The following is a 56,717-nucleotide window of genomic DNA, read 5'->3' on the forward strand; positions in this document are numbered from 1 at the left end:
GCTTGATGGTCGTAGGCGGTGATGTGGTCGATGTCGCAGCCTCGTGCGGGTCGGGTGCACCACGGGAACACGCACGTCGTGTCGCGGAGGATGACGTGCTCGCGGATCCGGTCGGGGATCGCGTACCCGGGTGCGGTCAGGTGATGGGTGAGGTCGATGACGGGTTTGATCGTGATCTTGGTCCGCGAGTCGCCGCACCAGCTCTTGAGCTGGTCGAGGAGCGCGAGGCGCTGACCGTTCTCGAGGCGGCCGGTGGGCCCGAACATGGTCTGTCCGTCCGGCATGAACTCGGCGTCGAAGTGGGCGTGGAGCACGACCTCGCGCGCGACAGGAAGGCCGTCCGCTGTTGATCTGGCCGGCCCAGCGTTGCCCTGAGTGAAGAGGTCGAGGGCGGTCTGGGTGCGGGCGAGGTCGCCGAGGGCCTTGGCCCTGCGTGCGTCCAGGGACAGGTCGGAGCCGAGGGCCTTCTGGACCGCAGCGCCGTGGGTGAGGGCGCGGTCGAGGTCGAGTCCGTCGGCGAGGTCGATGTCGGCGTCGACGTGGAGGGTGCCGGCGTAGTGGACGTCGTGGGTGTCGATGGTGGCGTGGCGGGGGTCGACGTGCTGCCACCCGTCCTCAGGATCCGCGGCTGGATCGGGGGCAGCGAGGTCGAACCGCTTCAACGTTTCGGTGACCAGACGGTCGAGCTGGGCGGGGCCGATCTTGCCTGCGACGGCGGCGACCTGCGTGTCGATCCACCCCGCAGCCTCAGGGGTGAGGGCGGGAGAGCAGTGGATGGTGGTCTCAGCGACCAGGCGTGCCCGCCACGCGGGGACGGCACCGGTGTGGACCTGTGACCAGAGTCGGGGGAGGCGGTGGCGGAGCTCGAGGGCGTGGCCGATGAGCTTCTTCGCCGAGGTGGTGGTGATCCCGAGGACGGTGCCGAGCTCGGCGATGCAGAACTCCGCGACGAGGGGGCAGCCGGGGCCGGCGATGGGTTCCTGGTGCTCACGTCCCAGGCCCCCGGTGGTGGTGAACGACGCGGCACCGTGGAGGGACTCGGGTGGGTGGAGGTCGGCCCAGGCGGCGGCGAGGGTGAGCTGTCGGGCTGCTGCGGCGTCTTCGGTGGCGCGGGCAGTCCTGATCGAGGTGAGGATCCCGGACGCGTCCAGGTCCTCGACCAGCGGGCTGCTGGTCGAGGAGCGGAGGTCCGAGGTGGTGGTCATGGGTACCAGTCAAGCAGGACCCACCGACACTCGGGCCTGCTAGAAGACCGGTGTGGATAAGTATTTCCGAACAGGTGGTCCCCTGAGGCATCGCACTGGTTCCTTGGTTTCGACACGGTCGCTGCGCGACCTGCTCAACCAGCGGACGGGGCTTGCTGCGCGACCTGCTCGACCAGCGGAGGCTGGCCTGCGCGACCTGCTCAACCAGCGGCGGCATCGCTGCGCGACCTGCTCAACCAGCGGTGGCGCGCTGCGCGCCTTCCTCGACCTGCGGCGGTGGGGACCTTGGTTTCGACACGGTCGCTGCGCGACCTGCTCAACCAGCGGACGGGACTTACTGCGCGACCTGCTCAACCAGCGGACGGGGCTGGCTGCGCGACTTGCTCAACCAGCGATGGAGGGAGGCCCTACGCCCAGGCCTTGGCCAGCCGCTCCACGATCTCGGTGAGCCGGTCGGGCGAGGTGGCGATGTTGAGGCGTACCTGCCCGGTGGAGCCAGGGGCGTAGGAGTGGCCGGCGCTCAGCATCACACCGCCGCGCTCGAGGGCGACGGCAGCGGCGTCGTCGTGGCCGTGGGCGGACGCGTCGAGCCAGGCGAGGTAGGTCGCCTCGAGGGGACGCATCCGCACGTCAGGCAGGTGCGCGGCGAGCAGGTCGCCGAGGAGGGTGCGCTGCTGGTCGAGGCGCTCGACCAGCGAGGCGAGCCAGCCGTCCCCGTGGTCGTACGCCGCTCGCGCAGCGGCGACACCGAGGGGGGACCAGGAGTCGTTGCGCGACATCGGCTGGTCGGCGAGGCGGGCGCGATCGGCCGCCGAGGGCACGAGGAGCTGGGCACACTTGAGACCGGCGATGTTGAAGGCCTTCGATGCCGCCACGACGGCGACAGCGTGGTCGTGGGTGCCCTCGATCGACAGGTAGGAGACGTGCTCGGCACCGGGCAGGACCAGCGGTGCGTGGATCTCGTCGCTCACCACGCGCGCACCGTGACGGAGGACGACGTCGCGGATGCCTTCGAGCTCGGCGCGCGTGAAGACCCGACCCCACGGGTTGTGCGGCTGGGTGAGGAGCAGCGTCTGCGCGCCTGCGGCGAAGAGGGCGTCGAGCCGATCGAGGTCGATCTCCGCCCGCCCCGCGGACGCAGGCACCTCCAGCAGGCGCTCCGCGCGGCCGGTGACACCGGCCAGCCCGTGCTGGGCGTTGTAGCCGGGCGTGGGAAAGACCACCCCGCCCGGACCGCTGAAGACGTCGAGCGCCACCCGCACGCCGGCGGTCACGTCCACCACCTCGTGGACGGCCTCGGGCTGTGGCGCCCAGCCGAAGTGCCGCGACGACCAGGCGGCGTACGACTCGCCGAGCGCCGGGTCCCGCTCGAGCGGGTAGCCGGTGATGCCGTCGGCCAGCATCCGCTGCACAGCCTCCAGGACCACCGGGTCGACGGCGTAGTCCATCTCCGCGACCCACGCCGGGATCACGCCCTCGGGCACACCCCACTTCAGCGGGAGGCTGAGGCGTGCCTCGGCCTCGGTGAGGTCGACGATCGGCCTGCGGGTCTCGGTCACGGCTGCTCCTCGGTGATGTCGTCGCGGCTCCAGGCCGCTGCGAACTCGTCGGGTGTCAGCTCGGCCAGCTGGAGCTCGAGGTGTGCGCGCATGGATCCGATCTCCTCGTGGGTGATGTCCACCCGGACCAGCTCCTCGCCGTCGCCGCGTCGGGTGACGACGTAGGTGCCGCCCGCCCCGCTCGCGTCGTTGCCGGGAACGGTGTCGGCCAGGGTCACCGCCTGCCAGAGGGCGGCGGCGAGGAGCCGCAGCCCCCGTCGCTCATGCGGCTCGAAGCGCAGCTCGAGGACGTCCCCCGCCCGCTCCACCTCGCTGCTCAGACCTGCTCGCGCGACGCTACTGCTGCGGCGACACGCTCGATCGCCTCGGCAAGAGGTACGCCGTTGTCCTGGCGACCGTCGCGGTAGCGGAAGCTGACCGCACCCTTCTCGACGTCGTCGTCCCCGGCGATCAGCATGAACGGCACCTTCTGCAGCTGCGCGTTGCGGATCTTCTTCTGCATCCGGTCGTCGGACTCGTCCACCTCGACCCGCAGGCCCTGGGCCTTCATCTGCTTCGCGATGTCGAAGAGGTAGTCGTTGTGGCGCTCCGCGATCGGGATGCCCTGGACCTGGACGGGCGCGAGCCAGGGCGGGAAGGCGCCGGCGTAGTGCTCGACCAGGACGCCGATGAACCGCTCGATCGAGCCGAACTTGGCGGAGTGGATCATCACCGGCTGCTGGCGGGTGCCGTCGGCGGCGACGTACTCGAGGTTGAAGCGGTCGGTCGACGGCTGGTTGAAGTCGTACTGGATGGTCGACATCTGCCAGGTGCGGCCGATCGCGTCACGTGCCTGCACCGACACCTTGGGACCGTAGTAGGCGGCGCCGCCCGGGTCGGGCACGAGCTCGAGGCCGGACTCCTCGCACACCTTGCGCAGGACCTCGGTGGCCATCTCCCAGTCCTCGTCGGACCCGATGAACTTGTCCGGCTTGGAGTCGTCGCGGGTCGAGAGCTCGAGGTAGAAGTCGTGGAGCCCGAAGTCGCGGAAGAGCCCGAGGCAGAAGTCGAGGAGGTGCTTGATCTCGCCCGGGGCCTGCTCGGGGGTGACGTAGGAGTGCGAGTCGTCCTGGGCGAACCCACGCACGCGGGTCAGGCCGTGCACGACACCGGACTTCTCGTGGCGGTAGACCGAGCCGAACTCGAAGAGCCGCAGCGGCAGCTCGCGGTACGAGCGCTGCCGCGAGCGGTAGATCAGGTTGTGCATCGGGCAGTTCATCGCCTTGAGGCGGTAGTCCATGCCGTCCACGTCGAGCGCCGGGAACATCCCCTCGCCGTAGTAGGGCAGGTGCCCGGAGGTGTAGAAGAGCCCCTCCTTGGCGATGTGGGGGGTGCCGACGTACTCGAAGCCCTCCTCGATGTGCCGCTGGCGGACGTAGTCCTCCATCTCGCGCTTGATCACACCACCCTTGGGGTGGAACACGGGGAGGCCCGAGCCGATCTCGTCCGGGAACGAGTAGAGGTCGAGCTCGCGGCCGAGCTTGCGGTGGTCGCGGCGCTCGGCCTCCTCGATGCGGTGGAGGTGCTCCTCGAGCGCCTCCTTGGTCTCCCACGCGGTGCCGTAGATGCGCTGGAGCTGCTTGTTCTTCTCGTCGCCGCGCCAGTAGGCCGCGGCACTGCGCATCAGCTTGAAGGCGGGGATCCGCTTGGTGGTCGGCAGGTGCGGACCACGGCACAGGTCGGACCACTTGGCCTCACCGCTGCGGCCGATGTTGTCGTAGATGGTGAGCTCGCCGGCACCCACCTCGACGCTCGCGCCCTCGGTGCCCTCGGTCCCGGCGCCACCCTTGAGACCGATCAGCTCGACCTTGTAGGGCTCGTCCTTGAGCTCGTCGAGCGCGGCGGCATCGGTGGTGACCCGGCGCTCGAAGCGCTGGTTCTCCTTGATGATCTTGCGCATCGCGGACTCGATCTTGACCAGGTCCTCGGGCACGAACGGGGTCTCGACGTCGAAGTCGTAGTAGAAGCCGTTGTCGATCGGCGGGCCGATGCCGAGCCTGGCCGCCGGGAAGAGCTGCTGCACGGCCTGCGCCATGACGTGCGCGGTCGAGTGGCGCAGGATGTCGCGACCGTCGGCGCTGTCGATGAGCACGCCCTCGACCTCGTCGCCGTCGGCGAGCTCGTACGCGAGGTCCTTGAGCTGGCCCGCCACCCGGGCGGCGACCACGTCGGCGTCGTCGCGGAACAGCTCCCAGGCCTTGGTGCCCGTCGTGACCGTGGTCTCCGCACGCTGACCGGCGTGGATGCGGACGACCTGGATGTCGGACACGGGAGCTCCTTCTTGAGGGGACGTGCGAGGGGACGCGCGAGGGGGGACGGATGTCCCGACGACCCTATCCGCCGGCAGGCAGTGCTCTCACCCCGGTTTCCCATCCGCCCGGGTGAGGCCGCTGGTGGAACCCGGAGGTTCTGGGTACGAGTGGACATGAGCCTCGCGCAGTCCCGGGAACGGCAGTCCGCCACCACGCCCCTCACGGTCGCATCCGTGCCGTCGGGCCACGTGTACGTCCGCCACCTCTCGCCGCTCGGCGGCGGCGGACCGGTGCGCCTGCCCGACCCCGACCCCGCGGACCCCGCCCGGGCCGCGGGCGCGACGTGGTGGCCGCCGGTGATGCTGGACCCGGAGTGGGCCCGCCAGGCCGACCTGGACGTCTTCCACCTCCACTTCGGCTTCGACGCCTGCACCCCTGAGGGCCTGGAAAAGCTGACCCGGGTCCTGCGCGGGCGCGGCAAGCCGTTCGTCCTGACCGTGCACGACCTGCGCAACCCGCACCACGAGGACCGTCGCCTGCACGACGCGCAGCTCGACGTGCTCGTGCCTGCCGCCGACGCCCTCATCACCCTCACCCCGGGCGCAGCCCGCGAGATCGACGCCAGGTGGGGCCGGACCGCGACCGTGATCCCCCACCCCCACGTGGTGGACGTCCCCACGATGACGCGCGCGCTCAACGTGCGTCCCCTGTGGCGGGGGCGCCCGTTCCGCGTCGGCCTCCACCTCAAGAGCCTGCGCGCCAACATGGACCCGATGCGGATCCTGCCGACGCTGGTCGACACCGTGGCCGGGCTCGACGAGGCGGTGCTGCAGGTGAACTGCCACCGCGACATCCTCGACGCCGACGGTGCCCGGAGGGACCGTGAGCTGTCGGACTGGCTCCGACGTCAGGCGGCCGACGGGAGGCTCGAGCTCGAGGTCCACGACTACTTCTCCGACGACGACCTCTGGTCCTACCTCGCCTCGCTCGACCTGTCGGTCCTGCCCTACACCTTCGGCACCCACTCCGGCTGGCTCGAGGCCTGCCGCGACCTGCAGACGACGGTGCTGGCTCCCACCTGCGGCTTCTACGCCGAGCAGGGCCCGATCCTGTCGTACACCAACGACGGGGACTCGTTCGACGCCGACTCGTTGCGCGACGCGGTCGTCCGGGCCCACGCGGAGCGGCCGCGCCTGGGAGCGACGCTCGACGAGCGTCTCGCGCAGCGGCGCGAGGTCGCCCGGATGCACGACGACCTCTACCGCTCGGTCAGCCGTTGAGGAGGGCAGGAGCGAGCCAGCCGCTGCGGATCTGCCTCGTCGCCAACAGCCGCTTCCCCATCAGCGAGCCGTTCACCGGTGGGCTGGAGTCGATGACGTGGCACCTCGCCCGCGAGCTCATCAGGCGCGGGCACGACGTCGCCGTCTTCGCAGCGCCGGGGTCCGACCCGGCGCTCGGCGTGGTCGAGCTGCAGGTCGACGCCCTCCCGGAGCACGCCGGGCGGCACGACGTCGGTGCGCCGCCGTACGTCGAGGTGGCCGAGCACCACGCCTACCTCGCGCTCATGCTCGAGCTGGCGGGCCAGGCGGGGGAACGCTTCGACGTCCTCCACAACAACAGCCTCCACTACCTTCCCGTCGCGATGTCGGGCTCGGTGCCGATGCCGGTGCTGACCACCCTCCACACCCCTCCGCTGTGGTGGCTCGAGTCCGCGGTGCGCCTGGACAGGGGCGCCAGCTCGTTCGCCGCCGTCTCCCGCTTCACCGCCAACTCGTGGGCACCGATCACGGACAGCACCTGCGTGCCCAACGGCATCGACCTCGCCGGCTGGCCGGTCGGACCGGGCGGCGACTGCGCAGTGTGGTCGGGACGCCTGGTCGCGGAGAAGGCGCCGCACCACGCTGTCATGGCCGCACGCCGGGCCGGGATCCCGATCGTGCTGGCGGGCCCGATCCTCGACATGGACTACTTCCGCAGCGAGGTGGAGCCGCTGCTGGGCAGGGACGCGACGTACGCCGGGCACCTGGCCCAGGCCGAGCTCGCCCGCCTCGTCGGCGGCTCCCGCGTCGCGGTGGTCACGCCGGCGTGGGACGAGCCCTACGGCCTGGTCGCGGCCGAGGCCCTCTCCTGCGGGACGCCCGTGGCGGCCTACGCGCGCGGCGGGCTGCCGGAGGTGCTGACCCCGGACACCGGACGCCTGGCGCCCGCCGACGACGTCGAGCTGCTGGCCCGCGCCATCGCGGAGGCTGCCCTGCTGGACCGCGCCCGTTGCCGCGAGCACGCCGTCACGGACCTCTCGCTGGCGAGGATGGTGGATCGCTACGAAGACCTCTACCTCGGGCTGATGGGCCAGAGGCTCGCGGCGTGATCGGCTACTACGTCCACCACCACGGCACCGGCCACCTGCACCGCGCGATGACGATCGCGCCCGCCCTCCCGGACGAGGTCACCGGGCTCTCGTCGCTGCCACGTCCCGCCGGGTGGGTCGGCCCCTGGGTCCAGCTCCCCCGCGACGACAGCGCCGAGACCTACGACGATGCCGACGTGACCGCGGACGGCCTGCTGCACTGGGTGCCGCTCGGCGACGCCGGCCTGCGCTCGCGTACGTCGGCGATCTCGGCCTGGATCGAGCGCACCGCCCCGGCTGCCGTGGTCGTCGACCAGTCGGTCGAGGTCTGCCTGCTCGCCCGGCTCCACGGCACCCCGGTCGTCGCGCTGACCGCACCGGGACGGCGTACGGACGCTCCGCACCTGCTCGGCTTCGCGTCGGCCGTCGAGCTGGTCGGGCCGTGGCCCGCGGGCCTGACGCCACGGCTGCTGCCGGGCCTGGACCCGAGGCACGCCGATCGCTTCCACGCCGTCGGCGCGGTGTCACGGTTCCCGGTCCTGTCCGAGACCACCTACCTCCCCTCGTCCCGTCCACGCCCCCACGCGGTGCTGCTGGCCGGCACCGGCGGGGACGGCTTCACCGCCGAGGCGATCGCGCGGGCGCAGGACCAGACCCCCGACTGGGACTGGACCGTGATGAGCCGCACGCTCGGGAACTGGCACGCCGACCCCGCGGCGGTGCTGGCGGAGGCGGACGTCGTCGTGCTGCACCCCGGACAGAACGCGCTCGCCGAGGTCGCCGCGATGCGGGTGCCGGCCGTCGTCGTCCCGGCGCCGCGGCCCTTCGACGAGCAGCACGTCACCGCATCGGCGCTGGCCGACGGGTGGCCCGCAGTCGTCCTCGACGAGGTCCCCACCACGGGGTGGCGCGACGCGCTGCACCAGGCACTCCACCTCGACGCCGGTCGCTGGGCCGACTGGTGCGACGGGGACGCCCCGGGACGCGTCGCCGCTGTGGTCGCCGGGCTGGCCTCGCCGGAGGCGGCCGCATGAGCGGCACCGCCGTCGTCACGGTCGTCCACCGCCGCCACGAGCACCTCTCCCGGCAGCGCGCCACGCTCGCCGGGTCGAGTGCCGCGGTCGACCACGTGGTGGTCGCCATGGACGACCCCGAGCTCGCCGCGCAGGACTGGTGCACCGCGTCGCTCCCGCGCCACTCGCAGGGACTTCCACTGGCAGCCGCGCGCAACCGCGGCGCGGAGGTGGCGCTCGACCGTGGTTCTGACGTGCTGGTCTTCCTCGACGTCGACTGCCTGGCCGACCCGTTGCTGGTCGAGGCGTACGCCGACGTGGTGCGCGACGAGCCCGCCACGATCTGGTCGGGCCCGGTCACCTACCTCGAGCCGCCCCCGGCGGATGGCTACGACCTGTCCGCACTGGCCGGGCTGGACTCGCCCCATCCCGCACGACCCGCGCCCGCACGCGGTGAGCGCCTCGACGGCGCCGACCCCGACCTCTTCTGGTCGCTGTCCTTCGCGTGCTCGGCGGAGGCGTGGCGACGCACCGGCGGGTTCTGCGAGGACTACGTCGGCTACGGCGGCGAGGACACCGACTTCGCGCGGATCGCCGTCGCCGCCGGTCTCGACCTGGGCTGGGTGGGCGCCGCGCGCGCCTTCCACCAGTGGCACCCGGTCTCGCGCCCGCCGACCGAGCACGTCGACGACATCGTGCGCAACGCCGAGATCTTCCGGGGACGGTGGGGCGACTCCCCCATGCTCGGCTGGCTCGAGGCGTTCGAGGAGCGCGGGCTCGTGGGCCGCGACGTCGACGGACGGTGGCAGGTCGTCAGCCGCGGATGATCCGCTCCATCGCCTCGATCGACGTCGGGGTGTCGACGTGGAGCACGGCGTGCCAGCCGAAGGCGCGGGCCGCTGCCACGTTGGCCTCGACGTCGTCGAGGAAGACCACCTCGCGCGGCTCGACGCCGAGGCGTCGGGTCGTCAGCTCGTAGGCCGCCGGGTCGGGTTTGGCGAGCCCGACCTCGTGGCTGTAGACGATCTCGTCGGTGACGTCCTCGAAGCCGTGCACCCGTTCGGCCTCGCGCGCACCCGGGCCGGAGTTGGAGAGGATGCCCGTGAGCCGCTCGGGACGCTGGGCAGCGAACCAGTCCACGAGCGGCCGGTCGAGCGTGCCGACGTACCACCGCCAGAAGTCGGCCATCAGCGCGTCGGCCTGCGCGTCGTCGAGTCCCAGCGTGCGCTGCCACTCCGCACGGACCTCCTCCTCGCTGACCTCGCCCAGCACGGCGTCGCCGGGCAGGGCCGCGAGTCCGCGGGTGAGCGCGCCGTCGGCGAGGCCGAGGCGCCGCTCGGCCGGCCCGGGGAAGACGGAGTCGTCGATGACCTCGAGGACGCCCCCGATGTCGAGCACCACTGCCTTGATCATGGCCCCACCCTGCCTGACCAGCGGGTCAGCGGGCTGCCTCCGGCAGGTCCTCCCAGGGAGCCGCGGGCGCGCGCCACACGTCCTCGGGCAGCTCGAGCACCTGCTCGCGGCACCACGTCGACACCTCGCGGCTCCCGTCGAGGACGGCGGCGCGGAAGGGCTGCCAGGGCTCCCAGCGGGCCTCCTCGACCTCGTCCGGATCAGGGGTGAGCGCCGTCAGAGCGGTGCCCACGAAGACGGGGCACATCTCGTTCTCGACGACGCCGTCCTGCTCGGCGCGGTAGCGGAAGCGCGGCAGCAGCAGCCTCAGGTCGGCGATCGGCGTGCCGAGCTCCTGCCGGACCCGACGGCGTACGGCGTCGTCCAGCGCCTCGCCCGGGGCGGGGTGGCCGCAGCAGCTGTTGGTCCACACGCCCGGGAACGTGCGCTTGTGCAGCGCGCGTCGGGTCACCAGCACCGAGCCTGCGGCGTCGAAGAGGTAGCAGGAGAAGGCCAGGTGCAGCGGTGTGTGCGCGCCGTGGACCTGCGCCTTGTCGGCCGTCCCCGCGGCGCGACCGTCCTCGTCGAGCAGGACCACGGACTCGCGCGTCGTGCTCATGACGTCACCGCGATCGGTCGGGCGAGCTGGTTGACCGCGGTCGAGAACACCCACGGCAGGCGCTCGGCGGCCGGCACCAGCCGTCGGCGTACGACCTGGCTGCCGGTCGCGAGCAGCAGCGCGTGGGTGAGCAGCTCCTGGCGCAGCCCGATGCGTCGGGCCTGGCGCTCGTAGCGGTCGGGACGGTCCTGCGCGAGGCAGGCGACGGCAGCCCGCGCCTGGGCGAGCCCGAGGGCGATGCCCTCCCCCGTCAGTGCGTCGACGTAGCCGGCGGCGTCACCCACGAGGAGCACCCGGCCCGCGGCCCGGGCCCGCACCTTCTGGTGCAGGGGGCCGGCGCCCCGCACCCGCGTCCGCTCGCCGACGAGGCGTTCGCGGAGGACGGGGAAGTCGGCCAGCGCCTCGTCGAAACCCTCACCGCTGTCGGTGAGGATCGCGACGCCGACGAGGTCGTCGTCGACCGGGGTCACGTAGGCCTCCGCGCGGGTCGACCAGTGCACCTCGACGAAGTCCGACCAGGGCGCCTGCTGGACGTGGCAGCGCAGGCCGAACCGACGTCGGCCACTGGGCCTGCCCGACTCGAGCCCGACCAGCCGCCGGGTCGGCGAGTGCAGGCCGTCGGCAGCGACGAGGTAGCGCGCCCGCTCGCCGTCCACCTCCACGTGGTCACCCGCGTCGCGGACGCTGCGGACCGGCTGCGGCTCGATGGGGATCCCGGCCTCGGCCAGCCTCTCGGCGAGAGCCGCGTGCAGCACGGTGCGTCGTACGCCCCGGCCGGGCCCGGCAGCGAAGCGGGCGGACACGCCGCTCCCACCCCCGAGGCCGTCGAGGTAGTGGATGCCCGCGACGTCGTGCCCGCGCGGGTCGACCCCGAGCGCCGCGAGCTCGGCAACGGCCCCGGGCATCAGGCCCTCGCCGCACGCCTTGTCGATGGGTCCGCTGCGGGGTTCGCGCACGACGACGTCGAGCCCGGCGCGGTGGGCGTGCAGGGCCACGGCCATGCCGACGGGACCGGCGCCGGCCACCACCAGGTCACGCACCGGCGGGCTCCGCGCTCGTCGGCGTCGCGCGCGGCAGCGTGGCCAGGGCGGCGTCCTCCGCGCGGATGCGGACGGTCAGGAGGCCGGCGTTGAGGACGGTGAAGACGAGCGCCGTGATCCAGCCCGCGTGCACCAGCGGCAGCGCGAACCCCTCCACCACCACGGCGACGTAGTTGGGGTGCTTGAACACCGCGTAGGGACCGCCGTTCACCGGTGCCAGGCCGGGTACGACGATGACGCGGGTGTTCCAGCGGCGCCCGAGCGTGCTGATGCACCACCAGCGCAGTGCCTGCGAGGCCACGACGAGGGCGAGCATCGACCAGGCGAGCAGGGACGGGACATCAGGACGGCGCACCCACGCCTCCACCAGCGCACCGACGAGCAGTCCGGTGTGCAGCACCACCATGAACGGGTAGTGCCCCTGACCGGACTCCACACCTCCGCGCTCCATGCTCCAGGCGGCGTTGCGCTTCGAGACGACCAGCTCGGCCAGCCGCTCGAGGCCGACCAGCGCCACCAGCACCGTGAACGCAACGAGGGTGGTCACGAGCCGGCCTCCAGCAGCACGAGCTCGGAGCAGAAGCCGGGGCCCATGGCGAGCAGCATGCCGCGGCTGCCGGGCGCCGGGGGGCGCTCGGCCAGGGTCTTCTCGAGCACGTGCAGCACCGAGACCGACGAGAGGTTGCCGACGTCGGCCAGCGACTCCCACGTCAGGCGTACGGCGTCGCGCGGCACCTCCAGCGCGGCCTGCAGGGCCTCGATCACCTTGGGGCCGCCGGGATGGCACACCCACCACCCGATGTCGGCGCGGGTGAGGTCGTGGTCGGCGAGGAACGCGTCGACGTCGGCGCGGAGGTAGCGCTCGACCAGGTCGGGCACGGCGGCGTCGAGCACGATCCGCAGGCCGGTGGCGGCGACGTCGAAGCCCATCGTGCGCTCGCTGTCGGGGTAGAGCCGGCTGCGCGAGGCCAGGACCCGGACCGGGCCGTCGGCCCCGGCATCACCGGTGGCCACGACGGCTGCGGCGCCGTCACCGAAGAGCCCGCTGGCCACGAGGTTGGGCACGGTCACGTCGTCACGCTGCAGCGTCAGGGAGCACAGCTCCGCCGCCACCAGCACCGCGGTGTGGCCGGGGTGACCGACCAGGTAGTCGTGGAGGCGCGCGAGGCCGGCCGCCCCTGCGACGCAGCCGAGCCCCACGAGCGGGACCCGTCGGACGTCCTCGCGCAGCCCCACGACGCCGGCGATCCGGGCGTCCAGCGACGGCACGGCCAGGCCGGTGACGGTCGCGGTGACGATGAGGTCGACGTCCGAGGGCGTCAGGTCAGCCGCCTTGAGTGCGTCGACCAGGGCGCGCGAGCCGAGCTCGACGGCGTGCTCGATGAAGAGGTCGTTGGTCCGGCCGAAGTCGCCCATCGTGGCGTAGTCCTCGAGCGGCATCACGGTGTGGCGCCGCTTGACGCCGGCGTTGGCATGGAAGCGGCGCAGCAGCGCGCGGTCGTGGCTGCGCTGCGAGACGACCTCGGCGAAGGCGTCGGTGATCTCGCCCTGCGGGTAGGAGTGGGCCGGCAGCGCGCTGCGGACGGTGAGGATCTTCATGGTGTCTCCATCATGGGTGGCCGGTGCACATCGGAGCGGCTGACGAGGCCGCGGAGCAGCCCGGTCGCGAGCCGGGCGTCGATCCGGCCGTCGCCGAGGCCGAGGTCGACGAGGGTGTCGAAGACGCGCCGGTCGCGCGACGCCGCCCGGATGCCGGCGTCGACGACGACGGGTGAGCGGGACAACCGCGAGGCGGTCCAGGTGTGCTTGAGGTGCGTGCCGAGCAGACGACGTACGTCGTGGCGGTGCCGGGCGCCGGCGGCCTCGGGCTGCCCCGCCGCCAGGCCGGACGCAGCGGTGCGACCCGCGGCGATGCCGGTGGCGACGGCGTAGTAGATGCCCTCCCCCGTCATCGGGTTGACCAGCCCGGCCGCGTCCCCGACGAGCAGGACCGCACCGTCGGGCTGGTCCCACCGCCAGCCGCTGAGCGGGAGGTGGTGCCCCAGCCAGCCGCTGCCCGTGGTCGCGGTCCCGGGGATGAGGGCCTCGAGCTGCTCGAGCAGGAGTCGCCGGCTCGGCGCCTTGCGCCGGTCGCCCTCGCCCGGCAGGAGCTCGCCGTAGCCGACGTTGGCGAGTCCGTCACCGCGGTCGAACGCCCAGGCGTACGACGGCTGGCGACGGTCGCCGTAGCGGATGACCTGGCGCCCCGCGAGCTCCGGCGTGGTCGGCGCGTAGCCGCGGATCGCCAGCGCACGAGGCTCCCGCCGACGTCCCAGCAGGCCGGCCCGCACGAGCGAGTGCGCTCCGTCGGCGGCGACGACCACCCGGGCGGTGATGGAGTCGGAGACCGTGACGTGGCCGTCGCCGCTGGTGACCGACGTGACCCGGTGGCGGCGCAGCACGGCACCGGCCGCCACGGCCCGCTCGACCAGTCGCGCGTCGAAGACCTGGCGCGGGACGACGTGGACCTCGCGCCGCATCGTGCCCTCGACCCGGGCCGCACCGTGGGACAGCTCGAGCTGCCGGATCGGGGTCCAGTCGTCGACCACGTCGCCGGCGCCCACCTCGGCCAGGGCGTCCAGCACGTGCGGCGCGATCCCGTCACCGCACGACTTGTCGCGGGGGAAGTCGCTGCGGTCGAGCAGCAGCACCCGCAGGGTCGGGTCCTGGGTCAGGGCTCCGAGCGCCGCGCAGGAGCCCGCCGGTCCGGCGCCCACCACGACGATGTCCCACTCGTCGTCGACCGTCACCGGACCACCACCAGCAGGACGGTGTCGACGAGCGCGATCGCGATCGCGGCCACGAACGGCACGCGGCCGCGGCCCACGACGACCAGAGCGACCAGGGCGATGACGACCAGGCCCACCGCGCTCGCCGCGGCGGGCGGCGGGGACGCGCCCACCAGCACGACCACGGAGGCGAGTGCGAGGACCGCCGCCGCGACCGGGGCGATCCTGCGCGGACCGAGGCGGTGCGGGAGGCCGCGTACGCCGGTCGCCAGGTCGTCCTCGACGTCCGGCAGGACGTTGACGAGGTGGGCGCCGACGCCGAGAAGACCGGCGCCGACCGGCCACCACCACGGGGGCATCGAGCCGTCGGCCAGGGACACGAACACGGTGAGCCCGCCGAACGCGAGGGCGTACGGCAGCCACGACCACGCGGTGGACTTCAGGCCCAGGTTGTAGGCCCAGCCGCACGCCACGCAGCCGAGGTGGACCAGACCGGCGACGACGCCGACGGCGAGCGACAGCACGACGGTCGAGGCGAGGGCGACCGCGCACGCGACGCGGACGGCACGGACGGACCCGTCGCCTGTGGCGAGCGGCTTGTCGTCCCGTCCGGTGGAGCGGTCGCGGGCCACGTCGACGAGGTCGTTGCTCCAGCCGATGGAGAGCTGACCCGCCAGCACGGCCGCCACGACCAGCGCGGCCTGGGCCGCGTAGAGGCCCTGTGCACCGCTGAGCAGTGCGACCAGGACCGTCACCGCGAGGGTGGGACCGAGGTGCGCCGAGCCGAGCAGCCCTCTCAGCGCGGACGGTCCCGCACCACCCGTCGCGAGACCTGCGGTCATGGGGATCCCTTCGTCTCGTGGGCCCGTCGAGGACGCGGGCGACCCCGTGTGCACGCTTGGTCCGACGTTACCCCCGACCTGGTTTTCCATACGTTCCTCGGTGCTTGTGACAATCCACCGCGGCACGTGCACCCGTGTGCCACCCTGACCGCGGCGCCTCGAGACCGGTGGGTGGCCCGCTCGAGCGTGGAGGAAATACGGGTGTCCGAGGACGACGTCAGGGTGAGCATCCCCGTGCCTCGGCACGACGCTGCCCCCGCGCCCGCCGACGTGCGCCTCGACTCCCTCGACGCCGTCGCCGACCGGCTGGCGTGGCAGCTCGCCGTCGACGCGGCCGGCGTCGGGGTCTTCGTCTGGGACCTGCCCTCCGACCACCTGCGGTGGGACGAGCGACTGCTCGAGCTCTTCGGTCTCGACGAGGAGAGCTTCGGCGGCACCATCGGGTCGTTCCACCAGCGCGTCCACCCCGACGACCGCTCCCGCGTCCAGCACGCCCTCGAGCGCGCGGTCGAGGCATGTGGTGAGTACGGCGCCGAGTACCGGGTGGTGCTGCCCGACGGATCGGTCCGCTGGATCGAGGCGCGCGGCCGTGCCCTCGCCGACCGCCCCGGTGGCCCTGCCGTGCGCCTGGTGGGTGCGGCGTACGACACGACCGTGGTCCACGACGGCGAGGCGCGGATCGGACGCGTGCTGGAGTCGATGTCGTCCGCGTTCTTCCAGCTCGACCAGGACTGGCGGTTCACCTACGTCAACTCAGAGGCCGAGCGCCTGCTGGGAGCCGGCCGCACGCAGCTCCTCGGCGTGAGCATCTGGGACGCGTTCCCCGCCTCGCTCGGCAGTGCGTTCGAGGACCACTACCGCGAGGCCGTCTCCGAGGGACGGCCGGTGTCGTTCGAGGCCTTCTACCCGCCGCCGCTCGACGCGTGGTTCGAGGTGCGGGCGTGGCCCTCACCCGAGGGGCTCGCGGTCTACTTCGTGGACATCACCTCCCGGCGGGAGGCGCAGGACGCGCTCGACCGGTCCGCCCACCGCCTCGCGCTGCTGGCGTCAGTGTCCGAGGCCATGATCAGCACCCTCGATCCCGCCGAGAGCGTCAGCCTCCTCGCGACCCTGGTGGTGCCCGAGCTGGCCGACTGGTGCCTCGTGACACTCGTCGAGGACCCGCACGCGTCCACCTGGCCGCGCGGGCTGCGCGACGTGGCGTGGTCGCACGCCGATCCGGCGATGGCGCCCGTCCTGGCCGACTACGCCGCGCTGCGCCTCGGCGCGCTGACGGACTCCTCCTACCTGTCGCTGGCCATCCGCGACACCCGTACGGTCCTGCTGCCCGTCGACGCCACCGACCGGGTCAGCGCCGTGCTGGTGCCCGGCCCGGCGCGCGAGCGCCTGCGGGAGCTCGGCCCGACGTCGGCGGTCTTCGTGCCGCTGCGGGCCCGCGGACGCACGGTGGGCGTCGTGAGCGTGTTCCGCGGGGCCGGGTCGGAGGCGTTCACCACCGAGGACCAGGCCCTCCTGGAGGACATCGGTTCGCGCGCGGCGCTGGCGCTGGACAACGCCCGCCTCTACGCCTCCCAGCGCGACGTCGCGGAGGCCCTGCAGCGGAGCATGCTCACCGAGCCGCCGCAGCCCGACCACCTGCAGATCGCCACGCGCTACGCACCCGCACGCGACGCCGCCCGCATCGGAGGCGACTGGTACGACGCGTTCCTGCAGCAGAGCCGCGGGCCCGCCGGGCACGACGTGGTGGTCGTCGTCGGCGACGTGGTGGGCCACGACGTCGAGGCCGCGGCCGCGATGGGCCAGGTGCGGGGCCTGCTGCGCGGGATCGCCGTCCACAGCGGCTATGCGCCCGCAGCCATCCTGTCCGGGGTGGACGAGGTGATGGAGTCGCTGCGCCTCGAGACCACGGCCACGGCCGTCGTGGCGAGGATCGAGCGCCACCCCCGTCCAGGCGCGCACTCCGGCGAGGAGGTCGTGCTCCGCTGGGCGCACGCGGGCCATCCGACCGCGCTGATGCTGAGCCCCGCCGGCGAGGTCATCCGGCTGGGCGACATGGCGGGCAACGACCTGCTGCTCGGGCTCGACCCCTGGACGCGCCGCACCGAGCACGTGGCGTTCCTCGAGCCGGGCTCGACCCTGGTCCTCTACACCGACGGGCTGGTCGAACGGCGCGACCGCGACGTCGAGGAGGGCATCGACGCGCTCGCCGAGCTCCTGCACGACGTCGCGCCGGCGGCCCGGGACCTCGAGGAGCTGTGCGACCGGCTGCTGGCCGGCATGACCGACGACAAGCCCGAGGACGACGTGGCGCTCCTCGTCGTCCGGCTCGCGCCCGCCTGACGCCCGCCTGACGCCCGCCTGGTCCGTCCGATCGACGGTCGTGGCCGCTCAGCCGACGGGTCCGGGGGCCACGTCCGCCGCAGCTGCGACGGGCGCGTCGGCGGTGGCTCCGGTCTGCACCCGCCACAGGGCGGCGTACGACCCGTCGTGCGCGAGGAGCTCGTCGTGCGTGCCAGCCTCGACCACGCGACCGGCGTCGAGCACCCAGATCCGGTGGGCGTGACGGACGGTCGAGAGCCGGTGGGCGACCACGATCGCCGTCCGTTGCGCCGTCGCCCGGCGCAGCGAGCGCTGGATGGCGGCCTCGGTCTCGTTGTCGACCGCGCTCGTCGCCTCGTCCAGGACGAGAACGGCGGGGTCGCGCAGCAGCGCCCGCGCGAGGGCCAGGCGCTGCCGCTGACCGCCGGACAGGGTGACGCCGCGCTCCCCCACCCACGTGTCGAGCCCGGCGGGCATGGCGTCGATGAAGTCGAGCGCGGCGGCCCCCTCCGCGGCGGCCCGGACCTCGTCGAGGGTGGCGCCGGGACGGCCGTAGGCGATGTTGTCGGCGATGGAGCCGGCGAACATGAAGACGTCCTGCGCGACGTAGCCCAGCGAGCCTCGCAGCGAGTCCCAGTCCAGGTCGCGGACGTCCTGCCCGTCGAAGAGGACATGCCCCTCACGGGGGTCGTCGAAGCGCAGCACGAGGCGCAGCAGTGACGACTTGCCCGAGCCGGTCGACCCCACGATCGCGTGCGTCTCACCGGCCGGGACGACGAGGTCGATGCCGTGCAGGACGTCCGGCCCGTCGGCGTACCCGGCCCGTACGCCGCGCAGCTCGACCCGCCCGGCCACCGGACGCTCGAGCGCCGTCGACCCGGCCGGCACGGTCACGGGCACCGCGAGCAGGCCGAGGATGCGGGCGGCCGAGGCGCGGCCGCGCTGGTAGAGGTCGAGCACCTCGGCGACCTCGGTGAGCGGCCACAGCAGGCGCTGGGTCATGAAGACCAGCACGGAGTAGAGGCCGACCTGGAGGTCGCCGCGCAGCGTCGCCCAGCCACCGAGCAGCAAGGTGCAGGTGAAGCCCGCAAGGATCGCCATCCGGACCAGCGGGACGAACGCGGCCGAGGAGCGGATCGCGTCGGTGTTGGCCTCGCGGTAGGCCTGCGAGACCGCGGACACCCGCTCGCGCTCCCGGTCCTCGGCGGTGAAGGCCTTGATGGTGGCGATGCCGGAGATGTTGGCCGACAGCGTGCTGGACAGGTCGGACACGGCGACGCGGACCCGGTCGTAGAGCGGCTCGAGGCGACGCTGGAAGACCAGCGACCCGATGACGATCAGCGGGATCGGCAGGAACGCCAGCACCAGGAGCTGGGTCGAGGCGACCGCGAAGACCGCACCCACCAGCAGCACGTTGAGCACGGTCTGCAGGATCGCGGGCGCGCCGACGTCGAGGAAGCGCTCGAGCTGGTTGACGTCGTCGTTGAGCGTGGCGATCGTCGAGCCCGAGGGCCGGCTCTCGTGCCAGCCGAGGTCGAGGTGCTGGACGTGGTCGTACGCCTCCACGCGGAGGTCGTGCTCGACCCCCTGCGCCAGGCCCCGCCACAGCACTGCGGCGAGGTACTCGCTGAGCGACTCGACGATCCACACGAACGCGTTGATCACCGCGAGCCAGCCGAGCTGCGCGTAGCGCGACTCCACACCGAGCACCTCGCCGACGAAGGACGCGTCGCCGCGGACCACGACGTCGACGGCAGCACCGATCAGCAGCTCGGGGACGACGTCGGCGACCTTGTTGACCGTCGACGCCACGACGGCCCCGACGAACCGCGCCCGGTAGGCGTCGTAGCGGCGCCAGAGCGCGCGCAGGGGCTGGACGGCGTCAGGGGTCGCGGAGGGTCGCACCCGAGAAGGTTAGGTGAGCCTTACTTCAAGACTGGCATCGAGGGCGCCTGCCCCCGACCTCACCCGTCCAGGTGCTCGTTGCGCAGCAGCGTCATCCGGTCGAGCAACGCCTCGAGGCTCTCCTCGAACTCCGCCGCGGCGCGGTCCTCGGACAGCGCGCTCCGCAGCCGACGCACCTGGGGGTAGTCGCGCAGTGCGGCGTCGTCGCCCGACATGTCGTCCAGCACGTCGAGCGGTCCCACGTCGGCGCCGTGGTTGGACACCTCGAGCAGCAGGTTGCCGAGCAGCACGCTGGTGTAGGCCCGGTAGGACGCCACGGCGGCCTCCTCGGTGAAGCCCTCGGCGAGCAGCCCCGAGAGGAACACCTCGACCCAGGCGAGGCTGCGCAGCGGCGGGCGGAGCCACGGGGCCTCGGTCGGCCGGGACGCCACGAGGGGGAAGGCCTTCGGGTGCTCGAGCGCCACCCGTCGAACGCCGTGGGCCAGGCGGATGAGGAAGTCCTGCCAGCCGTCCCGGGGAGCGTCGAGGACGTCGACGTCGCGGCGCATGCCCTCGATCAGCTCCTCGACGACCGCGTCGAGCAGGTCCTCCTTGCCGGGCACGTAGCGGTAGAGCGCCATCGCCTCGACCCCGAGCTCGTTGCCCAGCCGACGCATGGTCAGGCCGGGAAGTCCGTGCTCGTCGATGAACGCGATGGCCGCCTCGACGATGCGCTCGCGGGAGAGCGGCTCGCGGGCCGACGGGGGCGGCAGTCCCTCGACGGCGTTCGCGTCCGCGTCGGGCACCGCCTGGACGCCGGCGTCGGGGTGGGTCTCGGACGTGGGCACGGAGCTCCTCTCGCGACTGCTGTGTCCGCGACCCTAGCCGCGCGGGCCGACCAGCCCACCCCTTGGGGCGACAGATGTTGCCGTCGGCTCCCTCGCGTGGTTGGTTTACCACGTAAACGGACAACGTAAACGCACCATCGTGATCGATCCACCGGAGGTTTGTACGACATGGAAGACACCCTGCGAGACGGCGTACGCGACGGCGTTGGCCTCATCTCCGAGTTCCTGCCCAAGCTGTTGCTGTTCCTGCTCATCCTCGTGGTCGGCCTCCTCATCGCGAAGGGGATCTCCAAGGCCCTCAACGCGGTGCTGGAGCGCGCCGGCTTCGACCGCGCCGTCGAGCGCGGTGGCGTCAAGAAGGCCATGGCCAACTCGAAGATGGACGCCAGCGACGTCGTCGCCAAGCTCATCTACTACACGCTCATGCTCTTCGTGCTGCAGCTCGCCTTCGGCGTCTTCGGCCCCAACGCGATCAGTGACCTGATCGAGCGCGTGATCACCTTCATCCCCAGCCTGATCGTGGCGATCATCATCATCGTCGTCGCCTCGGCGATCGCGGCGGCGGTCAAGGGCCTCATCGAGAACACCCTCGGCGGGCTGTCCTACGGCCGCACCATCGCCAACGCCGCGTCGATCTTCATCCTGTTCCTCGGGATCGTGGCTGCCCTCAACCAGGTCGGCGTCGCCACCACCGTGACCACGCCCGTCCTGGTCGCCATCCTCGCGACCGTCGCCGGCGTCATCATCGTGGGTGTCGGTGGCGGCCTCATCCGCCCGATGCAGCAGCGCTGGGAGGGCTACCTCACCAAGGCCGAGGAGGAGGCTCCCCGGATCAAGGCGCACGCCGCTGGTGCCCCCAGCGTCTCGGAGCAGGCCCGCCAGGCGGCGGACCGCGTCCAGGACACCGGTACGCACCGCATCTGACCCGTGCTCCCCTCGAGGGAGGGCGACACAGCCCCTTGGCCTGCGACCGCAGGACAGGGGGCTCTGTCGTGCTCAGCCGGTCGTGGCTGCTTCGCCGGGACCGGCCAGCTCGCCGAGCAGCTGGTCGCACAGCGCGACGAGCTCCGACACGGCACCCAGGAAGCGGGCGGTGCTGTCGCCGACGTGGAGGTCGTCGAAGTAGTGGTGGCGCATGGCCATGCGGGACAGCTGGTGCTCGTCGCGATCGAGCCGCTCACCCAGGAGCGCCGTCAGCCCGTCGAGACCGGCGGCCTCGACCACGTCCGCGCAGCGGCTGATCGGGATCTGCTGCCGGAGCTGCTCGACGTCGCCGTGGCGGTCGGTGAGGAAGATCGGCCTGTCGGTGTGGAGGTAGAGCCAGTCGAGCCCGACGGAGGAGACGTCGGTGACGATGGCGTCGCACCCGAGCATGACGGCGAGGATGTCGCCGGCGACGACCGGCGTGTGGCCGGCACCGGGGTCCCGCAGTGCCGCCTCGGCCAGGAGCTCGAGGATGGCGAGGTGCGCCTGCGCCACCGAGGGCGTACGGCTCGTGGTGACCTTCGGGTGTGGCTTGTAGACCAACTGCACGTCGGGCACGGCGAGGATCGCGCGCACGATGGACTCCCCCATCGTGTCGACCGACGTGTAGTCGTTGTAGTCCGCGTCGCCCTCCCACGTGGGGGCGTAGAGGACCGTACGCCGCTCGCTGGGCGCGACCAGCGGGGTCCGGCGCAGGTCGAGCTGCGGTCGACCGACGCGGACCAGTTTGCTGGCGTCGAACTCCAGCAGGCCCGTCACGTAGCGCTGCACGGCGGCCTCGCCTGCGACGAACACCCGGTCGTAGGCCTTGGCGTTGTTGCTCGCCATGGACTGCTTGTCGCTCTCACCGTGGTTGACGTGGACGTGCAGCCGGCGGCCGTCGAGGAGCGAGTCGAAGTTCTGGGGCGAGTTGTTGCAGTAGAGGACGACCTTCGGGTCCAGCGCGGCATAGAGGTCAGCCAGGTCGGCCAGGGTCTCGGCGGTGAACACGGGCAGCTGGGTCCGCGACCGGACGACCGACGCGGAGGCCGGGTCGCGCAGGACCAGGCCCACCTGGTGGACGTGGTCCAGCGACTCGAGGACCTCCAGCCACTGGACGAGCTGGTAGGTCCTGCTGGGATCGCCTGCGAAGTAGGCGATGACGGGGACCGGGTTCACACACAGAGTCTAGTGGGCAGGTCGTCAGAGGTTGGCGGGGTAGCCGGGACCCATCGGGATGCCGAGGAGGAACCAGACGACGAAGAACGCCAGCCACGTCACCAGGACGATGAAGGAGTAGGGGATCATGAGCGCGATGACCGTGCCGAGGCCGGCGCTCCTCTGGTAGCGCTGCGCGACCAGCACGATGAACGGCAGGTAGACCATCAGGGGCGTGATGACGTTCATCGGTGAGTCGCCCAGTCGATAGGCGGCGAGCAGGGTCTGCGGTGCCACGTCCAGCCGGATGAAGAGCGGGATGAAGATCGGGGCGAAGATCGCCCACTTCGGCAACAGGCCCGGGATGATGATGTCCAGCAGGGCGATCACCAGGATGAAGCCGATGAGGAGCCACACCGCTCCGATGTCTGCGCTCTCCAGCAGGTCGGCCGTCGCCACCGAGATGACCGTCGGCATGTTGGAGTAGTTGAAGTAGGCGATGAACTGGGCGATCAGGAACAACATGAACAGCAGCCCGGCCAGCGACGCCCACGTCTTGGTGATCGCGTTGATGACGTCGGTGCTGCTGGCGATGGTCTTGGCGGCCCTGCCGTAGCCGATCCCCGCTGCCAGGAAGATCAGCGTGATGATGACGATCAGGCTCTCCATGAGGGGGGCGTCCTCGATCAGGGAGCCGGTCTCGGCGTTGCGCAGCGGGGCACCCGTGGGCAACGACAGCAGCAGCACGACGACCAGCGACGCCAGCACCGCCAGGCCGGCGCCGCGCAGCCCGCGCGACTCGGCCTTCTGGTCGACCGCGGTCTCGGTGGCAGTCCCCGCACCTCCCGGATCAGCGAAGCCCTCGGTGGGCAGCTGCGCACCCGAGGGGTCGTAGGCGCCCAGGCGCTTCTCGATCAGCCGCGACGAGACGAACACGATGACGACGGTGACGAAGAGCGTCGAGACGATGTTGAACCACAGGTTGGCTGTGATGCCGATCTGCAGGGCCGGGTCGGCGAGAGCGATCGCCTCGTTCGTGACCTCGGTCAGGATGCCGTCGCTCGGGGTGATGAGGATGTTGACCGCGAACCCGGCGCTCACCCCTGCATAGGCGGCCGCGAGTCCGGCGAGCGGATGCTTCCCCACGCTGTGGAAGGCGGCCGCCGCCAGGGGGATCAGGATCAGGTACCCGGCGTCGGAGGCGATGCTGGAGATCATCCCGACGAACACGATGATCGCCGTGATCGCCCACGGCGGTGCGATCGCGACCAGCTTGCGGATGAGCGCACCCATCAGTCCTGACTCCTCGGCCACGCCCACGCCGAGCATCGCCACGAGGATCACGGCGACGACGCTGAAGGTCGAGAAGTTGCTCACCAGGGACGTGAACAGGAACCGGATGCCCTCGACGGACAGCAGGCTCTCGATCGCCGTCGTCTCCTGCGTGATCACCACGTCGTCCGGGTCGGGGTAGTCGATGCCGATCCCCTGGCTGCCTCCCTCGATCGCGTCCGGTCCCCCACCGGGCGCCTCGGCGACGTCGTACGTCACGGCCACGTCGAAGAAGGCGAGCACCCATGACAGAACGATCACCAGGATGCAGAGCCCCAGGAAGATCATCGCGGGGTGCGGCACCTTGTTGCCGAGGCTCTCGATCCGGTCGAGCCAGGTGCGCTTCTGCCTGTCGCCCGGTGCCACGTCCGTGTTCGCCATCGGTTACCTCCAGGACAAGGAGCCGGCGCCGGAGCGACCGACCACGACAATGAAGCGAGACCTACCAACGCCGGACACGTTGCCGCTCGGGCCCAGCCCTGGACCCCCCTGAATAGGGTGAGGCGCGCCGGACGCGCGGGGTCCCTCAGGACCGGGCCTGGTGGTCGGGCAGTACGCAACAGCCCCCGATCTGCATCTCTGCAGGTCAGGGGCTGGGCTGTCTCGGGTGGGCGATACTGGGTTCGAACCAGAAATCTAGACCCTTTGCACTACCCATCGCTATCAGCACTTTAGCCTCCTGACCTGCGATTTTGCGCTCTAGCCATCAGATCACTGGCGGACCCCTATGGACACGAATACCCTTCTGGTGGACACGTAGTGGACACGCGAAGGGATACTGGGAAATGGCCAGAGCACCCGAGCGCCGGCAGTTCGGGCAGATCACCCGACTGCCCAGCGGGCGCTATCGGGCTCGCTACGCAGACCCCGACGGCCGCGAGACACCCAGCGGCGAACCGCTCCGCCACAACGCGCCTCACACCTTCGAGTCCAAGGACGACGCCGAGGCGTGGCTCGTCGATGAGCGACGCATGATCACGGCAGGATCCTGGGCTCCCCCATCGTCGCGCCGGGCAAGCACCCTGACCGCGCTGGTGACGGTCGGCGACTACGCACCTCGCTGGCTTGCCAACAGGAAGGTGAAGGGACGCCCGCTCGCTGAGCGCACGCGAGACCACTACCAGGACCTGCTTGATCGGTTCATCCTGCCGACCTTCGACGACGTCGGGCTCAAGGACGTCACTCCGGAGGCAGTGGCCGAGTGGTACGACACCGTCGCCGACACCCCCACCTATCAGGCTCACGCCTACTCGCTCTTGCGGGCGATCATGCGCAGCGCAGCCGACCCGACCAAGAACAGCGGCGTCGCCCTCATCCCTTTCAACCCTTGCGGCATTTCGGGCGGTGGTTCGTCTGGCACCAAGCGACGGATCCGCCCGGCGACTGCCGACGAGGTAGCGACGATCGTGGCGGCCATGCCAGAGCGGCACAGATTGATGGTCCTGCTCGCCGACGGCTGCGCGCTTCGCTTCGGTGAACTCGCTGAGCTTCGGCGCTCGGACATCGAACTCGCCCAAGGGGTCATCCGCGTACGACGAGGCGTGGTCCGCTCGCGTTCCGCTGGGGTCATCGCCAAAGCTCCCAAGAGCGAAGCTGGCATTCGCGACGTCCCAATCCCGCCAGACATCATCGAGGCCGTGCGGGAACACGAGAGGCTTCACGCTGCGCCTGGCCCGCAGGGGTTGATCTTTCCCGGCCGCAACGCTGAACACCTCTCCCCCAGCGCCTTCTACGGCAAGGTCTCCAAGAAGCGCCGTGGCAAACCGGCGACAATGGGGTGGGGATGGTACGAAGCTCGTCGCGTCGCTGGCCGCGAGGACCTTCGCTTCCATGACCTCAGGCACGGAGCCCTGACCGAAGCCGCCCGACACGGCGCCACACTGGCCGAACTCATGGCACTCGGGGGACACTCCACCAACCAGGCGGCCATGCGCTATCAGCAGGCCGCGTCCGGTCGGCTTGCCGAGTTGGCGCGCCGACGTGCAGAGGCGCGCGGCTGGACGCCAGGCGTAGACACCGTTGAAGAGATCTGAACGCGATTCCTTAGGAAGAAATCGAGCGCTACGGAGTGACATGACACGGGGTGATCGCGGATTCTCGGATCTGCGCGGAGTGACCTCCACGTTCACTTCGGAGTGTTGTGCCCCAGATTGGGCATGACCGGGCCGTAGGTAGCTCGTTTGTTGGCGCATTGGAATCTTGGGTCTCGTACGCGTCCCACATAGCCCGCGTGTTGCCCAGGTGGAAGCCGCGCCGGCTTCGACGGCGCTAGAGGCGTCGAGCCTTCGAGCCCGGCGACCTCGCGGAGAGCCGCCTCCTAGATGGGTTCGAACGGCGAGACGTCCGGAACTCTGACCCGGCGCGGACGCGAAACGGGTGCAACGCCCCTCCCGGCAGTCCGGCCTCAGGCCTCGCACCTCGCCAGCCAACGCGACCCGGGGGATCACTAGTCCCGATCGGGGGACCTTCTGCCCTACTGATGACCTGCATACCGTCCGATGATGTGAGTAGGCGGGATGCTCTCGCCGATTGCTGTTGGGAGAGATCATGAACAAGGACCACTACCCGTTCTACGGGGTTGCGCTTGTCGCTGGTGCCGCGTTGGCGGTGTGGGCAGGGATGCCTGGCGCGTTCCTGTTGTTCCTGGTCTGCCCGCTCATGATGTTCTTCATGATGAAGGGCATGGGTGGCATGCACGGCAACGCCCCCGCTGCGCCGACGACGACACAGACGACGGTTTCAGCCGACGAGCCCAAGCGCCTCTGACCGCCCTGCTTCTCCATCTCGGGCTCAGGTCTTTCGGCCCTTGACCATATACCCCTAGGGGGTATTCTCGAATCATGGACAGCCACCCGATCCAACACGACGCACGTCCCGCCACCCTGACGGTCAAGGACCCGGTGTGCGGGATGGACGTGAACCGCGCAACGAGCACGCTGACGGCGGCGCACGATGGGGAGACGTTCCACTTCTGCTCCGCAGGCTGCCAGGCGAAGTTCGAGGCCAACCCCGACCAGTACGCGGGGCATGCAGGGCACGACCACGCGGCGGTCGGTGCGACTGAGGTTCCGGCAGGGGCTGAGGTGGCGGAGTACACGTGCCCGATGCACCCCGAGATCCGGCAGCCCGGACCCGGGTCATGCCCCATCTGCGGGATGGCACTGGAACCGGTCCTGGTCACAGCGGACACCGGCCCCAATGCGGAACTCGCCGGCATGACCCGCCGGTTCTGGGTCGGTGTCGTGCTGTCCATCCCGGTCCTCATCCTCGGGATGGGCGGGGACCTGTTCCCCGCACTGCACGACCTCATCTCCCCGCGAACCTCTGCGTGGGTCCAGCTCGTGTTGGCGACGCCGGTAGTTCTGTGGGCTGGCTGGCCCTTCTTCCAGCGGGGCTGGACGTCGGTCCGGACCATGCAGCTGAACATGTTCACGTTGATCGCGATGGGCACCGGTGTCGCTTGGCTGTTCAGCGTGGTCGCCACAGTCGCACCGGGCATCTTCCCCGAAGCGTTCCGGATGGACGGCACCGTTGATGTCTACTTCGAAGCCGCCGCCGTCATCACCACCCTGGTTCTGCTAGGGCAGGTGTTGGAACTACGCGCCCGTGAACAGACGTCCGGTGCCATCAAGGCGCTGCTCGACCTGAGCCCCAAGACGGCCCGGCGGGTCCGTGCCGACGGCACCGACGAAGAAGTGGCTTTGGATGAGGTCCAGCTCGGTGACCGGTTGCGGGTCCGTCCGGGCGAGAAGGTGCCGGTCGACGGTGCGGTCGAAGAGGGACGGTCCTCTGTTGATGAGTCCTTGGTGACCGGTGAGTCGATGCCGACCACCAAAACCGTCGGCGACGTGGTCATCGGCGGCACGATCAACCAGACCGGCGCGCTGGTCATGGTCGCCGAAAAGGTCGGACGCGACACAATGCTCGCCCGCATCGTGCAGATGGTCGCCGACGCTCAACGTTCCCGTGCACCCATCCAGCGGATGGCGGACCGGGTCGCGGGCGTCTTCGTTCCCATCGTCATCGTCATCGCTGTGGTCGCGTTCGCCGTGTGGGCGCTTGTTGGCCCTGACCCTCGGCTGGCGCACGCCCTCGTCGTGGCGGTCGCGGTCCTCATCATCGCCTGCCCATGTGCGCTCGGGCTCGCCACACCGGTCTCCATCATGGTCGGCGTCGGACGGGGAGCGCAGATGGGTGTCCTCATCAAGAACGCTGAAGCGCTCGAGCGGATGGAGAAGGTCAACACCCTCGTGGTCGACAAGACCGGCACCCTCACCGAAGGGCGCCCCTCCGTCACCCACATCGGTCCCGTCGACGCCTTCGAGGCCGACGAGCTGCTCCGGCTCGCTGCCGGAGTCGAGAGGGCTTCCGAGCACCCGCTCGCTCAAGCCATCGTCAACGCCGCCAACGACAAGCACCTGACCATCCCGACGGTGACCGACTTCGACTCACCCGTCGGACGCGGCGTCGTGGGTGTCGTCGACGGTCGCACCGTCACGCTGGGTAGCGCCGACTTCATGACCGGCCAGCACATGGACCCCGCTGCTCTCCTCGCCGAAGCGGACCGGTTGCGGGGCGACGGTGCCACTGTCATCTTCATCGGCATCGACACGGCAGTCGCGGGCATCTTCGCGATCGCCGACCCCGTCAAGGAGACCACCCCCGAAGCAGTCGAAGCTCTGCACGCCGCAGGCATCGAGGTCGTCATGCTCACCGGCGACAACCGCGTCACGGCAGAGGCCGTTGCCCGCAAACTGGGCATCGACCGGGTCGAAGCGGAAGTCCTGCCCGACCACAAGGCCGACGTCGTACAACGCCTCCGCGCCGAAGGCCGGGTGGTCGCCATGGCCGGTGACGGCGTCAACGACGCCCCTGCCCTGGCGGCAGCCGATGTGGGTCTCGCCATGGGCACCGGCACCGACGTAGCCATTGAGTCAGCCGGGGTCACGCTCCTCAATGGCGACCTCACCGGCATCGTCCGTGCCAGGCAGCTGTCCGGCGCCACGATGTCGAACATCCGCCAGAACCTCGTCTTTGCGTTCATTTACAACGTCGCCGGCATCCCGATTGCCGCCGGAGTCCTCTACCCGGTCACCGGGCTTCTGCTCTCACCGATGATTGCCGCCGCCGCCATGGCCCTGTCGTCGGTCAGCGTCATCACCAACGCCTTGAGGCTCCGCAACCAACACCTGTGACGCGAGAGAGCGTTGCGCATCAGGCGATGTGGAACCACTCCTTACGACCGTGGCCGAACCATGAGGGTCCGGATCGTAGTCACGCGAGTTTGCGTTGTTGCGGAGGCCAAGGAGGCTCGCGGAGTCAACATCAGAGGTGTGGTGAAACTCGTCAGACGTCATTCTCGAACGCCGCGCGCATTCGGAGGTCGTCAGCAGCATCGGCCGGCGCGCAGCATGAGTGAACTACGCGGCGCCCACGAAGGGATGCAATCGTCAAGGCTGAAACCGCAACCAGGAACAGCGCCAGGATCACGTACGCCATGTGCTGCCCTCCGGCCCACGAGGAGATTCTAGCGTCCGCTTAATCCGACGACGCGCGAGAGTCACCGGTGGCCCCGACCTGTCACGGCGACGATGGCCAGCGCGACACCAAGCCCGGCGAGGAGGGGGCCGAAGGTCGCCCAAGACCTGGACGTGTTGCCACCGCCCGCACCGAGCCCGTGGTAGGTGAGCCATGCGCCGATGCCCACGAGGAGGGCCGCCAACACGCCTTTCGCCACGAACGCTGGTACGCCATTCATCTGCACCTCTTCTGTGCTCTGCACGGACAGTGCTGCGGCTTCCAAGACATCATGAGACCTCGAGGAGGATCTGCTGGTCGGGACGCAACCGCAGTCCGGCGGGGTCACCCATTACCTGCTGGCCGTTGACGGTGACGATGATCGGGTTGTCAGACTTGACGCCGCCGATCTGATCCTCGCCGAGGACGACGTTCCACTGGGTGAAGAGCTGACCGAGGGTGAACACCTCGCCGACCGTGTCGGCTTCGATGTGGATGGTGCCGTCGCCCTCATGCGTATGCACGGCCGACATGGCTCCAGTGCTCGGGTCGACGCCGATGTTGGGCGGGATGGCGACTCGCTCGTCGTCGATGACGATACGCAGTGTCGGGTGGTAGTGCTCGGCCGTGCCCATCGGCCCCAGGTCGAGTCCTGCACCCTCCACCAGCGCCGGGATGCCTGACACCGGCGCGGGCCAAGGTGGCATGACACTCGGCGAACTGCCTGTCTGAGAGTTCGTTGCGCTGTCGATACCGTTGCTCGATCCGGATCCGCAGGCGACCAGGGCCAAAGTTAACGCGCTGGCACCGACGATGGATGCCGTGCGCCGTCCCCGCCTAGTGAACATGTCTTGATGCTAGGGGGCGCGCCCCAAGACCACCGACACTCGGTACTGATGCGACTCCTTCCGTCACCGAGACGACCCGGCGACTCCCTCACTTGATCCGGGGGTGAAGATGTCGACACCGCAATGCCCGTACCCCCTGCGGGTATCGACTGGTGGCGGCTGCTGGCGCCACCGGACGGGGCGGATCCAATGAGCCAAGCGTGGACCCAGTGTCTATGGTGAATGTTGATGGCTGCAGGAACGTCGCGACCCAAGAGCCTTGAGCGCACGCGTTCGATCAGAACCGCTCATGGGTCGCGGCGCGCTCGAACGCCGTTTCGCGACCACACGGTGATGGCTGGACGTCGTCGATGGTTGGCGACCGCGGTCATAGCGGGGCTTCTTGCGATGCATGGACTCGGGATGCACGGCGCGCACGCCAGCGAGGCGCCCTCAGCCATGAACTCGGCGTCGAGCTCGTCCGCCCCCGCCATGCCCGCGTCGGGGATGTCGACGACCAGGCACGACGCGGACGGCGCTGCCCCGGCCGGACCCGTGTCTGCCGATGCGGATGCCACACATCTCGTCTCCGCCAACGACGCGGCATCCGACCCGACCGGCGGTGCTGGCCTTCTCATGCTGTGCCTGGCGCTCCTGGCCTTCGGCATGCTGTGGCTTCGCCGCCGGCCCAGCAGCCGGCCGATGTGGACCGTCCCCCGGCAGACACTCGAAGCATGCGTAGCGCGACTGTTGGTGACCGCGCGCGACCTGAGTCCTCCACTGAGGGCGGAACTCTCCATCTGGCGGTGCTGAGGAGCACGCCGTCCGGACGCCAGCCCGGCGTCCGGACGCTCGTGCCTGCCCGAAACACAGACCTGAAGGAGAAGAGCATGAACAGGACCAAGATCGTGAAGCTCGTAGCGCCATTGTTGGCGTTGGGGATGGCCTTGACCGCCTGCGGGGGCGGCGACAGCACCAGTGCTGCCTCCGGGGACCACAACGATCAGGACGTGACGTTCGCGACCGAGATGATCCCCCACCACGCACAGGCCGTACAGATGGCCGAAATGGCCCTCGCGAACGCCGAGAGTCAGGACGTGAAGGATCTCGCTGAGGACATCAGTGCTGCCCAGGGACCGGAGATCGAGCAAATGAGCTCGTGGCTCGAAACGTGGGGTGAGGACGTCCCAGACACCGACGGCGGTGGCATGGGCGGTATGGACCACGGCGGCACGGACGGCATGCCGGGCATGATGTCGTCCGGCCAGATGGACGAGTTGGACTCAGCCTCCGGATCAGCGTTCGACGAGATGTTCTTGTCGATGATGATCGAGCATCACGAGGGCGCGATCGAGATGGCGCAGACCGAGCAGGCCGACGGTGAGAGCCCGGACGCGATCGACCTGGCCGAGACCATCGAGGAGACGCAAGCCGCTGAGATCGAGACGATGAAGGCAATCCTCGAGTCGCAGTAGTCGTCTAGCACATTCCCGCCGGTTGGTGCCCCGGGTCCTGGTGATTTGCCGGGACCCGGGCACTGCCGTCGTCGGCGGAGAGGCTGCAACTTCCGCTTCGCTGAAGTCCGGCGATGTGCTCGCCGAGACCTAGGATCCGAACAGCAGGTACAGGCCCGTGAAGGTGTACAGCACCATCGCGAACAGCAAAGGAAGTTGGCCGGTGACCTGATGCCGCTTGGGCAAGATCTCCAACGCCCGGTCGTGAGCCGCAACCACACCGAGCACGTGCCCGGTGACGATGGCCAGCACCTTCGTCGTAGCCAGGAAGGTCGGATGCTGCGCAAGCCAGTAGTTCACCTGCCAGTCCGCCGTGCCGAACAGGTTCGACCCGTCACCCAGGGGATCGCTGATCTGGATGAGGGTCAGCTGCCCGGTCTGGACGAAAAAGCTGAGGTAGTGGGCGACCATGTAGCCGACGATGATCGGCACGACGGAGTGGGCCAGACGCCGCGGAACCTGCCAACGATCAACACGGCCCACTCCGGTAGCCATCGACGCGGCAGCGAACGTCACGCCGACGATGACGATGGCGACCAGGAGACCGACGGTGCCCCACGTGGTCGGGCTCACGTTGCTGCCCTGAAGGAAGCGGATCCAGGTCGCGCTGTCGCGCCAGCTGTCGTAGGCCGTGCTTCCGAGCAGCACGGCGACGACGGCGACCAGACCACCCTCGGCAGGGATGCGCGACAGATGTCTCAGTGGACTGACCCACACCAGACGGCCGGCGTCGTCGCGCCCCCAGGGTGACAGGTGTGCCAGAAGCGTGGAGTAGACCTCGAACGGGTCGGCACGCTCCAGCCAACGATCTCCGAAGACAGCGCTTCCAACGACCATCGCAGCGAGATAGAGGGCCATCCACAGTCGCAGCGGACCGAGGTAGGTCGAGTCCGGAGACACCAGCTCAAGCCACACGAAGGCGAACAGTCCGATCGCAGCGGGCCAGTAGCCGAGCCACGCTGGGTACTCCCGAAGTCCTTGCGAGGGCGGCTGACCCGTGGCCCGCGCCAGCAGCAGGTAGAGCGTCCGGACGGGACTGATCGCTCGGTAGAACCGGCCGAACAGCAGCGACGCCGGGACGAGTCCGACCCAGAGCCACACGTAGATCACCCCGAACATCGGGTTGATCAGGCTGTCCGGCCCGAAGAGCGCCGGCCAGAGCATGAAGCAGAAGAACGCGAGCCCCATTGCACGGAGCAGCATCGACCAACCGATGCTGTCGAAGATGCGGGCAAGTGGAACGGGCACCATGCGATCGATGCGTCCGTCGCCGAAGCGGGGGCTCCGCCAGGCGAGGAGCAGCACGACGAAGGACACCGTCAGGGCCGCAGTGCCGGCTGCGATCGCCAGCGATGCCGGGATGGGCAGGTCGGACCCGCCGCCCAGGCCGTGCATCGGGAGGATCAGGGACCTCATTCAGCGGACCTCGATGAGGGCGACCACGGCGCTCGTGTCGTGCTCCTCGACCTCCACGGTGCCCGGAGTCTTAATCACCAGCTGTGCGCTGGTGGCCCCGGCACCGAACTTCACGAACTGCTCGGGGGTCGAGTGGACGTGGAGCTCACCGGCACGGTTGGACTGGAACTCGATCGTCAACTTCTCCCCCACTGCCAGGTCGATCTCCTGGGCGTTCGGCTGGACGTCTTCACCGTCGATCGTGACGCTCAGCGAGGGCCCGGCCGGAGTGGGCTCCTCTTCAGTCGTCGCCGGTGCGCTCTCGGTGGGGGTCGGTGTGGTCGAGGTCGACGGCGTCGCTGACGATGTCTCCGAGGTCGGTTCGGAGGTCGTGTCGGGGCTGGAGCACGCGGCCAGCACGGTCACCGCTACGAGTGCGGCGACAACGGTCTTGGTCGTACGGATGAAGGCGGGCATGGCGGATCTCCTGGGGTCGTGATCTAGGCAGCGGCCACCACACTCAAGGGCGTATGACGTTCGACGTGCGCGCAACGCCGCTACCGCCCATTGCTACTATGAACAATAGTAGATGCGACGGAAGGCAGCAGACGTGCGGAACCAGACCAAGGCGGCCCTCGCCGTAGCAGTGATCATCGTCCTCGCGATCGGTGGGGTGTTCGCTCTGAACCAGGTGCAAGGCGGCGACAAGCCCGCGGCCGCCGATGTCTCGTCAGCCATCGCCGACGGTGCCATCGTCCGTGAGGACAGCAGGATCCTCGGCGAGGAGGGGGCCAGCGGAGTCACCTTCGTGGAGTTCCTCGACTTCGAGTGCGAGGCCTGCGGTGCCGCCTATCCCATCGTGGAGGACCTCCGGGAGAAGTACGCCGGCGAGGTGACCTTCGTCATTCGCTACTTCCCGCTCCCCGGACACTCCAACTCGGGGAATGCCGCTCGCGCCGTGGAGGCGGCCGCGCGGCAGGGCGAGCTGGAGGCGATGTACAGCCTCATGTACGAGACGCAGAAGGAGTGGGGCGAGTCGCAGGAGTCGAAGGAAGACCTCTTCCGCACCTACGCCGAGGACCTCGGTCTGGACATGGACCAGTACGACGCCGACGTCACTTCGGAGGAGGTCGGGGCGCGAGTCGACAGCGACGTGGCTGACGGCGAGTCGTTGGGAGTGGCGGGCACCCCGACGTTCTACGTCGACGGCGAGCTCTTCGAGCCGCAGGCCGTTGAGGACTTCTCTGCAGTCCTGGATGAAGCCCTCGCAGAATGAGCGCTGATCGTCGACTCGCCTGGGGCCTGAGCACGGGGGGACTCATCGGCTTCGTCGCTTCGGCGGTGCTGCTCATCGAGCGTTTCAAGCTTGCCCAGGACAGCGAGTACGTCCCTACCTGCAGCATCAACCCGATCCTCAGCTGCGGTTCGGTCATGGAGACAGCCCAGGCATCGCTGCTGGGGTTTCCCAACCCGATCATCGGGGTTGCTGCCTTTCCGGTGCTGGTGACCACGGGCATGGTCGTTCTGGCCGGCGGGCGGCTCGCGCGCTGGTACTGGACCGGCCTCCAGATCGGTGTCACGACGGCCCTGGCACTTGTGTCGTGGCTAGCGTTCCAGAGCATCTACCGCATCGGCGCACTGTGCCCCTACTGCATGGTCGTATGGGCCACGGTGATTCCGTTGTTCTGGTACGTCACCCTGCGCAACCTCGCCGAGGGCGTTCTCGGAGCGGGCGCGAGGAACAACCGGGCACTTGAGTTCGTACGCGAATGGCACGCGCCCCTGTTGCTGGTGCCGTTCGTCGTGCTGCTGGTGTCGATCACCGAGCGCTTCTGGTCCTACTGGTCGACCCTGCTGTGAGGATCAGGTCGTGATCGGCGGCGCCCAGGAGGCCATTCTCGACGGGGCGATGTTGGTCGCCCTGCCCATTGCCATGCTGGCAGGCCTGCTGTCCTTCTTCACGCCGTGCTCGCTGCCGCTGGTCCCCGGCTACCTGTCGTACGTCGCCGGGATGGCAGGCACGGAGTCAGAGGTCGCGCGAGAGCTCGGCGGAGGCGCACCCGCGCGGCGCTCCAGGACGATGCTGGGTGCGTTCTTGTTCGTGCTCGGCTTCGCGCTCGTGTTCACCAGCTACGGACTGCTCTTCGGGTCGCTCGGCGCGCAGCTCCTGGTCCGCCAGGACACCATCGTGCGAGTCGCGGGCGTGCTGACCATCGGCCTCGGCATCCTGTTCACCGGCGTCGCCGGCAGACTTCCCGTCCTGGGGAGCACCCTGCGGTTGCGGATCACTCCCCGCGTGGGCCTGGCCGGCGCACCCCTCCTGGGGGCGGTCTTCGCCATCGGGTGGACGCCGTGCATGGGCCCTGCCCTGGCCGCGGTGCTGACGCTGGCCACCACGACCGCCACGGCCGGGCGGGGTGCGCTCCTGTCGCTCGGCTACGCCATCGGCCTCGGCATCCCGTTCCTGCTGGCGGCCATGTCGCTGACCCGCTCGATGCGCGTCTTCGCCTGGGTTCGCGAGCGCTCAGTGTTGATCACCCGAGGGGGCGGACTACTGCTGATCGTCGTCGGGCTGCTGCAGGTGTCAGGGCTCTGGTCGCAAGGTGTCGCATCGCTGCAAACCCTCATCACCGGATGGCAGGCCCCCCTATGAGCATCCAAGCGCGACGAAGTGCCATCTTCATCTCGATCGTCCTTGTCACCGCCGTCATCTGCTGGGTCGTGTTCACTCAGGCGCGGGTGGAGCAGCCGTCGTCCAGCAGCGGGTCCGCGGTGACGGGCGACCTCGTGCAGCAGTTCGAGCCCGGCGAACGTCCGACCGTCGCCGCCTTCGAAGCGACGCTTCTGGACGGCGGCACCCTGAACAGCAAGAGCCTGCGCGGCACGGTGACGGTCATGAACGTCTGGGGGTCGTGGTGCGGACCGTGCCGCGCGGAAGCCCCAGATCTGGTCGACGCCGCCCAGAGGCTCGGCGATCGCGCGCAGTTCTACGGGATCAACGTCCGAGACAGTCCCGACGCCGCCCGCGCCTTCGAGCGCGCCTTCGACATCCCCTATCCCAGCATCAATCCCGATGACAGCGCCAGAACGATCCTGGCGTTCGGCGGCGTGCTGACCGCCGCTGCGGTGCCCAGCACCGTGGTGATCGACGCTGACGGCGCCGTAGCGGCGCGGGTCGTGGGCCAGGTGGACGCGTCCACACTCATCGGGCTCGTCAAGGACGCCTCGACAGACCCATCGCGCGCCGGTAGCCCTGCGCGATAGCGCCTCAGTTGTGAGCAGCCAGGTCGTCGACCGTGCAGCAGTCCCTCGTTGCGGCCTCCACAGCGGGAGCCAACGCCAGACCCAGGGGCAGCGCGAGGACCATCGCCACGGCAGTGCCCGCGAGGTAGCTCAGTCCCCAGAGGGGAGATCGCGGTGTCGAGGTGAGCCGTCGTACGCGCAGCAGCGCTCCAGTGTCGCTGGCGGCCAGAGCTGCTTCAGGCCGCACACCGGTCCCGAGAGCCACGATCGCGGCAGCCAACGACCGACGGTCCGCCGGACCGACGGCCGCATCGTCTGCCGCCATCTCGAGCAGGACCGCGATCTGGGCGTGCGCCACGGCGAAAAGCGGTACCCATGGGAAGGTTCGTGCGAGCGCGCCCGAGTAGGCCAGAGCGAGGTCGTGTCGTGCGCGGAGGTGGTTGCGTTCATGCCCCAGCACCAGCTCCCGTTCGCGGTCATCGAGCAGTTCCAGCGCCGCGGATGACAACACCACCGTGCCTTCCCCGCTGTCGGGGAGGCAGTAGGCAACCGGGACCTCGTGCTCGATCACGATGAATCCACCTGGGTGGCGACGTCCGATCAGTTCCAACGAGTGGAGCTGTGATCGGCGCACTCGGCGGGTTCGCGCGAAGCTGCGCACCGTGCTGGTCATGAGCATGGTGGTGAGGCCAGCAACCAGCGTCAGACCGATGACGCCCGGCCAGCTCCCGAGCGGGGTCTCGTAGTGCTCCACGATCGTGAGGGTGTGAGCGCCCAGCAGGTAGGCCAAAGAGAACCTCAGCGGCAGGAACGGCAGTGCGAGGGCGATTGCGGCTAGGAGGATGGACGCCACGATCGACGTCGACAGGGCCTGCCAGCCGATCACCGCGACGCGCGGTGATCGCAACGCCCAGGACCGGCACAAGATCCGTCGTCCCAGCCACGACACGGTGCCGGCGAACACGAGGAGGAGCAGTGCCGCCGTCACGGTGACTCGTCCACTCGCTCCGACAGCGCTGACAACAACTCGGCGGCTTCGCCGGGGTCCATCTTTCCCACGAGGTGCATGAGGGCGGCAGTGCGGTCCTGGCTGTCCGCCAGCACCTCCTGCAAGACCTCCGCGGTGTGCTCATCACGCGAGGAGACAGGCGTGTAGAGATAGGCCTTCCCCTGCTTGTGCCTGCTGACCAGACCCTTGGAGTGCAGGTTGTCCATCACTGTCATCACCGTGGTGTAGGCGAGCGGCCGCTGTTCTGTGAGCAACTCGTGCATCTCGCGCACGGAGAGTGGCCCCCGCACGCTCCACAGGTGCTGCATCACTGCGGCTTCGAGCTGACCCAGCTGTCTCACCGGTGCTGCTCCTTCTCCCGACTCGTGCTACGAGGCTCCATCGTAGGAGGCGCCGGTCTGTGTGTCAGTTCGGCGTCGCGCAGCTGGCTCAGGTAGGCGTTGTAGGCAGTCAACTCCCTGTCCCCGTCGCGGTCCTCGCGACGATCGTACCGGCGGCGCTCGCGACCATCGGCCCGCACCCAACCGACGATAAGCGCGACGGCCATGATGAGGATCGGGTACTCGCCCATGACCCATCCGATCGAGGCGCCGAGGTACTGGTCGGCCAGCAGTGACCGACCCCAGGGCCTGTCGAGCGCCGCAAACCAGTCGGCCGCCAGCACCGTGGAGCTCGCCATCATGCTGACGGCGAACAGGGCGTGGAAGCCGAACGTGCCGATGATGAGGAGCACGCGCATGGGGTAGGGGGGACGGTGGAGAGCAGGGTCCGAACCGACGACGCTCTCGGCGAAGAGGTAGCCGGTGAGGAGGAAGTGCAGGGTCATGACGACGTGCGCTGTGTGTGACTCGAGGGAGATCGCGAAGGCGGAGGTGTAGTAGAAGGCCACCATGCTGACCACGAACATGCCTGCGGCCACGAGCGGGTGTCCTATCACGTGCAGCAGCAGTGAGCGGCTCATGCTCACGAGCCACTCGCGCGGTCCTCTCGAGCCGTCGTCGCGCCGCCGCAAGGCCCGCAGTGCAAGGGTGATGGGCGTACCTAGGACCAGGAAGACCGGAACCGCGGTGGCGATGGTCATGTGCTGGACCATGTGCATGCTGAACAGCACGCGGCCGTAGACGCCCGGAGCTCCGTTCGTGGCCCACACGAAGAGCAGCCAGCCCATGAGCCACGACACTGTGCGCAGCAACGGCCAGGTGTCCCCGCGCCGACGTAGGCGCCCGACGGCCCACAGGTAGCCGAGGATGCCTGCGACTCCCAGGGGCAGGAAGAGGGTGTCGACGTTCCACGCGGTGAGCCACCGCGACGCGTCGAGGGGGGCCGGGAGGGGGCTCCCCAGCAGTGCTTCTGCTGCGGTGAGGGGCTGCGGTGCCTGCTGCGGCGCAGGTGGGGCGGTGCGGCTGAGCGCCACTCCGAGGCCAGCAGCGCCCAGCAGGACTACCAGTTCGGCAGCGACGAGGCGCCGGAAGGCGTGCCCCGAGCCGGGCTCCATCGCGGCGATGGTGCGGTTTCGGTGCCACCAGCCGGCCGCCGCCAGCATCGCCACGGCGACAAGCTTCAGCGCCAGGATGACACCGTAGGGCGACAGCGCCGCGGACGCCGAGGGGAGCCGGAGCCATGCTCCCACGACTCCCGACACCGTCACCATGACCAGGCAGCCGCCGGCCAGCGTGGAGTAGCGGCGCACCGTCGCCGCGAGTGATTCTCCCAGGAGACGACCCACCAGCACGAGCGCGATGAGTCCTCCGAGCCAGACGCTGATGCCGATGAGGTGGAAGAGCTGCAGGTTGACGGCTTCGTCGTGGTTGAGGCTGCCGGCCGCGTGTCCGGTCAGCGCCATCGGCCAGAGCGCGGCGATGGCCAAGAGCGCGATGAAGCCCACCCCCCCGACGCGGGTGGCGAGCACGCACCCTGTGGCGACCGCTGCGGCGAGGGCCGCACCCCAGAGTCCGTACCTGCCGAGCTCGAACTCAAACGCGAAGAAGACCGCTTGGCTGACGAAGCCGGGGCCGCCGACGGCGCTTCCGGATGCGTCGGAGTAGACCAGCGCGATGAGGGTGAGGCCACCGACTGCCCACACGGTCGCTGTGAGCTGCGCGCACATCACCAGCCGTCTGCGAGCCGGCCCAAGGGCGTGCTCCTTGGTCCCGACGGCCGGCGGAACGCAGGTGGCGGCGAGCACCAGGGCTCCCACTGTCGTCATGGCGGCCAGGTCGCGCACCACCAGCACGATCGGCAGACCCACTCGCGTGAGGCTCCCCGGTTCGGGCAGGCCCTCGATGCCAAGCGGCGAAAGGCCCCCGGTCAGACCTGTGGCCACCAGAGCCACAAGAGCCATGAGGACAGGCGCGACCAGCAGCGCGGGCGCACCCGCGCGTTGCATCAGTGCACTCATGTGTGGGTGTCCCGACGCACCAGCCGCATCACCGTGCCTGCTGCGAGGACGAGGAGCAGCAGCGCTCCGACCGCTACCGCCACGAGCGGCCAGGTCTCGCGCCCCGCAGGCGTACGTTGGTCGGTCGGGTCCTCCGTCGCGATCTCACCTGCCGAGGAGCTCTCGTCGGGGACGGGCAAGGCACGGTTCCGTACGACGAACCGCACGGTCCCTGCCACCGGGTGGCCGTCGCGGGAGACGACACGGAAGGCGACCTCCCACGAGGTCGTCGTCCCCTCTCCGGGGTCCGGCGAGGTCGGCATCGCTGCCAGCAGGACGTTGCGGCTCTGACCGCTCTGGAGCTCGAGTGGCGTGCTGTCACCGCCTTCGACCTGCAGCGTGACCGTGCTCAGTCCCGGATCCATCTCGTCCGAGAACTCCAGCCGCAGTTCGCGCGGGACTTCGTCGAGGCGGGCGCCGTCACGCGGATCAGACCCGATGAAGTCGGTGTGGGCCTGTGCGGGCGAGATGACGAGATTCGCGCCGACGAAAGCGAGGGCCGCGACCACGAGGGCGAGGGGTGTGCGGATCGAGCTCACCACTTGGCCTTGGACACCACGTAGAGCACGACGCCGGTACCGATGGCCGCGATCAGTCCGAGGATGATGGTCGAGAGACCGGTGCCGTCCATGTCGTCACACTCCTGCGTACGAATGAAGGCCGGGGATCCACAAGTTGACCCCGAAGAAGTTGAAGACGAAGGCCAAGAAACCGGCCAGCGCGAGCCACCCAGCACGCCGCCGCCATCCGACGGTCGAGAGTGCGTGCAGGTGCGCGGCGTAGAAGACCCAGGTGATGAACGCCCATGTCTCCTTGGGATCCCATCCCCAGTAGCGCCCCCAGGCGTTCTCGGCCCACACCGCGCCGGCGATGACGGCGAAGGTCCAGACGGGGAAGGCCACCAGGTGCACCGTGTGAGCGAGGTCGGAGAAGTGATCGTCCTCGTCGCCGCCTCCGCGCTGGCGCACCAGGTGTGCGATGGTCGCCAGCGCTCCGACGGTGAACAGGGCCCCGGCGGTGATCGCCGCTGCCACGTGGACGACGAGCCAGCGCGAGTTCAGGACGGGCACCAAGTCGTCCACGGGGGTGTACAGCGACGTCACGGACACGCCCAGCAGCACCAGGACGAGGGTGACCGTCCAGGGCGCAAGAACTCCTGTGGGCCGTCCACGGCCGTAGGCCAGGAAGGCCACCGCAACAGCGGCCGATCCGGTCAGCCCGAACTCGTACATGTTTCCCCACGGCGCCCGCCCCGCCGCGACTCCTCGCGCGACGACGGCCAGGCACAGCAGGATCGTGCCGAGCACCAACACGGCAGCTCCCGCGCGGCCCACCTGCTCCAGGCCCCGGTGGGGCGCGGGACGCAGCCCCGCGTCGCCGCCGGGCGAGGAAAGCACGACAGCGGCCCCGGACACCGCCGCAACCGGGACGGGCCTGCTGCGCGACAGGGCTGCAGCCAGCGCGAAGACGACGAGGGCGAGCGAGAAGACACCCAGGGCAGATGTCACGAGAGCATCCGACAAGCGCGCGGCGTCGAACGACGTCATTCTTCCTCCTTGTTCTGACCGGCACCTGCCGGGGGCAGACCGATGGTTGTCGCGAGATCGTGCAGCTCGCCGGGCGGCACAGGGCGGCGGGACAGGGACCGTCCGGCGAGCTCGACGGTGCCGTCGTCGTTGCGGCGTACCCAGATCCGCCGACGAGGGATGGCGAGCGATGCCGTGAGTCCCAGCATCAGGAGGATCGCGGCGGCCAGCGAGACCTCCTTGCCCGGGTCTCGGGCGATCTGGAAGTTCGCGAAGCGTGACACTCCGTCGAAGGTCACCGACCCGAGTCCGTCCGGCAGTCGTACGGTCTGACCGGGGGCGAGCGAGACACGCCACGGCTTGCCGTCTGCGTCGAGCACTTGATCAAGGTCGGTGAAGTCGAGCTCGAAGACCGACTGGGCGGTGCCGTCGTCGAGACCAAGGTCGCCGGTGTAGGCCATGAACTGCACGATCGGGTTGACCTGGTCCGGATAGGCGGAGACACCCATGCCATCGGGACCGTCGACCGCCGTGGGGAGGAACAACCCGCGCAGCGCCAGGGAGGTCGGGCGTGCGTCCGGCGCCTTCACCACGCCGTCGGAGGTGAATGCTGGGTCGACGGGCAGGAAGATGATCGGTCCTGAGACCGCGACGTCGCCGTTGCCGTCCCGCACCGTCAGTTCCGGCGCGTAGCCATGCCCTGTCAGGAAGAACTTGGTGCCGTTGATATCGAGGGGTCGGTTGGGGCGGATCGTGAACGAGCCGTCGCCCTCCTCGGCGCTGTCGTAGGAGACCGCCGCTTCGAACTTGCGGGGCTCCCCGAAACGGGCCCCCTCGGTCTCGAACTCCGCCGCGAAGTCGTTGAGTGTCAGTTCCAGGGGTTCCAACCCGGCAAGATCGGCCCACGGTGCTGGTGTCAGGGCGTCATAGGAAGAAGAGACGTTGGCGAACGTGGTTCCCTCGACCAGGGCAACGCGCCCCTCGTAACCGAACAGCTTGCCGCCGGCGATGCCGAAGAGGAGGACCAACAGCGAGAGGTGGAACGCAAGGTTGCCGAGCTCCCGCAGGCGGCCCTTCTCGGCGCGCACCTCGTTGCTGGTGCGGGTCACAAGGAACCGCCGGTCACGAAGGTGGGCGGCGGCGACCGCGAGGGGATCGTGCGGCCGCGCGACGAGACCACGGTGATGCCCGGTCTCGCGTGACAGGTGGCGCGGACTCGGCGGCGGCGCGGCCCTGTACTCCCGCCACAGCTGGGCCGACCGGGGCACCACACAGCCGGTCATGGACACGAGGAGGAGCACGTACACAGCCGCAAACCACGGTGCGCTGTAGACGTTGAACAGGGACATGCGGTCCAGCCACGGGGCCAGATCGGGATTGGCGCGATAGAAGTTCGCCACCGCAGCCGGGTCACTGGCGACCCCCCGCTGGGGCAACAGGGAACCAGGGACGGCAGTGAGGGCGAGGAGTACGAGCAGCACGATGGCGGTGCGCATCGAGGTGAGGCGGCGCCACGCCCAGCGTCCCCAGGCCGTCACCTCCGAGGGTCGCGGCCGGCCTCGCTCGTGGGGGTCGCTCGGGAGGGACCGGAGGGCCTCTTCCGATCCGAGCTCGTGCTCCTCCTGCGCGACATCCATCACGGACATACTATCTTGCTTAGTAGATCTAACTCATGCACGGGTCATCACGCTCGTACGTCACCAGCACCGTGCCGACCGCGAGCGACCGAGGAGCAGTTTTGCGTTTCCGGGACACACCTTCCGACGCCGGCGGCGACCAACCGCTCTACTTCGAGCGGCTGCGCGTGCCCGTCCGGTGGTGGGTGCAGTGGTCCGTCATGGTCGGCAGCTTCTGGTTGGCCATGATCGTCGCCGTTCCCGAGAGGCTCGCATGGATCGTGACGGCGATGCTCGCGCTTATCATGGTCGTTGTTCTCCGCTCCTACGGGTCACCCAAGATCATCGTCACCGCGCAGTGGATCCATGCTGGTCGGGCACGGATCGAACGACGGCACCTGGGTCCTGTCGCGGCATTGAATGCGAGCGAGATGCGATCACAGGCGGGACCGAAGGCAAGTGCACGCGCACATCTGCTCCTACGTCCCTACATCGCGACCGGCGTGCGGATCGCCATAGACGATCCGGACGATCCCACGCCGTACTGGCTCCTGAGCTCTCGCCGGGCGTCGGATCTCGCAGCAGCACTCGCGAGCGAAGTGCCTCGAGTCCAGCAGGCTTCCTGAGCCTTGGAACGTCAACAAGGTCATCATTCGCCCCGATAGTCTGACGCTGGCGCGTGCGGCACCCCCACCGGGTGAAGGCCGCCTGGCCCACGTGACCGGGCGACCCGACCGAGGAGTGAAGTGAGCGCCAACAAGCAGCGGAAGGCACGTCAGAAGCTCGAGCGCGAGCAGTGGGAGCGCGAGCAGGAGCGATTGGCGGAGAGCCGCCGGCATCGCAACCTGCGCCTCACCGTCCTGTTCGCAGTTGTCGCGATGTTTGCCGTCGTGGGCCTTGTCTTCGCCCTCACGGCGCGCGACGAACCGGATCCCAGCGTCGAGCAGTCCCGGGACGAGCCCGTCGAGCTCATACCTGAGGAGGCCGCCCGCGAGGCGCAGGCCACCGCGGCCAACGCGGCGAGGGACGCCGGCGAGGCGATCGCCGAGGACTACACGGTCGCGCCCGGTACCCCGGTGGACAGCGGCCTCAAGCCGGCAGCCGATGACCGGCCGGTGGCTTGCGGCGCGAAGGCACCCGCCAACGTCCGCGCCACGCGCGCCCGTTACCCCGGCGGCCCCGCACAAGTCCTCCGGGACGGCGTGGACTACGTCGCGAAGATCAAGACCTCGTGCGGCCCCATCACCATCGACCTGTTGGAGCAGGACGCGCCGGTGGCGGTGAACTCGTTCGTCTTCCTCGCGCAGGAGGGCTTCTACGACGGGCTCGAGTTCTTCCGCGACTTCGGTGGCATCACCGCCATCCAGGGCGGCAGCGGCGACAACACCGTGGGGTGGGACATCGGCTACCGGCTTCCCGACGAACTGGACCTCGCCGAGCGCGAGGGCTATCCCATCGGAACCGTGACGACTGCCGGCGAAGGCCCCTACACCGCAGGAAGTGACTTCTACATCGCGTACGGCAAGAGCTTCGACTCCGGCTTCGAGGCCAACCGGATCCAGACCACCTTCGGCCGCGTGCTGAGCGGGATGGACGTCATCGCCGAGGTGACTGCTCTGGACCGCGTTGGAATGGGCGGCGAAGGGTACGCCGAGCGGCTGTTCATGGAGTCGGTGACCATCGAAGAGCGCTGACCCCTCATCCGCGACCGCCCGTCAGTAGGTCGTCACGTGTACGTGATCGAAGTGGTTGGCCGTCACCGAGCCTCGGTCCGCCATCGATCGCCAGCCCTCGCCCGAACGCTGCACGGACCAGATGTTCCGGGCGTGGATCAGGTAGCTCACCCCGAGCGCCGAGCTGTACTGACGGATGAACTCCGCGACCTCCCAGCCCCTCTCCCCCGCCACCATGATGTCCATGGCGATCCCTTGGGCGTGTTCGCCGTCGCTGCGCACGGTCCCGTAGGTGGCAATCTCGGGGAAGTTCGAGCACACGGCCGCGTGGATCGCTCGGATGTTGGGGCTCACCCCAGCCGGGACGGAGGTGCCGTTCGCGCACTCCCCTCCCAGACCGGGCTCGGGCGACGGCTTCTCGGCACTGAGGTAGCCGGCAGTCACCCATCGGGCACCTCCTTCGATCACGATCTCCTGGCGACCGCGAAATTCACGCCCGGTGACGCGTACCTTGACGGCCGTCTCCAGCACGCCGAGCCGCTGGGCCTGCTCGTCGGGGCGGGTCCAGATGTTCAGCTCTGTGGTGGTCCACCGGGTGTCGGTCGCGGCATTGACTGCCCGCGCGACCGATTGACGTCGCATGATCTTGTCTACCGGAGTCGGCCTAGATGACCCGGTGGCCCGCCGCGATGGGACATCGGCGGAGAGCGCCGCCCTCCGCCCGTTGCGGGACACCAAGGGTTCGCGAGTCACGACGCCGGTCGCGCTGGACACGTTGTTCGCAGAGGTCGCGGGCGGGGCGACCTCGGCGCCCTGCACGCCGATCGCGACGGCAGTTCCCGTCGCCAGCAACGCCAGAGGCGCAGCGATGAAGCCCGCACGAGGCACGCGACGGCCTCGCGGTCGGATGTGCTTGTGCCTCGGCTTCTTGCGCGCCACACCGTTCCCCTTTCTCCTGCGCGTCGCAGGCGACATGGGCTGCGAGCGATCCGCCGCAGACCCTATCTACTAAGCGGCATAGTATGAAACCACGGAGACGATCACAGGATCGCCGACTTGATAGTTGCGTATCTGCGTGAACATGCAGATATAGTCGGGGCATGGCCCCCCAGGAGCAGCAGATGGAGATGCCCACCGACGACCAAGTCGATCTCGCGGTCGAGGCGTTCCGGATGCTGGCAGATCGCAAGCGGATCAAGATCCTTTGGGCGCTGCTGCACGGTGAATCCTCGGTCAACAACCTGGCAGAGCAGGTCGGTGCCAGTTCGTCAGCGGTGAGCCAACACTTGGCCAAGCTGCGATTGGCGGGCCTGGTGCACGTGCGCAGGGAGGGGACCTTCGCCTACTACACGGCCGCGGACGAGCACGTACACCGACTTCTGGACGAGGCGCTGTTCCACGCCGAGCATGCGAATCAACCGGATCAGGTAGCAGTGGTGCACCAGCTCCACAGCGACGAGCGCCAAGGAAGGGATCACTGATGGGCACTGGACACGGACATGGCACCAGCCACGCAGGGTCGACCCACCGGTGGCGGCTGGTCGCCGCCTTCGTCATGGTCGCGGCATTCTTCGGAGTCGAGCTGATAGTCGGCATCCTCTCCGGGTCGCTGGCCCTCATCTCGGACGCCGGTCACATGGCGGCCGACGTCGTCGCCCTCGGCGCAGCGCTCGTCGCGACCAAGATCGCCAGCCGCCCTGACTCCACGGGGCGACGCACGTACGGCTCCTACCGAGCCGAGATCTTCGCCTCTGGCTTCACCGTGCTCATCATGCTCGGGGTCTCTGCGTACGTCATCGTCGAGGCCATCGCCCGACGCGGTGGCGAGGGAGACGTGGCAGCCGGCCCGATGTTGATCGTCGGAGGGATCGGCCTGCTCATCAACGTCGTCTCCATCTTCCTGCTGCGCGGCGGCGCGGAGGACTCGCTCAACGTCAAGGGCGCCTACTACGAGGTCGTGGCCGATGCCGCCGGCAGCGTCGGCGTCATCGCCGCGGGAGTTCTCGTCGTACTCACCGGCGACTCCTGGTGGGACACCGTTGTCGCCCTTGCCATTGGGATCTTTGTCGCGGTGCGAGCGGTCATGCTGGGACGGCAAGTCCTGGCCGTGCTCGGGCAGCACGTCCCGGAAGGGATGGTGGTCGATCAGGTGGTCGCCGATCTCACTGCGATCGACGGTGTCGCAGATGTCCACGACCTCCACGCCTGGACCCTGACCTCTGGGATGAACGTCGCCACAGCACACCTGGTGCTGACCGCTGCGGCCGATCCCCAAGCAGTCCTGGCGTCGGCTCAAAAGGTCCTGCGCGAGGAGCACCGCGTGGAGCACGCCACGCTCCAAGTGGAGTCGTCGCCGACGAAGGAGTGCCTCGAGCGGGCCTGGTAGACCTCAGCCGCCGCCGCGGAGGCGCGAAAGCGTGGCAAGGGCCTGATCACGCTGCCACGGCGACATGCCGGGGTCAGTAGCGAGGCCTCGTTGCAGGTGGGTACGCGCGGCGTCAGTCATCCCGAGAGCGGCCTCGATGGTGCCGCGGTGGATCCAGAACCTGGCTTCGGGCGTACCCAGGCGCGTCGCGGCGCGCGCGATCTCGAGCGCCTTCGCGTCACGGCCGACGCGGTGCAACGCCCAGGCGTACGCGTCAGCGACGTGGACGCTCGTGCGTCGCGACCACTCCACCTGGGCCTGTTCGAGTGCTTGTCGGGTTGATCCGTGATCGGCCTCGAAGATGGCGGTCTCCAGATCACTCTTGACGCCGTTGGCGTCGAGCAGCTCGATCGTTGTCCGGACGACGTCGTACTGCGCCTCCGCCTCCGCGGTCCGCCCCAGGTGATCCAAGAGCTCACCGAGCTCGGTGAGGTACTCAGGCAGCGGCTGCCGGGCGGTGACGTCTTGCCAGGTCTTGACCGCACCCTCGAGGTCTCCGCGCGCCGTTTGAAGGCGCGCGGTGGAGACAAGTGCCAGCAGGCGGTCCGGCGCCGCCTGCTGCGCGATCTCCAGGTCACGCCCGGCAGCCTTGAGGCGGCCCTGCTTGCGAAGGACGTCGGCGCGCAGGGTCAGCAGGTAGGCACGCTCCGCCCCGCCACCGTTGGCCGCTGCATCGCGCAGGACGTCCCCTGCGCGGTCGAGGTCTCCACGAAGCTCGTAGGCGTAGGCGAAGCGCGCCGCGATCGCGGTGCTCGGTTGGCGTCGGTCGGCGGTCCGCAGCGCCTGCAGCTGGTCGTCGTACCTGCCGAGCTCGGTGAGCGTGTCAACGCGGATGGCGAGGCTGCCCACGTCGAACGCGTTGATGGCCAGCGCCTCCTCGGCGCTCGCGAGAGCCTCAACGAAGTTGTGTCTAGCCGACTCGATGGCCGCGCGCGCAGCCAGCGCAATGAAGTTCTCGTCGGGCTCGATGGTGAAGGACCGCGAGGCGGCCTCGTCGGCCTTGTCGTAGTACGACGCCAATCCGGTCACCCGAGCCTGCTCGACATAGGCCACCGCGAGGTTTGCCCAGGACACGTGATCCTTCGGCACCCGCCGCAGCGTGTCCTGGAGCGAGATGATGGTGGCCCCGAGGCCCTGTCCGGAGTCCGGCACAACGCGAGCGACGGCTGGACCCGGCCGTTCTGTCGGTTCGCCGGACGTAGTGGCGATACCAATCCCGCCCGAGACGGCGAGGACGAGTCCGACGCCGATCGCGATCGCGGTCCTGCGCATGAGTGAAGCCCTTCAGTGAACGTCCCAGGTCATGGAGTGTTCGGTGTCAGGTTGAGCCTGGATTGGTGCTCGTCACCGACATCGACTACCTCAGGGTAGGTCGCATCACCGAGGGTGGCCGCCGTGCGTTCGAGTTCTCCGAGTTGTCTCTGCCACCCCGATCAGCGCCTGGTGGAGACCTCGAAGGTCGCCATCATGCCGTGGTCCTCGTGGTCGAGCATGTGGCAGTGCACCATGAACGGGCCGGTGTAGTCCTCGAACCGAGCGGCCACGACGACGTCTTCTCCGGGGTCTAGTTTCCAGACATCCTCGAGGCCGCGCTCCCACGGCAGCGGCCGGCCTCCGTTGCGGCTGACGGTGCGCCACTGCTCGGCGTGGATGTGGACGTAGTGGGTGAGGTCGCTGTCGTTGCGCAGGCGCCAGGCTTCGGTGTCGCCCAGCTGAACTTCGTGGTCGACCCGAGCGGGATCGAACGTCTGGTCGTTGATCCCCCAGAACGTTCCCTCCTCGACCGAGCCGCCGAGGTCGAAGCGCCACGTCTTCGAGACGACCTTCGGGGCCTTCACCCGCTTGGGGGACGGCAGGACCTGGGGTAGTCGGGATGAGTCCTTGGCCTTCTCGCCGACCCGGAACTGCATGATCGACGCGACCCGGGTTCCCGTGCCCTCGTCAGGCGCCACGTCCGTGCGGGGCACCGACTTCAGGATGACGTCCTGGCCAGTGAGGCCGTGGAAGTCGACGATGACGTCCGCTCGCTGCGAAGGGCCGAGCAGGATGTCCTGCCGGACGACCGGCTGCCGGAGCAGACCGTTTCCTGTGCCGATCTGCACGAACGGGCGCCCGTTGGACAGCGCGAAGTTGTACGACGTGAAGTTCGAACCGTTGAGCAAACGGATGCGGTACCGGACGGCTTTGACGTTCAGGTACGGGGCATACCTTCCGTTGGCGAGCACATGGGTGCCCACGGTCGCATCGTTCGGCGGGGCATTCGGTCCGGTGAAGGCCATCTGCTCGTGGCCGGTCCCGTGGCTTTGCACGCGTGTGGGCTCCTGAGGTTCCACCAGCGAATTGTCGTAGCGGAAGCTGCGGTCGGCGATAAGCAACGGCACATCCCGTCTGCCCGTGGGAAGCCGCAGGTCGCCCTCAGACGGATCGTCGACGATGAACATGCCCTGGAGGCCGCGCCAGTTGTTGAGTGACGTCCGGTCCATCCGATGGTCGTGGTAGAAGAAGAACGAGCTCGGCTCCGGCTTGGAGTCGTACCTCAGCGGGAAGTCGTAGGTCCGCGCCTGACCCGGGCGCACGGGGAACTTCGTGGGCTGTCCGTCGTCCTTGGACGCGTGGTGGTCACCGTGCAGGTGGACGGACGTAGGCCCCGCCCTCCTGGGCAATCTGTTGACGATTGTGACGCGGGTGCGCTCACCCGTGGGCCGGCGGATCGTAGGCCCTGGCCACGAGCCGCCGTACGTCCACATGGGGGTCTGCCGGCCGGTGGGGAGGACCCGGACGGCTCGCTTCTGAGCGATCACCCTCGGATTCGCCGCTGTGATGACCTTGGGTATGACGAGCGGCTGGTCGAAGCTGGGCGCAGCAGGCTCCTCCCCGGGCTCGGCCCCCGTGACCGTCAGCGTCCCGCGCATGTTGGGGTGGAACCGGCAGAAGAACGGGTACTGGCCCGCCGCCAAGCCTGCAGCGATCTTGACGGTGACGGTCGCCCCAGTGCGCACCAACACATCGAACAGCGGCCTTCCGGCGGCGTCGACTGCGACTGATGTGACGGTGTGGTTGAAGTCATCGAGGTTCACGATGGTCAGCCAGCCGTCCTGGCTCATCGTGCTTGCTGCAGGGCTGAAGCCCTGCCGCGTTCCGCCCTTGTTGATCACGATGGTGGTCGACGTCGCGGCAGCGCTACTTGCCGCCGTCTGTTCTGGAATGCTCGCCAAGGCGGTGGACATGAGCACCGCCGCGGCAAGCAGGACCCATCCCGCATATCTCCGCCTGGCCCTCGACACCCATCCATGGTGCCCCAACGCGTGCGCACGGAGTGTCCGTTTTTCACCCACAACTGGCGAAGATGCCGGGTAGGGCCTCTCTGCGACCCGCGCAACCGCACGGTCTGCCGCTCGATGGCCCCCCTTACGGTGGGACTGTGAGTTGGAGACACGGTGTGGCGTTGCTGGTGTGCGTCGCACCGGCGACGCTCGCTGGTCCCATGCCCTCCAGCGCGGTCCCCGCAGCGACCGTGATCTCAGTGCCGACACGGGCGTCCCATGACACCGACCTCCCCCCGCGGATCGCTGATCACCAGCAACACGGTGAGGACGGTCCCATCACGACCGGCAAGGACGAGGGTCCAAAGTCTCGCCCCGCGGTCGCCGCAGCGCCCGTGTTGTCGGGCGCCTACCGCTTCGTCTCGGCGCCGGACTTCCTCAACCAGGACGTCGCCGACCTGACCGCCGGCGGTCGGGAGCAGCACACCGATCCCGACACGGGCACGGTGGCGAACTCGACCAATCCCGCCTATGAACGGGCCCTAGACCAGGTTCTCTCGGAGGTCGGGTCGCACGGAGCCACCGACCTGCTTGTCGCGGGTGATCTGATGGAGGGCCGCTGGGGCCGGGACGACTCGGGAGCCGGAGTCTTTGGACCGGTCCGCACCGACTCGCAGCGGATGGCCGCTGCTCAGGAGGCTGCCGCCGTCTATTACCCGGCATGGTCCCGGCGGCTGACCGAGCAGGGGCTGACGCCGTACCCGGCCTTGGGCGACCACGAGATCGGCGACAACCCGTGGACCAAGCGAGGTGATGCCTGGATCCGGTTCAAGCGGAAGCATGTGCCTGCGTTCAAGCAGCTGTTCGCGAGCGAGCTGCTCAGGAAGCCTGACGGCGAGCGGCGCTTCGTGGACCGTCCGAGTAGCGGCCAGGCCAGGGACACGGCGTACGCCGTGCGGCTGGACGCGAATGTCCTCCTCGTGACCATCGACCCCTTCACGCGGCGTCACGGAGAGGTCCGGGCGCGTGTCGACCGGGCCCAGCTGAAGTGGCTGCAGGAGGTGTTGCGCAGGGCGCGCAGGGAAGCTGTGCCGTGGGTCATGGTCCAGGGACACACCCCGATCGCCGGGCCAGTGCGATACCGCAACTCCAGCCAGCTGACGTATCAGGGCGGCACGGACTCGGCCCTGTGGAGGACCATGGTGAAGGGCGGAGTCGACGTCTATCTCTGCGGCGAGGTCCACGACCAGACGGTCAACCTCCGCGACGGCATCCTCCAGGTCGCTCACGGGTCATTGTTCTACCGAGGCGAAGCGTCGTACCTCCTCGGTCAAGCCACTGCCAAGCGACTGGTCTTCGAGAACCACCAGTTCCGCGGCCGCGTGGACTTCACGGATCGTCTCTGGACGACGTCGCGACTCGGTGCGCCTGGTTCGGTCGTCTACCCCGACGCGTCGCTGGTCACAGGCACCTTGGAGGCGCGCCGGACTGCATCCGGCGGGGTCGACATCGAGTCGTCAGAGGGCATCTTGCGCCCCGTACGTGGAAGGTTGACCTCGAGCCGCCATCGGTAGGACGTATGCCGGTCTCTTTTCGCCTGCCAATTGGACACTTCCAGCCATGAGGGTGCGGGAGTCAAACGACCCCGAAAGGACCATTCGTGCCCCGCAACAAGCGCGTCGTCACCACGGTGGCGGCCCTCGCTGGCCTGATCACCGTCGGCTCCATCGCTGCCACGGCAGCCATCCCCGCTCCTACTCCCAACGGGTTCACCCAGGACCGTTCCGCTGAGCTGGCCAAGCAGATCAACCCGGCCAAGCCGCGCAATGTCATCCTGATCATCGGTGACGGCATGGATGACTCCATGATCACCGCCGCCCGCAACTACGAATACGGCGCCGGTGGCCGATTCCCCGCGCTGGACGCGTTGCCCTTCACCGGTGCCATGACCACCTACGGCCTCAAGGTGGGCTCGGGTCCGGACTACCCGATCGCCTACGTCTCGGACTCCGCGCCGACCGCGAGCGGCTGGTCCACCGGCAAGAAGACGGTCGACGGTCGTCTCTCACAGGGGCCCAGCACCGCCAGCAACGTGCCCGGCGAGGACTACGAGACGGTTCTGGAGAAGTACAAGAAGCAGGGCAAGCTCGTTGGCAACATCACGACGTCCGAGATCACGGACGCAACGCCCGCGGCCGCTGCCTCACACATCAACGCCCGCGCCTGCCAGGGCCCGACCGACATGACCAACTGCGCCGAGGCCCGTAAGGTCAACGGGGGCAAGGGCTCTGTCGCCGAGCAGCTGGTCGACAACAAGGTTGACGTGCTGATGGGCGGCGGAGCGTCGCGCTACGCCCAGGCAACCGACGCCGGCTCCTCGGTGCTGGCCTACGCGCAGACGACCCACAAGTACCGGCTGGTGAGCGACGCGCCCGGCCTCACCTCGGTGACCTCACTGGCCGATGGGCCCGTCCTGGGCCTGTTCGCCAACGGCAACCTGACGCCTATGTACCAGCCGCTGGTCGCGACCGCCGTCGGCGCTGGTGGCCCCAGCACGAAGTGCACGCCAGCAGATCGCGGCAATCAGCCAGACCTGTCGGCCATGATGACGAAGTCGATCGAGCTCCTCGACAACCCCAACGGGTTCTTCCTGCAGGCCGAGAGCGCGATGATCGACAAGCAGGAGCACGCCTCGGACATCTGCGGCGCCATTGGTGACCTCAAGGAGCTCGACGAGACCGTCGCGGTCGCCTTGGCCTATCAGGAGAAGCATCCTGACACCCTTGTGGTCGTCACCGGCGACCACGCGCACTCCACCCAGATCGTGGGTGGGAGCGCCGACGACGGCAAGCAGCTCGCCACGGTGCAGACTGCAGACGGCGACCCGATGACGGTCGCGTACTCCACCAACGCGGTGGGATCCGACCACACCGGTGCCCAGATCCGGGTGGCGGCCTCCGGCCCGCAGGCGGCGAACGTGACCGGCGTCATCGACCAGACCGACCTGTTCGCCACCCTGCTCGGCCGCACACCCAGCACCATGCCCGGGACGCCCGTCACTCCCGGCACGCCCGGTACGCCCGGTACGCCGACCCCCACGCCCACCCCGGCCAAGCCGGCAGTGTCGACGGTCTCCGCAGCAAGCATCGCCAAGGAGGTGCTGGCCCGCCGTGGCCTCCGGGTCGCCGTCGCTGCCACCGGTGGCCAGAAGGTCACCATCAGGCTCGTAAAGGACGGCAGGACATTGGTCAGCAAGACGCTCGGCTCGACCGGAGGTCGGGTCGCGCTCAGGACGACCAAGGCCAAGATCGGCAAGGTGAAGGTCGTGGCCACGGTGACCGGCGCCGGCGGCTCCGTGACCGACAGTCAGCGGGTCCGGGTCACCCGCTGATGAACCGTCCGCGGTCGACCTGCTGAGACAGCCCCACTTCCGGGCGTGGACCGAACGGTTCGCGCCCGGAAGCGTTCGGTGGCGATCCTCTTGGAAGGCTTGCAAGCTGTACCGGGGTACAGGCTTACGGTGGTGCCATGGAGACGAAGTCAACGATGGGATTGGGCGAGCTGAGCTGGGCCGACTCGGCCGCCTGCACGCTGCCCACCTCAGAACGGCCGTTGCGGCTTGCCGAGTTCGACGACCTCTTCGCCACCGCTCTGCGGTCCGTCGTGCGGACCAGCAATACCTCTGTGCGAATGGAACTGTCGGGAGATGCCGAGCTCGCCGAGCAGACCAGACAGCTCGCGGAGCGCGAGTCGGCTTGTTGCTCGTTCTTCACCTTCGATGTTGCCCCGCTGGACGCAGGGCGGGTGGCCTTCGACGTACAGGTGCCGGCGTCGTACGTCGACGTGCTGAACGGCCTGGTGACTCGTGCGGACGGAATCCTGGGCAGGGTGTCATGACCACGCGCGTGGAGGCGGCCGCTGGGCTGCGTCGAGGTCAGGTCGCCGCGGCGGCAGGCGTCAACATCGAGACCCTCCGCTACTACGAGCGCCGCGGCCTGCTTCCCGAGCCTGAACGCAGCCCCGGAGGCCACCGGCTGTACGCGCCCGAGGCTGTCACGGTGCTGCGCATCATCAAGGCTGCACAGCGTCTCGGGTTCACCCTCGACGAGGTCGCCGACTTGCTCGAGCTCGGCAGGCACCGGCACGGGAATCGCGTCGACGCGGGACTGCAGGCGCACGCGAAGGCGAAGCTCGCTGAGATCGAGGAACGCATCGCGGACCTGGAGACCATCCGAGAGAACCTCCGGACGGCCCTGGACGCCGGTTGCGACGACCTCACCGTCTGCGCAAACAGTGATTGTTGCCCGTTGCCGTTCGTGCAGATCACCACCCGCACCAATCCGGACAGGAGCCTCTGATGACCCTGCGTGACCGCCATCTCGTCGGCGCCGGAGCAGCGGCATGCGCCGTCTGCTGCGCCGCACCGGTGCTGGGCCTGTTCGGACTCGCGACGGTCGGAACCGCTGCGACCATGGCGACCCTCCTCTTCGCGGGGACGGTGTTCGCCCTGGTCGTCGGTGTCGCCATGCTCGCCGGCGTCCTGCTTCGCCGCCGCGCGCAGCGGGCCGCCGTGGTGTCGGGTGCGACCTGCGCGGTCCCGTCGGCGGGCCCGGTGCATGTCGACCTCACGGCGAGCCCGGACTCGCGTTAACAAGGCACACTGACCACGTGTTGATCACCAAGTCCCTGCTTCTGTTCGTGCTGGCCGCTGTCGCCGAGATCGGTGGTGCCTGGCTGGTCTGGCAGGGGGTACGCGAGAACAGGGGGTGGGCGTGGATAGGGGCAGGTGTCATCGCCTTGGGTCTGTACGGCTTCGTTGCGACCTTGCAGCCCGACGCGAACTTCGGCCGCATCCTGGCCGCTTACGGCGGGGTGTTTGTAGCGGGCTCGCTTGCGTGGGGCATGGTTGCCGACGGATTCCGGCCCGACCGTTACGACGTCACGGGCGCCCTCATCTGTCTGGTCGGGGTCGCCGTCATCATGTACGCACCCCGTTCAGCGTGAGTCGTGCGATCCCGGGACGCTCAGGGTTTCGGAAGCGCCGCCTTAACCTTCTCCTCGTCGGTGAGTCGACTCGTGTGCTCCCACGGGAAGACCCATCGAAACAGATTGAGGCCAGGTCGCTTGCACCAACACTCGTTGGCGCAACCGCACCTGATGGCCCCAGCCGCTTCGGCAGCCTTGTTGCCGAGCGCCAACAGGATGTACCCGCCCAACACGATTGCGACCGCCCTCTTCACGACAGCACCTCTACAAGCTGCTCCATGGTGGGCGAACCACTCAGGCCATCCGGCGTCGCGTAGATCCGGCACGCCAACCCGACCTGCTCGCTGCCCGTGCTGAACGGGTCCTGCTCGTCTATCCGAATCGTCGGCGACCCCGTGAAGCCAAGCCGCTCCGCCTCTTCGGCGGTCGCAACGTTCCGATGCTGGACCGTGGCGTCGTTGTGCCCGGTGGCAACCAGTGCCTGCGTCAACCGTTCGTCCGCGACGGTCCAGTTCGGGCATCCGTCGAAGTAGAGCAGCTCGACCTTCATGCGTGGACTCCTGTCTGGCGGGTGGCGACCTGTTGCTGCAGATCCTCGTCGTCGCTTGGCAGCCACGATCGAACGTCCTTCCAGCGTCTGCGGTCAGGCTGCCACCCGACCCCGTGCTCCGGCACTCTTGCCAATCCCAGGCAGGAACCGACCCGTCGACGCCTCATAATGGGCGTACTCGGGACCGTGAAGAGCCCGCAAGTAGGGTTCCTCGACGACGCGGACCTGTAGCTGCAACGCGGCGACCAGGCATGCGAGTCCGGCGACCGCTACTGCGTTCGGCACCATGAGGGTCAGGCCAAGGGCAGTCAGGCTCATGGCGGTGAATATCGGGTTCCTGACGAAGCGGAACAGGCCGTCCGTGACAAGGCTCGTCTGCTCCGTCACGTCTACGCCGATGCGCCACTCACTACCCATACGCAGCTGTGCGGCCAGGGTCAGGGCGATGCCTCCTGCGGCGATGAGAAGGCCAACGACGTTCAAGCCCAGATGGTCGAACCGCGCAATCGGGGGCAGCCCGAAGAGCCCGGCGACAGGTGCTGCGAAGCCGACCACCAGCGCGACAGCGAACAAGATCCCGGCCGACCACTCGACCGAGCCGACCCGTCCCCCAAGCCCGCGAAATCCTGAGTCGCCGGTTCGCCGGACTTGAATGACGGTCCGTGCGACAAACGCGACGAGGAGGTAGACGGCGTAGGCGCCGATGGCGGCCCAGGTCATTGCTCGATTCCTTCGCGGCGACCGATGGTCACGTTGTGCGGCACCACATCGGTCGGCGGGCAGCACCCGTCTGTGCACCCGCCAGCGTCATCGTTGCACCCGCAGGCACTGTCCGATTGCGAGGCACCGGTCGCCGTGGTCGCGTCAGGGAGGCAGGCCACCGGGCCGCAGGCGCAGCCCTCACCCCGCCAGGCCTCGACGCCCTCCCGCACAGCGACGACGGCAATGACCAGTCCGGCGACGGGGTCGGCCCAGGACCAGCCCAGGGTGGCGTTCAGGACGAGCCCGACCAGCAGCACTGCGGACAGGTAGGTGCAGAGCAGGGTCTGGGTCGAGTCGGCCACCACCGCGTTCGAGCCGAGTGACTTGCCTGTACGGCGCTGGGCCCAGGAGAGGAACGGCATGATGATCAAGGATGCGACGGCGAGCGCGATGC

At 69.3% G+C, this 56,717-nt stretch carries 56 protein-coding genes (1 of these 56 cut by a window edge); 24 read left to right on the forward strand and 32 right to left on the reverse strand.

From position 1 onward, the window contains the following. From BM127_RS16650 to thrS, 4 genes are all read right to left on the reverse strand, one after another. Positions 1-1,205: DUF222 domain-containing protein (locus tag BM127_RS16650; RefSeq protein ID WP_217642330.1), on the reverse strand; the 1,205-nt coding region annotated here is incomplete at its 3' end. 407 nt (positions 1,206-1,612) lie between these two features. Then, the gene (locus BM127_RS16655) at positions 1,613-2,764 is read right to left on the reverse strand and encodes a MalY/PatB family protein (protein WP_091200319.1); all 1,152 of its coding nucleotides are present in this window, start codon (positions 2,762-2,764) and stop codon (positions 1,613-1,615) included. Then, entirely contained in the window at positions 2,761-3,072 is a 312-nt protein-coding gene (locus tag BM127_RS16660) for a hypothetical protein (protein WP_091200321.1), read from the reverse strand. The genes BM127_RS16655 and BM127_RS16660 overlap by 4 nt, the downstream gene beginning before the upstream one ends. 8 nt (positions 3,073-3,080) lie before the next feature. Beyond that, on the reverse strand, positions 3,081-5,072 hold the full coding sequence (thrS, locus tag BM127_RS16665; protein ID WP_091200323.1) for a threonine--tRNA ligase: 1,992 nt from the start codon (positions 5,070-5,072) through the stop codon (positions 3,081-3,083). Positions 5,073-5,228: 156 nt separating this feature from the next. Here thrS and BM127_RS16670 point away from each other — a divergent pair, with 156 nt between their 5' ends. The 4 genes from BM127_RS16670 to BM127_RS16685 are packed head-to-tail and all read left to right on the forward strand — an operon-like array spanning position 5,229 to position 9,242. Next, positions 5,229-6,335 carry a glycosyltransferase family protein gene (locus BM127_RS16670; protein WP_091200325.1) on the forward strand — a complete coding sequence of 369 codons (1,107 nt, stop codon included), beginning with the start codon at positions 5,229-5,231 and terminating at the stop codon, positions 6,333-6,335. Further along, entirely contained in the window at positions 6,332-7,423 is a 1,092-nt protein-coding gene (locus BM127_RS16675; RefSeq protein WP_231263372.1) for a glycosyltransferase family 4 protein, read from the forward strand. Before BM127_RS16670 ends, BM127_RS16675 begins: the two co-directional genes overlap by 4 nt. Continuing rightward, the gene (locus BM127_RS16680; RefSeq protein WP_091200327.1) at positions 7,420-8,436 is read left to right on the forward strand and encodes a glycosyltransferase; all 1,017 of its coding nucleotides are present in this window, start codon (positions 7,420-7,422) and stop codon (positions 8,434-8,436) included. Before BM127_RS16675 ends, BM127_RS16680 begins: the two co-directional genes overlap by 4 nt. Then, positions 8,433-9,242, forward strand: a complete 810-nt coding sequence (locus tag BM127_RS16685) for a glycosyltransferase family 2 protein (RefSeq protein WP_091200329.1) — start codon at positions 8,433-8,435, stop codon at positions 9,240-9,242. Before BM127_RS16680 ends, BM127_RS16685 begins: the two co-directional genes overlap by 4 nt. On the opposite strand, the gene BM127_RS16690 is transcribed toward BM127_RS16685, so the two are convergent. Genes BM127_RS16690 through BM127_RS16720 form a run of 7 tightly spaced genes read right to left on the reverse strand, consistent with a single transcriptional unit; the run spans position 9,229 to position 15,076 of the window. Then, positions 9,229-9,828, reverse strand: a complete 600-nt coding sequence (locus BM127_RS16690) for an HAD-IA family hydrolase (protein ID WP_091200331.1) — start codon at positions 9,826-9,828, stop codon at positions 9,229-9,231. The genes BM127_RS16685 and BM127_RS16690 overlap by 14 nt on opposite strands. Before the next feature lie 25 nt (positions 9,829-9,853). After that, positions 9,854-10,426: an isopentenyl-diphosphate Delta-isomerase gene (gene idi / locus BM127_RS16695; protein ID WP_091200333.1), complete on the reverse strand. Its 573-nt coding sequence runs from the start codon at positions 10,424-10,426 to the stop codon at positions 9,854-9,856. Then, positions 10,423-11,466 (reverse strand): NAD(P)/FAD-dependent oxidoreductase, encoded by a 1,044-nt coding sequence (locus BM127_RS16700; protein WP_091200335.1) that lies wholly within the window; start codon positions 11,464-11,466, stop codon positions 10,423-10,425. The genes idi and BM127_RS16700 overlap by 4 nt, the downstream gene beginning before the upstream one ends. Continuing rightward, entirely contained in the window at positions 11,459-12,013 is a 555-nt protein-coding gene (locus BM127_RS16705) for an isoprenylcysteine carboxyl methyltransferase family protein (RefSeq protein ID WP_091200337.1), read from the reverse strand. Before BM127_RS16705 ends, BM127_RS16700 begins: the two co-directional genes overlap by 8 nt. After that, positions 12,010-13,065: a type III polyketide synthase gene (locus BM127_RS16710; protein ID WP_091200339.1), complete on the reverse strand. Its 1,056-nt coding sequence runs from the start codon at positions 13,063-13,065 to the stop codon at positions 12,010-12,012. The genes BM127_RS16705 and BM127_RS16710 overlap by 4 nt, the downstream gene beginning before the upstream one ends. Next, positions 13,062-14,255 (reverse strand): geranylgeranyl reductase family protein, encoded by a 1,194-nt coding sequence (locus BM127_RS16715; RefSeq protein WP_198554305.1) that lies wholly within the window; start codon positions 14,253-14,255, stop codon positions 13,062-13,064. Before BM127_RS16715 ends, BM127_RS16710 begins: the two co-directional genes overlap by 4 nt. Further along, positions 14,252-15,076 carry a UbiA family prenyltransferase gene (locus BM127_RS16720; RefSeq protein ID WP_091200341.1) on the reverse strand — a complete coding sequence of 275 codons (825 nt, stop codon included), beginning with the start codon at positions 15,074-15,076 and terminating at the stop codon, positions 14,252-14,254. The genes BM127_RS16715 and BM127_RS16720 overlap by 4 nt, the downstream gene beginning before the upstream one ends. A 201-nt stretch (positions 15,077-15,277) precedes the next feature. Here BM127_RS16720 and BM127_RS16725 point away from each other — a divergent pair, with 201 nt between their 5' ends. Further along, on the forward strand, positions 15,278-17,416 hold the full coding sequence (locus BM127_RS16725) for a SpoIIE family protein phosphatase (RefSeq protein WP_198554304.1): 2,139 nt from the start codon (positions 15,278-15,280) through the stop codon (positions 17,414-17,416). A 48-nt stretch (positions 17,417-17,464) separates the two neighbouring features. Here BM127_RS16725 and BM127_RS16730 read toward each other — a convergent pair whose 3' ends face one another. Both BM127_RS16730 and BM127_RS16735 read right to left on the reverse strand, forming a co-directional pair. Beyond that, complete coding sequence (locus tag BM127_RS16730) at positions 17,465-19,300, reverse strand: ABC transporter ATP-binding protein (protein WP_091200343.1); 1,836 nt, start codon at positions 19,298-19,300, stop codon at positions 17,465-17,467. A gap of 59 nt (positions 19,301-19,359) precedes the next feature. Beyond that, entirely contained in the window at positions 19,360-20,127 is a 768-nt protein-coding gene (locus tag BM127_RS16735) for a TetR/AcrR family transcriptional regulator (RefSeq protein WP_091200345.1), read from the reverse strand. Between the two features lie 168 nt (positions 20,128-20,295). Here BM127_RS16735 and BM127_RS16740 point away from each other — a divergent pair, with 168 nt between their 5' ends. After that, positions 20,296-21,051 (forward strand): mechanosensitive ion channel family protein, encoded by a 756-nt coding sequence (locus BM127_RS16740; RefSeq protein ID WP_091200347.1) that lies wholly within the window; start codon positions 20,296-20,298, stop codon positions 21,049-21,051. 72 nt (positions 21,052-21,123) lie between these two features. Here BM127_RS16740 and BM127_RS16745 read toward each other — a convergent pair whose 3' ends face one another. Together BM127_RS16745 and BM127_RS16750 are read right to left on the reverse strand one after the other, a co-directional pair. Beyond that, positions 21,124-22,269 carry a CDP-glycerol glycerophosphotransferase family protein gene (locus tag BM127_RS16745; RefSeq protein ID WP_091200349.1) on the reverse strand — a complete coding sequence of 382 codons (1,146 nt, stop codon included), beginning with the start codon at positions 22,267-22,269 and terminating at the stop codon, positions 21,124-21,126. A gap of 24 nt (positions 22,270-22,293) precedes the next feature. Beyond that, the gene (locus tag BM127_RS16750) at positions 22,294-23,961 is read right to left on the reverse strand and encodes an AbgT family transporter (RefSeq protein ID WP_091200351.1); all 1,668 of its coding nucleotides are present in this window, start codon (positions 23,959-23,961) and stop codon (positions 22,294-22,296) included. Between the two features lie 404 nt (positions 23,962-24,365). On the opposite strand from BM127_RS16750, the gene BM127_RS16755 reads away from it, so the two are divergent. The 3 genes from BM127_RS16755 (at position 24,366) to BM127_RS16765 (ending at position 28,775) form a co-directional block, all read left to right on the forward strand. Next, a complete protein-coding gene (locus tag BM127_RS16755; protein ID WP_091200353.1) occupies positions 24,366-25,613 on the forward strand; it encodes a tyrosine-type recombinase/integrase in 1,248 nt (415 codons plus the stop codon). Between the two features lie 514 nt (positions 25,614-26,127). Then, entirely contained in the window at positions 26,128-26,346 is a 219-nt protein-coding gene (locus BM127_RS16760; RefSeq protein WP_091200498.1) for a DUF2933 domain-containing protein, read from the forward strand. 74 nt (positions 26,347-26,420) lie between these two features. Continuing rightward, on the forward strand, positions 26,421-28,775 hold the full coding sequence (locus BM127_RS16765) for a heavy metal translocating P-type ATPase (RefSeq protein WP_091200355.1): 2,355 nt from the start codon (positions 26,421-26,423) through the stop codon (positions 28,773-28,775). Between the two features lie 365 nt (positions 28,776-29,140). Here BM127_RS16765 and BM127_RS16770 read toward each other — a convergent pair whose 3' ends face one another. Beyond that, positions 29,141-29,383, reverse strand: a complete 243-nt coding sequence (locus BM127_RS16770; RefSeq protein WP_139227764.1) for a hypothetical protein — start codon at positions 29,381-29,383, stop codon at positions 29,141-29,143. A gap of 4 nt (positions 29,384-29,387) precedes the next feature. After that, positions 29,388-29,945 carry a hypothetical protein gene (locus BM127_RS16775; RefSeq protein ID WP_175507432.1) on the reverse strand — a complete coding sequence of 186 codons (558 nt, stop codon included), beginning with the start codon at positions 29,943-29,945 and terminating at the stop codon, positions 29,388-29,390. Between the two features lie 869 nt (positions 29,946-30,814). On the opposite strand from BM127_RS16775, the gene BM127_RS16785 reads away from it, so the two are divergent. Then, positions 30,815-31,399: a DUF305 domain-containing protein gene (locus BM127_RS16785; RefSeq protein WP_091200360.1), complete on the forward strand. Its 585-nt coding sequence runs from the start codon at positions 30,815-30,817 to the stop codon at positions 31,397-31,399. Positions 31,400-31,528: 129 nt separating this feature from the next. Here the strand turns inward: BM127_RS16785 and BM127_RS16790 are convergent, their stop codons facing one another. Further along, positions 31,529-32,833 carry a hypothetical protein gene (locus BM127_RS16790; protein ID WP_231263371.1) on the reverse strand — a complete coding sequence of 435 codons (1,305 nt, stop codon included), beginning with the start codon at positions 32,831-32,833 and terminating at the stop codon, positions 31,529-31,531. A gap of 21 nt (positions 32,834-32,854) precedes the next feature. Beyond that, on the reverse strand, positions 32,855-33,310 hold the full coding sequence (locus tag BM127_RS16795) for a hypothetical protein (protein WP_091200362.1): 456 nt from the start codon (positions 33,308-33,310) through the stop codon (positions 32,855-32,857). 133 nt (positions 33,311-33,443) lie between these two features. Between BM127_RS16795 and BM127_RS16800 the strand changes: the two genes are divergently transcribed. Genes BM127_RS16800 through BM127_RS16815 form a run of 4 tightly spaced genes read left to right on the forward strand, consistent with a single transcriptional unit; the run spans position 33,444 to position 36,097 of the window. Continuing rightward, positions 33,444-34,109 carry a DsbA family protein gene (locus BM127_RS16800; RefSeq protein WP_198554303.1) on the forward strand — a complete coding sequence of 222 codons (666 nt, stop codon included), beginning with the start codon at positions 33,444-33,446 and terminating at the stop codon, positions 34,107-34,109. Then, positions 34,106-34,693: a vitamin K epoxide reductase family protein gene (locus BM127_RS16805; protein WP_091200365.1), complete on the forward strand. Its 588-nt coding sequence runs from the start codon at positions 34,106-34,108 to the stop codon at positions 34,691-34,693. Before BM127_RS16800 ends, BM127_RS16805 begins: the two co-directional genes overlap by 4 nt. A 10-nt stretch (positions 34,694-34,703) precedes the next feature. Beyond that, complete coding sequence (locus BM127_RS16810; protein WP_231263370.1) at positions 34,704-35,486, forward strand: cytochrome c biogenesis CcdA family protein; 783 nt, start codon at positions 34,704-34,706, stop codon at positions 35,484-35,486. Continuing rightward, positions 35,483-36,097, forward strand: a complete 615-nt coding sequence (locus BM127_RS16815) for a TlpA family protein disulfide reductase (RefSeq protein WP_157829564.1) — start codon at positions 35,483-35,485, stop codon at positions 36,095-36,097. The genes BM127_RS16810 and BM127_RS16815 overlap by 4 nt, the downstream gene beginning before the upstream one ends. 4 nt (positions 36,098-36,101) lie before the next feature. Here the strand turns inward: BM127_RS16815 and BM127_RS16820 are convergent, their stop codons facing one another. From BM127_RS16820 to resB, 6 genes are all read right to left on the reverse strand, one after another. After that, a complete protein-coding gene (locus BM127_RS16820) occupies positions 36,102-37,064 on the reverse strand; it encodes a M56 family metallopeptidase (RefSeq protein WP_091200369.1) in 963 nt (320 codons plus the stop codon). Beyond that, positions 37,061-37,426 carry a BlaI/MecI/CopY family transcriptional regulator gene (locus BM127_RS16825; RefSeq protein ID WP_091200371.1) on the reverse strand — a complete coding sequence of 122 codons (366 nt, stop codon included), beginning with the start codon at positions 37,424-37,426 and terminating at the stop codon, positions 37,061-37,063. Before BM127_RS16825 ends, BM127_RS16820 begins: the two co-directional genes overlap by 4 nt. Then, positions 37,423-39,333, reverse strand: coding sequence for a bifunctional copper resistance protein CopD/cytochrome c oxidase assembly protein (locus tag BM127_RS16830; protein WP_175507434.1), 1,911 nt, complete (start codon positions 39,331-39,333; stop codon positions 37,423-37,425). The genes BM127_RS16825 and BM127_RS16830 overlap by 4 nt, the downstream gene beginning before the upstream one ends. 146 nt (positions 39,334-39,479) lie before the next feature. After that, the gene (locus tag BM127_RS16835; RefSeq protein WP_157829562.1) at positions 39,480-40,061 is read right to left on the reverse strand and encodes a copper resistance CopC family protein; all 582 of its coding nucleotides are present in this window, start codon (positions 40,059-40,061) and stop codon (positions 39,480-39,482) included. A gap of 96 nt (positions 40,062-40,157) precedes the next feature. Next, on the reverse strand, positions 40,158-41,030 hold the full coding sequence (gene ccsA, locus BM127_RS16840) for a cytochrome c biogenesis protein CcsA (protein WP_231263369.1): 873 nt from the start codon (positions 41,028-41,030) through the stop codon (positions 40,158-40,160). A gap of 35 nt (positions 41,031-41,065) precedes the next feature. Next, on the reverse strand, positions 41,066-42,544 hold the full coding sequence (gene resB / locus BM127_RS16845) for a cytochrome c biogenesis protein ResB (protein WP_157829561.1): 1,479 nt from the start codon (positions 42,542-42,544) through the stop codon (positions 41,066-41,068). Positions 42,545-42,786: 242 nt separating this feature from the next. On the opposite strand from resB, the gene BM127_RS16850 reads away from it, so the two are divergent. Then, positions 42,787-43,290, forward strand: coding sequence for a DUF3093 domain-containing protein (locus BM127_RS16850; protein WP_157829560.1), 504 nt, complete (start codon positions 42,787-42,789; stop codon positions 43,288-43,290). Between the two features lie 120 nt (positions 43,291-43,410). Beyond that, the gene (locus tag BM127_RS16855; protein WP_091200382.1) at positions 43,411-44,358 is read left to right on the forward strand and encodes a peptidylprolyl isomerase; all 948 of its coding nucleotides are present in this window, start codon (positions 43,411-43,413) and stop codon (positions 44,356-44,358) included. 21 nt (positions 44,359-44,379) lie between these two features. On the opposite strand, the gene BM127_RS16860 is transcribed toward BM127_RS16855, so the two are convergent. Continuing rightward, complete coding sequence (locus tag BM127_RS16860) at positions 44,380-45,276, reverse strand: VldE C-terminal domain-containing protein (RefSeq protein ID WP_139227765.1); 897 nt, start codon at positions 45,274-45,276, stop codon at positions 44,380-44,382. Positions 45,277-45,437: 161 nt separating this feature from the next. Between BM127_RS16860 and BM127_RS16870 the strand changes: the two genes are divergently transcribed. Together BM127_RS16870 and BM127_RS16875 are read left to right on the forward strand one after the other, a co-directional pair. Beyond that, positions 45,438-45,818, forward strand: a complete 381-nt coding sequence (locus BM127_RS16870; RefSeq protein ID WP_139227766.1) for an ArsR/SmtB family transcription factor — start codon at positions 45,438-45,440, stop codon at positions 45,816-45,818. Further along, a complete protein-coding gene (locus BM127_RS16875) occupies positions 45,818-46,723 on the forward strand; it encodes a cation diffusion facilitator family transporter (RefSeq protein ID WP_091200387.1) in 906 nt (301 codons plus the stop codon). Before BM127_RS16870 ends, BM127_RS16875 begins: the two co-directional genes overlap by 1 nt. Positions 46,724-46,726: 3 nt before the next feature. Here BM127_RS16875 and BM127_RS16880 read toward each other — a convergent pair whose 3' ends face one another. Both BM127_RS16880 and BM127_RS16885 read right to left on the reverse strand, forming a co-directional pair. Then, entirely contained in the window at positions 46,727-48,034 is a 1,308-nt protein-coding gene (locus BM127_RS16880; protein ID WP_091200389.1) for a tetratricopeptide repeat protein, read from the reverse strand. A 161-nt stretch (positions 48,035-48,195) separates the two neighbouring features. Then, positions 48,196-49,989: a multicopper oxidase domain-containing protein gene (locus tag BM127_RS16885; RefSeq protein WP_139227767.1), complete on the reverse strand. Its 1,794-nt coding sequence runs from the start codon at positions 49,987-49,989 to the stop codon at positions 48,196-48,198. A gap of 542 nt (positions 49,990-50,531) precedes the next feature. Here BM127_RS16885 and BM127_RS16890 point away from each other — a divergent pair. The 6 genes from BM127_RS16890 (at position 50,532) to BM127_RS16915 (ending at position 55,029) form a co-directional block, all read left to right on the forward strand. Next, the gene (locus tag BM127_RS16890) at positions 50,532-51,599 is read left to right on the forward strand and encodes a metallophosphoesterase family protein (RefSeq protein WP_157829559.1); all 1,068 of its coding nucleotides are present in this window, start codon (positions 50,532-50,534) and stop codon (positions 51,597-51,599) included. Between the two features lie 86 nt (positions 51,600-51,685). Continuing rightward, positions 51,686-53,416: an alkaline phosphatase gene (locus tag BM127_RS16895; RefSeq protein ID WP_091200394.1), complete on the forward strand. Its 1,731-nt coding sequence runs from the start codon at positions 51,686-51,688 to the stop codon at positions 53,414-53,416. A 137-nt stretch (positions 53,417-53,553) separates the two neighbouring features. Further along, the gene (locus BM127_RS16900) at positions 53,554-53,922 is read left to right on the forward strand and encodes a hypothetical protein (RefSeq protein WP_231263366.1); all 369 of its coding nucleotides are present in this window, start codon (positions 53,554-53,556) and stop codon (positions 53,920-53,922) included. Further along, positions 53,919-54,383, forward strand: a complete 465-nt coding sequence (locus BM127_RS16905) for a MerR family transcriptional regulator (RefSeq protein WP_091200396.1) — start codon at positions 53,919-53,921, stop codon at positions 54,381-54,383. The genes BM127_RS16900 and BM127_RS16905 overlap by 4 nt, the downstream gene beginning before the upstream one ends. Continuing rightward, the gene (locus BM127_RS16910) at positions 54,383-54,676 is read left to right on the forward strand and encodes a hypothetical protein (protein WP_091200398.1); all 294 of its coding nucleotides are present in this window, start codon (positions 54,383-54,385) and stop codon (positions 54,674-54,676) included. The genes BM127_RS16905 and BM127_RS16910 overlap by 1 nt, the downstream gene beginning before the upstream one ends. Positions 54,677-54,693: 17 nt before the next feature. Continuing rightward, positions 54,694-55,029: a YnfA family protein gene (locus BM127_RS16915; RefSeq protein ID WP_091200400.1), complete on the forward strand. Its 336-nt coding sequence runs from the start codon at positions 54,694-54,696 to the stop codon at positions 55,027-55,029. A gap of 20 nt (positions 55,030-55,049) precedes the next feature. Here BM127_RS16915 and BM127_RS22605 read toward each other — a convergent pair whose 3' ends face one another. The 4 genes from BM127_RS22605 to BM127_RS16930 all read right to left on the reverse strand — a co-directional run. Further along, positions 55,050-55,265 carry a hypothetical protein gene (locus BM127_RS22605; protein WP_217642331.1) on the reverse strand — a complete coding sequence of 72 codons (216 nt, stop codon included), beginning with the start codon at positions 55,263-55,265 and terminating at the stop codon, positions 55,050-55,052. Then, the gene (locus tag BM127_RS16920) at positions 55,262-55,561 is read right to left on the reverse strand and encodes a DF family (seleno)protein (RefSeq protein ID WP_091200401.1); all 300 of its coding nucleotides are present in this window, start codon (positions 55,559-55,561) and stop codon (positions 55,262-55,264) included. The genes BM127_RS22605 and BM127_RS16920 overlap by 4 nt, the downstream gene beginning before the upstream one ends. A gap of 93 nt (positions 55,562-55,654) precedes the next feature. After that, positions 55,655-56,281, reverse strand: a complete 627-nt coding sequence (locus tag BM127_RS16925) for a methyltransferase family protein (RefSeq protein ID WP_091200403.1) — start codon at positions 56,279-56,281, stop codon at positions 55,655-55,657. Continuing rightward, a protein-coding gene (locus tag BM127_RS16930; RefSeq protein ID WP_091200405.1) for a cation diffusion facilitator family transporter crosses the window boundary here: on the reverse strand, positions 56,278-56,717 show its 3' portion. Its footprint extends 358 nt past the window's final position; 440 of the gene's 798 nt are visible here — the last part of the coding sequence; the start codon falls outside the window, past its right edge; its stop codon occupies positions 56,278-56,280. The genes BM127_RS16925 and BM127_RS16930 overlap by 4 nt, the downstream gene beginning before the upstream one ends.

The sequence above is a fragment of the Nocardioides alpinus genome (genome assembly GCF_900112035.1).
GTDB classification, from domain to species: domain Bacteria; phylum Actinomycetota; class Actinomycetes; order Propionibacteriales; family Nocardioidaceae; genus Nocardioides; species Nocardioides alpinus.

Bases quoted from the DNA above. Each gene is read 5' to 3' on its own strand.
- BM127_RS16900 (WP_231263366.1), top strand. From the start codon at position 53,554: ATGGAGACGAAGTCAACGATGGGATTGGGCGAGCTGAGCTGGGCCGAC.
- BM127_RS16690 (WP_091200331.1), bottom strand. From the start codon at position 9,828: ATGATCAAGGCAGTGGTGCTCGACATCGGGGGCGTCCTCGAGGTCATC.
- BM127_RS16755 (WP_091200353.1), top strand. From the start codon at position 24,366: ATGGCCAGAGCACCCGAGCGCCGGCAGTTCGGGCAGATCACCCGACTG.
- BM127_RS16710 (WP_091200339.1), bottom strand. From the start codon at position 13,065: ATGAAGATCCTCACCGTCCGCAGCGCGCTGCCGGCCCACTCCTACCCG.
- BM127_RS16905 (WP_091200396.1), top strand. From the start codon at position 53,919: ATGACCACGCGCGTGGAGGCGGCCGCTGGGCTGCGTCGAGGTCAGGTC.
- BM127_RS16670 (WP_091200325.1), top strand. From the start codon at position 5,229: ATGAGCCTCGCGCAGTCCCGGGAACGGCAGTCCGCCACCACGCCCCTC.
- BM127_RS16795 (WP_091200362.1), bottom strand. From the start codon at position 33,310: ATGCCCGCCTTCATCCGTACGACCAAGACCGTTGTCGCCGCACTCGTA.
- BM127_RS16765 (WP_091200355.1), top strand. From the start codon at position 26,421: ATGGACAGCCACCCGATCCAACACGACGCACGTCCCGCCACCCTGACG.
- BM127_RS16880 (WP_091200389.1), bottom strand. From the start codon at position 48,034: ATGCGCAGGACCGCGATCGCGATCGGCGTCGGACTCGTCCTCGCCGTC.
- BM127_RS16805 (WP_091200365.1), top strand. From the start codon at position 34,106: ATGAGCGCTGATCGTCGACTCGCCTGGGGCCTGAGCACGGGGGGACTC.
- resB (WP_157829561.1), bottom strand. From the start codon at position 42,544: ATGCGCACCGCCATCGTGCTGCTCGTACTCCTCGCCCTCACTGCCGTC.
- BM127_RS16910 (WP_091200398.1), top strand. From the start codon at position 54,383: ATGACCCTGCGTGACCGCCATCTCGTCGGCGCCGGAGCAGCGGCATGC.
- idi (WP_091200333.1), bottom strand. From the start codon at position 10,426: ATGAGCACGACGCGCGAGTCCGTGGTCCTGCTCGACGAGGACGGTCGC.
- BM127_RS16775 (WP_175507432.1), bottom strand. From the start codon at position 29,945: ATGTTCACTAGGCGGGGACGGCGCACGGCATCCATCGTCGGTGCCAGC.
- BM127_RS16875 (WP_091200387.1), top strand. From the start codon at position 45,818: ATGGGCACTGGACACGGACATGGCACCAGCCACGCAGGGTCGACCCAC.
- BM127_RS16720 (WP_091200341.1), bottom strand. From the start codon at position 15,076: ATGACCGCAGGTCTCGCGACGGGTGGTGCGGGACCGTCCGCGCTGAGA.
- BM127_RS16870 (WP_139227766.1), top strand. From the start codon at position 45,438: ATGGCCCCCCAGGAGCAGCAGATGGAGATGCCCACCGACGACCAAGTC.
- BM127_RS16925 (WP_091200403.1), bottom strand. From the start codon at position 56,281: ATGACCTGGGCCGCCATCGGCGCCTACGCCGTCTACCTCCTCGTCGCG.
- BM127_RS16740 (WP_091200347.1), top strand. From the start codon at position 20,296: ATGGAAGACACCCTGCGAGACGGCGTACGCGACGGCGTTGGCCTCATC.
- BM127_RS16885 (WP_139227767.1), bottom strand. From the start codon at position 49,989: ATGTCCACCGCCTTGGCGAGCATTCCAGAACAGACGGCGGCAAGTAGC.
- BM127_RS16685 (WP_091200329.1), top strand. From the start codon at position 8,433: ATGAGCGGCACCGCCGTCGTCACGGTCGTCCACCGCCGCCACGAGCAC.
- BM127_RS16750 (WP_091200351.1), bottom strand. From the start codon at position 23,961: ATGGCGAACACGGACGTGGCACCGGGCGACAGGCAGAAGCGCACCTGG.
- BM127_RS16920 (WP_091200401.1), bottom strand. From the start codon at position 55,561: ATGAAGGTCGAGCTGCTCTACTTCGACGGATGCCCGAACTGGACCGTC.
- BM127_RS16790 (WP_231263371.1), bottom strand. From the start codon at position 32,833: ATGCACGGCCTGGGCGGCGGGTCCGACCTGCCCATCCCGGCATCGCTG.
- BM127_RS16760 (WP_091200498.1), top strand. From the start codon at position 26,128: ATGAACAAGGACCACTACCCGTTCTACGGGGTTGCGCTTGTCGCTGGT.
- BM127_RS16785 (WP_091200360.1), top strand. From the start codon at position 30,815: ATGAACAGGACCAAGATCGTGAAGCTCGTAGCGCCATTGTTGGCGTTG.
- BM127_RS16815 (WP_157829564.1), top strand. From the start codon at position 35,483: ATGAGCATCCAAGCGCGACGAAGTGCCATCTTCATCTCGATCGTCCTT.